At 67.5% G+C, this 55,566-nt stretch carries 53 protein-coding genes, 1 pseudogene and 1 riboswitch (1 of these 55 cut by a window edge); of the genes and pseudogenes, 22 read left to right on the top strand and 32 right to left on the bottom strand.

Features of this window, described 5'->3' with window-relative positions; genetic code table 11:
* The 5 genes from MLE27_RS02285 to MLE27_RS02270 all read right to left on the bottom strand — a co-directional run.
* Positions 1–978: the 5' end (the start) of a diguanylate cyclase domain-containing protein gene (locus tag MLE27_RS02285; protein ID WP_243310262.1), read on the bottom strand. Its footprint begins 1,509 nt before the window's first position; 978 of the gene's 2,487 nt are visible here — the first part of the coding sequence; the start codon lies at positions 976–978; its stop codon lies off the left edge, out of view.
* Between the two features lie 8 nt (positions 979–986).
* Complete coding sequence (locus MLE27_RS02280; RefSeq protein ID WP_243310261.1) at positions 987–1,955, bottom strand: polyprenyl synthetase family protein; 969 nt, start codon at positions 1,953–1,955, stop codon at positions 987–989.
* A gap of 31 nt (positions 1,956–1,986) precedes the next feature.
* Complete coding sequence (gene mqnB, locus MLE27_RS02275; RefSeq protein ID WP_243310260.1) at positions 1,987–2,751, bottom strand: futalosine hydrolase; 765 nt, start codon at positions 2,749–2,751, stop codon at positions 1,987–1,989.
* Between the two features lies 1 nt (position 2,752).
* A complete protein-coding gene (locus MLE27_RS17890) occupies positions 2,753–2,875 on the bottom strand; it encodes a hypothetical protein (protein ID WP_279355634.1) in 123 nt (40 codons plus the stop codon).
* 100 nt (positions 2,876–2,975) lie between these two features.
* Positions 2,976–4,289, bottom strand: coding sequence for a nucleotide sugar dehydrogenase (locus tag MLE27_RS02270; RefSeq protein ID WP_243310259.1), 1,314 nt, complete (start codon positions 4,287–4,289; stop codon positions 2,976–2,978).
* Positions 4,290–4,391: 102 nt separating this feature from the next.
* Here MLE27_RS02270 and MLE27_RS02265 point away from each other — a divergent pair, with 102 nt between their 5' ends.
* Positions 4,392–4,589 carry a DUF2065 domain-containing protein gene (locus tag MLE27_RS02265; RefSeq protein WP_243310258.1) on the top strand — a complete coding sequence of 66 codons (198 nt, stop codon included), beginning with the start codon at positions 4,392–4,394 and terminating at the stop codon, positions 4,587–4,589.
* Between the two features lie 16 nt (positions 4,590–4,605).
* Here MLE27_RS02265 and MLE27_RS02260 read toward each other — a convergent pair whose 3' ends face one another.
* The 4 genes from MLE27_RS02260 to MLE27_RS02245 all read right to left on the bottom strand — a co-directional run bounded on the left by MLE27_RS02260 (position 4,606) and on the right by MLE27_RS02245 (position 7,907).
* On the bottom strand, positions 4,606–5,316 hold the full coding sequence (locus tag MLE27_RS02260; protein ID WP_243310257.1) for a ubiquinone/menaquinone biosynthesis methyltransferase: 711 nt from the start codon (positions 5,314–5,316) through the stop codon (positions 4,606–4,608).
* A gap of 1 nt (position 5,317) precedes the next feature.
* Positions 5,318–5,497, bottom strand: a complete 180-nt coding sequence (locus tag MLE27_RS02255) for a hypothetical protein (RefSeq protein ID WP_243310256.1) — start codon at positions 5,495–5,497, stop codon at positions 5,318–5,320.
* Between the two features lie 464 nt (positions 5,498–5,961).
* Positions 5,962–6,513, bottom strand: coding sequence for an acetate uptake transporter (locus tag MLE27_RS02250; RefSeq protein ID WP_243310255.1), 552 nt, complete (start codon positions 6,511–6,513; stop codon positions 5,962–5,964).
* A 275-nt stretch (positions 6,514–6,788) separates the two neighbouring features.
* Entirely contained in the window at positions 6,789–7,907 is a 1,119-nt protein-coding gene (locus MLE27_RS02245; RefSeq protein WP_243310254.1) for a DUF362 domain-containing protein, read from the bottom strand.
* Positions 7,908–8,065: 158 nt separating this feature from the next.
* On the opposite strand from MLE27_RS02245, the gene MLE27_RS02240 reads away from it, so the two are divergent.
* Complete coding sequence (locus tag MLE27_RS02240; RefSeq protein ID WP_243310253.1) at positions 8,066–10,609, top strand: ABC transporter permease; 2,544 nt, start codon at positions 8,066–8,068, stop codon at positions 10,607–10,609.
* A 204-nt stretch (positions 10,610–10,813) separates the two neighbouring features.
* Here MLE27_RS02240 and MLE27_RS02235 read toward each other — a convergent pair whose 3' ends face one another.
* Entirely contained in the window at positions 10,814–11,338 is a 525-nt protein-coding gene (locus MLE27_RS02235) for a hypothetical protein (RefSeq protein ID WP_243310252.1), read from the bottom strand.
* 10 nt (positions 11,339–11,348) lie between these two features.
* Positions 11,349–11,969, bottom strand: a complete 621-nt coding sequence (locus MLE27_RS02230) for a recombination-associated protein RdgC (protein ID WP_243310251.1) — start codon at positions 11,967–11,969, stop codon at positions 11,349–11,351.
* Between the two features lie 162 nt (positions 11,970–12,131).
* On the opposite strand from MLE27_RS02230, the gene MLE27_RS02225 reads away from it, so the two are divergent.
* Complete coding sequence (locus MLE27_RS02225) at positions 12,132–12,335, top strand: hypothetical protein (protein ID WP_243310250.1); 204 nt, start codon at positions 12,132–12,134, stop codon at positions 12,333–12,335.
* 322 nt (positions 12,336–12,657) lie between these two features.
* Positions 12,658–13,995, top strand: coding sequence for an ATP-dependent 6-phosphofructokinase (locus MLE27_RS02220; protein WP_243310249.1), 1,338 nt, complete (start codon positions 12,658–12,660; stop codon positions 13,993–13,995).
* A 185-nt stretch (positions 13,996–14,180) separates the two neighbouring features.
* Here MLE27_RS02220 and MLE27_RS02215 read toward each other — a convergent pair whose 3' ends face one another.
* Complete coding sequence (locus MLE27_RS02215) at positions 14,181–15,083, bottom strand: hypothetical protein (protein ID WP_243310248.1); 903 nt, start codon at positions 15,081–15,083, stop codon at positions 14,181–14,183.
* A 105-nt stretch (positions 15,084–15,188) separates the two neighbouring features.
* On the opposite strand from MLE27_RS02215, the gene MLE27_RS02210 reads away from it, so the two are divergent.
* Positions 15,189–16,994: an aldehyde ferredoxin oxidoreductase family protein gene (locus MLE27_RS02210; RefSeq protein ID WP_243310247.1), complete on the top strand. Its 1,806-nt coding sequence runs from the start codon at positions 15,189–15,191 to the stop codon at positions 16,992–16,994.
* Positions 16,987–18,171, top strand: coding sequence for a class II aldolase/adducin family protein (locus MLE27_RS02205; RefSeq protein ID WP_243310246.1), 1,185 nt, complete (start codon positions 16,987–16,989; stop codon positions 18,169–18,171). Before MLE27_RS02210 ends, MLE27_RS02205 begins: the two co-directional genes overlap by 8 nt.
* Positions 18,172–18,329: 158 nt before the next feature.
* Here the strand turns inward: MLE27_RS02205 and MLE27_RS02200 are convergent, their stop codons facing one another.
* Positions 18,330–19,121, bottom strand: a complete 792-nt coding sequence (locus tag MLE27_RS02200) for an RNA methyltransferase (RefSeq protein ID WP_243310245.1) — start codon at positions 19,119–19,121, stop codon at positions 18,330–18,332.
* Between the two features lie 97 nt (positions 19,122–19,218).
* On the opposite strand from MLE27_RS02200, the gene aroL reads away from it, so the two are divergent.
* Both aroL and MLE27_RS02190 read left to right on the top strand, forming a co-directional pair.
* Positions 19,219–19,749, top strand: coding sequence for a shikimate kinase AroL (aroL, locus tag MLE27_RS02195; protein WP_243310244.1), 531 nt, complete (start codon positions 19,219–19,221; stop codon positions 19,747–19,749).
* 174 nt (positions 19,750–19,923) lie between these two features.
* Entirely contained in the window at positions 19,924–21,105 is a 1,182-nt protein-coding gene (locus MLE27_RS02190) for a response regulator (protein WP_243310243.1), read from the top strand.
* A gap of 232 nt (positions 21,106–21,337) precedes the next feature.
* Here MLE27_RS02190 and MLE27_RS02185 read toward each other — a convergent pair whose 3' ends face one another.
* Positions 21,338–22,588, bottom strand: coding sequence for an MFS transporter (locus MLE27_RS02185; RefSeq protein WP_243310242.1), 1,251 nt, complete (start codon positions 22,586–22,588; stop codon positions 21,338–21,340).
* A 135-nt stretch (positions 22,589–22,723) separates the two neighbouring features.
* Positions 22,724–22,825: riboswitch (TPP riboswitch) on the top strand.
* Between the two features lie 55 nt (positions 22,826–22,880).
* On the opposite strand from MLE27_RS02185, the gene thiM reads away from it, so the two are divergent.
* A complete protein-coding gene (thiM, locus tag MLE27_RS02180; RefSeq protein WP_243310241.1) occupies positions 22,881–23,651 on the top strand; it encodes a hydroxyethylthiazole kinase in 771 nt (256 codons plus the stop codon).
* Here thiM and MLE27_RS02175 read toward each other — a convergent pair.
* Both MLE27_RS02175 and MLE27_RS02170 read right to left on the bottom strand, forming a co-directional pair.
* On the bottom strand, positions 23,648–24,931 hold the full coding sequence (locus tag MLE27_RS02175; RefSeq protein WP_243310240.1) for an efflux RND transporter periplasmic adaptor subunit: 1,284 nt from the start codon (positions 24,929–24,931) through the stop codon (positions 23,648–23,650). The two genes, thiM and MLE27_RS02175, sit on opposite strands and share 4 nt — an antisense overlap.
* 2 nt (positions 24,932–24,933) lie before the next feature.
* Positions 24,934–26,301 (bottom strand): phosphomannomutase/phosphoglucomutase, encoded by a 1,368-nt coding sequence (locus MLE27_RS02170; RefSeq protein ID WP_243310239.1) that lies wholly within the window; start codon positions 26,299–26,301, stop codon positions 24,934–24,936.
* Positions 26,302–26,337: 36 nt separating this feature from the next.
* Here MLE27_RS02170 and hflK point away from each other — a divergent pair, with 36 nt between their 5' ends.
* From hflK to MLE27_RS02130, 8 genes and pseudogenes are all read left to right on the top strand, one after another.
* On the top strand, positions 26,338–27,408 hold the full coding sequence (gene hflK, locus MLE27_RS02165) for an FtsH protease activity modulator HflK (protein WP_243310238.1): 1,071 nt from the start codon (positions 26,338–26,340) through the stop codon (positions 27,406–27,408).
* Between the two features lie 2 nt (positions 27,409–27,410).
* On the top strand, positions 27,411–28,256 hold the full coding sequence (hflC, locus tag MLE27_RS02160) for a protease modulator HflC (protein ID WP_243310237.1): 846 nt from the start codon (positions 27,411–27,413) through the stop codon (positions 28,254–28,256).
* A gap of 172 nt (positions 28,257–28,428) precedes the next feature.
* Complete coding sequence (locus MLE27_RS02155) at positions 28,429–28,785, top strand: hypothetical protein (RefSeq protein ID WP_243310236.1); 357 nt, start codon at positions 28,429–28,431, stop codon at positions 28,783–28,785.
* Positions 28,786–28,919: 134 nt separating this feature from the next.
* Positions 28,920–30,008 (top strand): protein translocase subunit SecF, encoded by a 1,089-nt coding sequence (gene secF / locus MLE27_RS02150; protein ID WP_243310235.1) that lies wholly within the window; start codon positions 28,920–28,922, stop codon positions 30,006–30,008.
* 35 nt (positions 30,009–30,043) lie between these two features.
* Positions 30,044–30,799, top strand: a pseudogene (tatC, locus tag MLE27_RS02145) (twin-arginine translocase subunit TatC); the annotation flags it as partial.
* A 412-nt stretch (positions 30,800–31,211) separates the two neighbouring features.
* Positions 31,212–31,886, top strand: a complete 675-nt coding sequence (locus MLE27_RS02140; RefSeq protein WP_243310233.1) for an ABC transporter ATP-binding protein — start codon at positions 31,212–31,214, stop codon at positions 31,884–31,886.
* Positions 31,843–33,129, top strand: a complete 1,287-nt coding sequence (locus tag MLE27_RS02135) for an ABC transporter permease (RefSeq protein ID WP_243310232.1) — start codon at positions 31,843–31,845, stop codon at positions 33,127–33,129. The genes MLE27_RS02140 and MLE27_RS02135 overlap by 44 nt, the downstream gene beginning before the upstream one ends.
* A gap of 430 nt (positions 33,130–33,559) precedes the next feature.
* Complete coding sequence (locus MLE27_RS02130) at positions 33,560–34,207, top strand: hypothetical protein (RefSeq protein ID WP_243310231.1); 648 nt, start codon at positions 33,560–33,562, stop codon at positions 34,205–34,207.
* 30 nt (positions 34,208–34,237) lie between these two features.
* Here MLE27_RS02130 and MLE27_RS02125 read toward each other — a convergent pair whose 3' ends face one another.
* On the bottom strand, positions 34,238–35,077 hold the full coding sequence (locus MLE27_RS02125) for a TatD family hydrolase (RefSeq protein ID WP_243310230.1): 840 nt from the start codon (positions 35,075–35,077) through the stop codon (positions 34,238–34,240).
* A gap of 80 nt (positions 35,078–35,157) precedes the next feature.
* Here MLE27_RS02125 and MLE27_RS02120 point away from each other — a divergent pair, with 80 nt between their 5' ends.
* Genes MLE27_RS02120 through MLE27_RS02110 form a run of 3 tightly spaced genes read left to right on the top strand, consistent with a single transcriptional unit; the run spans position 35,158 to position 39,000 of the window.
* On the top strand, positions 35,158–36,630 hold the full coding sequence (locus MLE27_RS02120; protein ID WP_243310229.1) for a mechanosensitive ion channel family protein: 1,473 nt from the start codon (positions 35,158–35,160) through the stop codon (positions 36,628–36,630).
* 50 nt (positions 36,631–36,680) lie between these two features.
* Complete coding sequence (gene murJ, locus MLE27_RS02115) at positions 36,681–38,222, top strand: murein biosynthesis integral membrane protein MurJ (RefSeq protein ID WP_243310228.1); 1,542 nt, start codon at positions 36,681–36,683, stop codon at positions 38,220–38,222.
* A 1-nt stretch (position 38,223) separates the two neighbouring features.
* Positions 38,224–39,000, top strand: coding sequence for a tRNA1(Val) (adenine(37)-N6)-methyltransferase (locus MLE27_RS02110; protein WP_243310227.1), 777 nt, complete (start codon positions 38,224–38,226; stop codon positions 38,998–39,000).
* A 330-nt stretch (positions 39,001–39,330) separates the two neighbouring features.
* On the opposite strand, the gene MLE27_RS02105 is transcribed toward MLE27_RS02110, so the two are convergent.
* From MLE27_RS02105 to MLE27_RS02095, 3 genes are all read right to left on the bottom strand, one after another.
* Complete coding sequence (locus tag MLE27_RS02105; RefSeq protein ID WP_243310226.1) at positions 39,331–39,753, bottom strand: hypothetical protein; 423 nt, start codon at positions 39,751–39,753, stop codon at positions 39,331–39,333.
* A 110-nt stretch (positions 39,754–39,863) separates the two neighbouring features.
* Positions 39,864–41,090: a DUF1501 domain-containing protein gene (locus MLE27_RS02100; protein WP_243310225.1), complete on the bottom strand. Its 1,227-nt coding sequence runs from the start codon at positions 41,088–41,090 to the stop codon at positions 39,864–39,866.
* Positions 41,091–41,130: 40 nt separating this feature from the next.
* The gene (locus tag MLE27_RS02095; RefSeq protein WP_243310224.1) at positions 41,131–42,660 is read right to left on the bottom strand and encodes a DUF1800 domain-containing protein; all 1,530 of its coding nucleotides are present in this window, start codon (positions 42,658–42,660) and stop codon (positions 41,131–41,133) included.
* Positions 42,661–42,824: 164 nt separating this feature from the next.
* Here MLE27_RS02095 and MLE27_RS02090 point away from each other — a divergent pair, with 164 nt between their 5' ends.
* Positions 42,825–44,051, top strand: a complete 1,227-nt coding sequence (locus MLE27_RS02090) for a BtaA family protein (protein ID WP_243310223.1) — start codon at positions 42,825–42,827, stop codon at positions 44,049–44,051.
* Positions 44,052–44,055: 4 nt separating this feature from the next.
* Entirely contained in the window at positions 44,056–44,691 is a 636-nt protein-coding gene (locus MLE27_RS02085) for a class I SAM-dependent methyltransferase (RefSeq protein WP_243310222.1), read from the top strand.
* A gap of 157 nt (positions 44,692–44,848) precedes the next feature.
* On the opposite strand, the gene MLE27_RS02080 is transcribed toward MLE27_RS02085, so the two are convergent.
* From MLE27_RS02080 to MLE27_RS02025, 12 genes are all read right to left on the bottom strand, one after another.
* Complete coding sequence (locus MLE27_RS02080; RefSeq protein ID WP_243310221.1) at positions 44,849–45,112, bottom strand: DUF4911 domain-containing protein; 264 nt, start codon at positions 45,110–45,112, stop codon at positions 44,849–44,851.
* Positions 45,105–46,205 (bottom strand): M24 family metallopeptidase, encoded by a 1,101-nt coding sequence (locus MLE27_RS02075; RefSeq protein ID WP_279355631.1) that lies wholly within the window; start codon positions 46,203–46,205, stop codon positions 45,105–45,107. Before MLE27_RS02075 ends, MLE27_RS02080 begins: the two co-directional genes overlap by 8 nt.
* Positions 46,206–46,213: 8 nt before the next feature.
* Complete coding sequence (locus tag MLE27_RS02070; RefSeq protein WP_243310220.1) at positions 46,214–47,584, bottom strand: protoporphyrinogen/coproporphyrinogen oxidase; 1,371 nt, start codon at positions 47,582–47,584, stop codon at positions 46,214–46,216.
* Positions 47,585–47,834: 250 nt separating this feature from the next.
* Complete coding sequence (locus MLE27_RS02065) at positions 47,835–48,548, bottom strand: hypothetical protein (protein WP_243310219.1); 714 nt, start codon at positions 48,546–48,548, stop codon at positions 47,835–47,837.
* On the bottom strand, positions 48,548–49,396 hold the full coding sequence (locus tag MLE27_RS02060) for a DMT family transporter (protein WP_243310218.1): 849 nt from the start codon (positions 49,394–49,396) through the stop codon (positions 48,548–48,550). Before MLE27_RS02060 ends, MLE27_RS02065 begins: the two co-directional genes overlap by 1 nt.
* A 47-nt stretch (positions 49,397–49,443) precedes the next feature.
* Positions 49,444–50,058 (bottom strand): M23 family metallopeptidase, encoded by a 615-nt coding sequence (locus MLE27_RS02055; RefSeq protein ID WP_243310217.1) that lies wholly within the window; start codon positions 50,056–50,058, stop codon positions 49,444–49,446.
* 59 nt (positions 50,059–50,117) lie between these two features.
* A complete protein-coding gene (locus MLE27_RS02050; RefSeq protein ID WP_243310216.1) occupies positions 50,118–51,020 on the bottom strand; it encodes a DMT family transporter in 903 nt (300 codons plus the stop codon).
* Positions 51,017–51,847 carry a DMT family transporter gene (locus MLE27_RS02045; RefSeq protein WP_243310215.1) on the bottom strand — a complete coding sequence of 277 codons (831 nt, stop codon included), beginning with the start codon at positions 51,845–51,847 and terminating at the stop codon, positions 51,017–51,019. Before MLE27_RS02045 ends, MLE27_RS02050 begins: the two co-directional genes overlap by 4 nt.
* Positions 51,848–51,854: 7 nt before the next feature.
* Complete coding sequence (locus MLE27_RS02040) at positions 51,855–52,574, bottom strand: ABC transporter ATP-binding protein (protein ID WP_243310214.1); 720 nt, start codon at positions 52,572–52,574, stop codon at positions 51,855–51,857.
* Positions 52,571–53,779 (bottom strand): ABC transporter permease subunit, encoded by a 1,209-nt coding sequence (locus tag MLE27_RS02035; RefSeq protein WP_243310213.1) that lies wholly within the window; start codon positions 53,777–53,779, stop codon positions 52,571–52,573. The genes MLE27_RS02040 and MLE27_RS02035 overlap by 4 nt, the downstream gene beginning before the upstream one ends.
* Positions 53,763–54,674: a branched-chain amino acid ABC transporter permease gene (locus MLE27_RS02030; RefSeq protein WP_243310212.1), complete on the bottom strand. Its 912-nt coding sequence runs from the start codon at positions 54,672–54,674 to the stop codon at positions 53,763–53,765. Before MLE27_RS02030 ends, MLE27_RS02035 begins: the two co-directional genes overlap by 17 nt.
* A 158-nt stretch (positions 54,675–54,832) precedes the next feature.
* Positions 54,833–55,180 (bottom strand): DMT family protein, encoded by a 348-nt coding sequence (locus tag MLE27_RS02025; protein ID WP_243310211.1) that lies wholly within the window; start codon positions 55,178–55,180, stop codon positions 54,833–54,835.
* Between the last annotated feature and the right edge of the window lie 386 nt (positions 55,181–55,566).

Raw genomic sequence — 55,566 nt, 5'->3', positions numbered from 1 at the left:
CCTGCCGATGATCCGGGCGGCGTCCAGCTTGCCGCCGGCGGCCGTGGCGATCTCGGAGGCAAGGAAGTGGAACTCCTGCATCTGGCGGATGCCGTGCTGGTAATAGCGCTCGTCAGGGGGGGACTCGTCGATGCCCAGGGTGGAGAGCACGGTCTGGAAACGCTGGATGCAGCGGGAGTGGACCTCGTCCAGTTCCTCCTGGCTGAGGCCCAGGCGGCGCAGCAGGAAGCTCCTGAAATGCACCACCTCCGCCGGGGGGTGGTGCGCGCCGATCTCAAGCTCCGCCCAGCGGGTGGCCAGGATGACGCACTGCGTGGGGGCGGAGTGGGCGTCGATGCCTTCCAGGTCGTGATGGTGCATGATGCACTTCGGGTCCTGAAGGGGGATGTTCCATTCCCGCAGCAGCATGGTGGTGAGCTGGCAGTGGTCGGCAACCCAGCGTTCGCGCTCGTCCTCCAGTTGGCCCTGGGCGAGGGAGGTCAGGGGCGGGCCGCCTTCCGGCCGGGCGAAATTCTCCGGCTCGTGGCAGGCCATGAGCAGCAGGGAGATGTCCTTGAGCAGGGCCGAGAGGTAGACCTGGTCCGCGGTTTCGGGGCAGAGGCGCTCCGCCAGGAGCTCCGCCGCGATGGCCGCCCAGATGATGATGCGCCAGTTGGCGTAGAAATCGATGCCGCGCTCCGTCAGGGCCACGCTCAGATGCTTCTGGTAGGTGACGGAGAGGGCGATCTTGAGGATCTCGCGCGTGCCCAGGATGGTGGCCGCGCGCTGCAGGTCGGTCACTTTCTGGGCGGAGCCGTAGTAGGGGGAGTTGGCCAGGGTGAGCACCGTGGCCGTTAGCACCGGGTCCAGGGCCATGATCCTGGCCAGGACGTCGAAATCCGGGGTCGGCTTCACCGCCTCTTCCAATAGCTGCAGCATCACCGGGGGGAAGGTGAGCCGCATGCATTCCCGAAGAGTGGCGATGGTGCTGCTGGTCATGGGCGGCCTTACTTGTCGCGCTTGGCCATGCCCTCCAAGGCGGCATACAGCAGCGAGGTTTCCGGAGTGGTGGGGAAGGCCGCCAGGCAACGCCCGGCGTCCTGTATGTAAGAGGCGGCCATGTCGCGGGTGCGTTCCACAAAGCCTCCGGCGTTGATCGCTACGAGGGTGGATTCCAGCTCACTCTCCTGCAATGTGTTCTCTTTGAAAGCTTTTGTAAAGCGCTCGCGCCCGGCGTCGTCGAGGGACTCCAGGTAGAAGATCAGCGGCAGGGTCAGCTTGCCTTCGCGGATGTCCGCGCCCTTGGGCTTGCCGGAGACCTCCTTGGGGGAGGAGTAGTCCAGCGCGTCGTCCACCAACTGGAATGCGATGCCGATGTTCATGCCGAAATCCGCCGCCGCCTTGACCAGCTCTGGCGAAGCCCCGGCCAGCAGCGCCCCGGCCTCGCAGGCGGACTGGATCAGGCAGGCGGTCTTGCCGGTGATGATGTCCAGGTAGCCCTGCATGTCCATGGTAACGTCGCGCACGCGGGCGATCTCCTGCACTTCGCCGCTGGCGGTGTTCAGGATGGCCTGCGACAGGCAGACCATGAGCGGCGGGACGTTGTAGGAGGCGATCATGACGTTGGCCAGGGCCAGCAACGCGTCGCCCGCCAGGATGGACTGCCCCACCCCGAAGAGAGTGTGCGCGGCGGGCCTGCCCCGGCGCAGCTCCGAGCCGTCGAGCACGTCGTCGTGCAGCAGCGTGGCGGAGTGCAGCACCTCCAGCGAGCAGGCCAGGGGGTAGGGGTCGCCCCCGGAGTAGCCCAGGGCGCGGGCGCACAGCAGCGTGAGCACGGGGCGCAGGCGCTTGCCTCCGGCCTGGAGCACGTGCTCGGCCATGGGCTTGACGTAAGGATTGAGCGTGGCCACGTGGTCGTGCAGGCACGTTTCGATCTTAGGAAGCTCCCCGGCCAGGTATGAGGCGAATGTGTTCATTGCAATCTTGTGTTGGCGGGCATGACCCGGTTTACCCGACGCCCGGGACGGGCATGAGCCCGGCCAGCACGTCTCCCAGCCCGGCGAGGGCCTGGGCGAGCTTCCATTGCTTGTGGTCGCGTTCTCCGACAGGGTTGGAGATTGTCCGAACTTCCAAAAAAGGCAAGCCCCGCGCCCGGCAGGCCAGGGCGAGTGCGAACCCCTCCATGCTCTCGGTGAGCGCCCCGTGCCTGGCGGCCAGGGCCGCGGCGCGCTCCGCCGAGCCCGTTACCGCCGCCGAGGTCAGCGCCGGGGCGCGCAACCAGCCTTGCGGCAGGGCGAGTCCCAGAGCCTTGGCGGCTTCGTCCGGGTGCAGGCGTATCCTGTCGAAAATTTTCTCGCCCCCGCCTTCCCACTGCGGAAAGAGGAAGCCCGAGGCGTCGGCAAGCCCGTCCGGCCCGGCCACGCCGAAATCGGCGCAGACCTCCTCGCTGGCGGCCACCGGGGCCAGCAGGGGGGCCTTGGCCGTGTCGAAGCTGCCAGCCACGCCCAGGTTGAGCATCCCCGCCACCTCGAAGCGCTCCAGGGCGGCGGCGGCCTCCAGGGCGGCGGCCAGCGGGCCTACGCCCGTGACCAGCAGCAATACGTCCCGCCCGGCGATCCTGGCCCGGGCCGCGCCCCTCGCGGGTATCCGTCCGGCATACTCCGGCCCGGCATACTCCGGCCCGGCATTCTCCGGCCCGGCCAACTCCGGAGCGACCTTGGCCAGTGCGTGGCGCAGTTCGCCCGGGGTGGCCGCCGCCAGGGCCAGCGTCATTTCAGCGCTTCCTGACCACGGCCACGCACAAGCCCTCCTCGGCGTCCCGCACGGACTCCACGTCCGCCTTGCGGTGAGCCGCCACCAGGTCGAGCTTGCGGCGCTGTTCCGGGCGGATCTCCACCTCGATCGCGCAACCGCTGGGCAGTGACTTCAGAAGCGAACTCGCTTCCAGGAAGCCGCGTCAGCAGTCCTGTGCGCAATTCAGGCAGGGCATCGGCATGTTAGAGCCTCCAGTAGGAAAGGCCGGCGGCCGTGTAGCGGGCCTTGTCCAGTGCGCCACGGATGTCCATCACCAGCCCGGTGGACGGGTTGGCGAAGCGGGGCAGAACGTTCTCCGGAGTCAGCCCGGCGTACTGCCTGTGCCCCACGGCCACGATCAGGGCCTCCAGGCCCGTGAGCGCCTCCAGGGGGGAGAGCTCCAGCCCGTATTCCTCGCGGGCCTCCTCGGGGGCGGCCATGGGGTCGTGCACGAGCACCTCGACGCCGTACTCGCGCAGCTCGCTTATGACGTCCACCACCTTGGTGTTGCGCAGATCGGGCACGTTCTCCTTGAAGGTCAGGCCCAGGATGCCCACCTTGGCGCCGCTGACCGGGCGCTTGGCCGCGATTAGGCGTTTGATGCAGCACTCGGCCACATGCTTGCCCATGGAGTCGTTGATGCGCCTGCCCGCCTGGATCACCTGCGGGTGCAGGCCCAGGCCCTCGGCCAGGAAGGTGAGGTAGTAGGGGTCCACGCCGATGCAGTGGCCGCCCACCAGGCCGGGCCTGAAGCCCAGGAAGTTCCATTTGGAGCCCGCGGCCTCCAGCACCTCGATGGTGTCGATGTCCAGCTTGCCGCAGATCAGCGCCAGCTCGTTCATCAGGGCGATGTTCAGGTCGCGCTGGGTGTTCTCGATGACCTTGGCGGCCTCGGCCACCTTGATGGAGCTGGCCCGGTGCACCCCGGCCGTGACCACCGCGCCGTACACGGCGCAGAGCAGGTCCGTGGTGGGGGCGTCCTGCCCGGCGACCACCTTCACGATGGTCTCCAGGGTGTGCACCTTGTCGCCGGGGTTGATGCGCTCCGGCGAGTAGCCCACGAAGAAGTCCTTGCCGCAGGTCAGGCCCGAGCGCTCCGAGAGGATGGGCACGCAGACCTCCTCCGTGAGGCCGGGGTACACCGTGGACTCGTAGACCACCACGCTGCCGGGGGAGAGGTTCTCGCCCACCGTGGTGGAGGCGGAGCGGATGGGGCGCAGGTCCGGGCTGCGGTGCGAGTCGATGGGCGTGGGCACGGCCACGATGATGAGCTTGCAGTCGCGCAGGCGGGCGGGGTCGCAGGTGTACTCCACGTTGGCGGCGGCCAGCCTGGCGGCGTCCACCTCGCCGGTGTCGTCGCGGCCCTGGTTCAGTTGCTCTATGCGGCGGGGGGAGATGTCGAAACCCACCACCTTGAAGGAACCGGAGAGCGCCACGGCCAGCGGCAGGCCCACGTAACCGAGGCCCACCACCGCTACTGTCGCGCTGCCGGATGTAAGTTCGTCGTAAGTGACCACATGTTTCTCCAAAATGAAATCGGGCGAAGGGTCCTTACCGGAGTTTGCCCCGGCCAGCAAGCGCACTGGACAGGACCTCCCCGCTGGGGCTAGGTGCTGCCCATGAACATCGACTGGAAAATCGTTGTCATGGGCCTTGGCATTGCGCTCGTGCTCGAGGGCCTGCCTTATTTCCTGCTCGCGGACAAGATGCCGGAGGTCTTGCGCGCGCTGGCCTCCTCCAAAACCAGGACCCTGCGGATCATGGGGCTGTGCGCCATGATCGCCGGGGTGACGCTGGTCTGGCTGATGAAGCGCTGACCCCCGCTATTGCCCCTCAACCCTGCTTGACGCCCACGTGGATGACCACGATGCCGAAAGCCAGGCGCTCCCAATTGACCGAAGCGAAGCCCGAGGCGCGCATCTCCTGAGCCAGGGAGGGCGCGTCCGGGAATTCGCGGATGGTGTCGGCCAGATACTGATACGCCCCGTCATCCTTCGAAAAAACTTTCCCCAGAAGCGGCAGGAGCCGGTTCAGGTACAGGTTGTACACCCCGCCCAGGATGCGCTGCTTGCCGGAGCCGAACTCCAGGATGCACAGCCTGCCGCCGGGCCTGAGCACCCGCAGCAGTTCCGCGTAGGCCTCGGAGCGGGGCCGGATGTTGCGGATGCCGAAGGCGATGGTGGCGGCCTCGAACGTTTCGTCCGGGAAGGGCAGGGCCCTGCCGTCGGCCTGCACCGGGGCGATGGAGGCCACGCCGCGCCGGGCCAGCTTCTGCGCGCCCTGCGTGAGCATGGGCAGGCAGAAGTCCGCCGCGGCTATGCGCGCGCGGGGGAAGCGCCGGGCGATCTCCAGGGAGACGTCCAGGGTTCCGGCGGCAAGGTCCAGCACGCGGGGGCTGCCCGAGGCGGAAACGCCGATGTGGTCCACCAGCCGCCTGCGCCAGAGGATGTCCAGCCCGAGGCTCAGGAAATGGTTCAGGAAGTCGTACCAGCCGGCGATACGGCCGAACATGGAGGCCACGCTGCGGCCATGATCGGACGCCATGCTAGTCGGTATCCTTGGTTTCGCCCTGGTAGGGGGTGTGCTCGGTGATGGTGCGCAGCACCTCGAGGTAGATGCGCGAGAAGTGCGCCGTGAAGTTGGAAGGGGAGATGCGGCCCGTCTCCACGAACTTCACCACGATCTCCTTGGCGACCTGCAGGGCCTTGTCCTGTATCTTGTCCACGGCGTTCTCCGCAGTCTGGTGGTGAAAAAACCGCCCGGGGGGAAATGGCCTTTGACCACCAAAGGACAAACCGGGCGGAAAAGAGAAATACCTTGAAGCACTCCCCTTTTTTTCAAGGGGCTGACTACCACGCCTGGAGCCGGGAGTCGAGGGGCGCGGCAGCGGGGAATTCCGTCCGCGCCGGAAGGGTATGGCGCGGCGGCAGGGTACGGTATTCGGTGTGGCCCCCCGCGGGTTTTCTCGCTTCCGGTCGCCCCTCCCGCGCGCGGCGCGGCCTGATATATTTGAAGAATATCAGGACGCGCCGCGCGCGGGAGGGCGACCCGAAGCTGGGCTGCATCGCATCGGGCCCTAGCCGGGGCGCTGCAAAGGGCCCTGCGGGGAGCGCAAAACGAGCCGAGGCCGCCAGCGCCGGGGATCCGGGCGGGCGGCCTCGCAGTGAAAAGGTCGAAATCCGGCCGGGGCTAGAAGGGGAGCACCTTGCGCCCGCAGGCCTCCTCCAGCACCTCGGCCACGCCCAGGTAGAAGGCGGAAGCGCCGCAGACGATGCCTTCCCAGCCCGCGATGGTGCCGATGAGCGCCGAGCCGGTCCAGTCCCTGATGGCCAGCAGGAAGAACAGCACGGTGAGCGAGCCGAAGATGAACTTGAGCACCGGGCCTTTCTTCAGCGTGCCGATCCACATGAAGAAGGTGAACAGGCCCCACACGAACAGGTACCAGCCCATGAAGGCGTGCTCGGTGGCGCCGGTCAGGCCCATCTTGGGGGCCACGATGAGGAACACCAGGGTCAGCCAGAACATGCCGTAGCTGGTGAACGCGGTGTAAGCGAAGGTGTTGCCCTTCTTGTATTCGAGCACCCCGGCGATGACCTGGGCGATGCCGCCGTAGAAGATGCCCATGCCCAGGATCATGGCGCTGATGGGGAAGAACCCGGCGTTGTGGATGTTGAGCAGGATGGTGGTCATCCCGAAGCCGAGAAGGCCTACGGGAGCGGGATTGGCTGTGGTCTGGCTCATGGCCGAAAATCTCCTATTCCGGTCTGTTTTATGGTTGCAGGCCAGACCCCGCGGAGCGGGCAGCGGCCGAAGCCGGGCGCCGCGCGGCGAGGGCCGCCTGGTATAAGGCCGCCCCGTGGCGAGAGCTTTCGGGGAGGCCGGGTGGGGCCGAAACGCGTGGTGTGGAAGCGCTTCCGTCAGGATGGCCCGGAAGCGTCCGGGGTGCCCCGGGTCGGGCGGCCCGCATGCGTCTGCGCGCGGGCCGCTGAAGGCCGGAACGGGGCAGGGCGGGTACTCTAGATCTCCTTGAGCACGTAATTCTGCGTGCCCAGGCCGATTTCCTCGGCGTAGGAGAGCTGGAGGTCCCCCTGGGTGTGCTTCCACGTGCCCAGGAACTTGTGTCCGCCGGGGGCGAAGTTGGTTCCCAACTGGGAGCCGTGGAGGCCGTGCTGGCGATTGACCAGATCAAGGCAGGCTTTGTCAATGGCCACGGGGTCCCAGGAGGCCAGGATGCCGATATCCGGCACGATGGGCGCGTCCGACCAGGAGGCGCAGTCGCAGTCCGGGGTGATGTTCACCAGGAAGTTGAAATAGGCGGTCTTGCCCGGGCGGCTCTTCACGGCCCCGAGGGCGTACTCCACCATCTTCTCGGTGAAGGGGCCGAGCTCCGTGGCCCAGTCCATGCTGATGGCCTTGGTGCGGCACACGGTCATGCATTCGCCGCAGCCCACGCACATGGATTTGTCGATGGAGGCCTTCTGCACCGCGAACTTCACCGCGTTCTCCGGGCAGACTTTCAGGCATTCGGCGCAGCCCACGCACTTGCCCGCGTTGACCTGGAAGCGCGGCGAATGCTGCTCGCGCTTGCCCGCCGGGGGCGAGCAGCCCATGGCCAGGTTCTTGATGGCCCCGCCGAAACCGGCCATCTCGTGCCCCTTGAAGTGGGACACGGCGACGAGGGAGTCGGCGTCCAGAATGCCGGAGGCGATCTTGACCTTCTTGAAGTGCTTGAGGCCCACCTCCACCTCGCGCCAGTCGTTGCCGCGCAGGCCGTCGGCGATGAGCACCGGGGCTCCGGCGGTCTCGTAGTTGAAGCCGTGCATCACGGTGGTGCGCAGGTGGTCCACGGCGTTCTGGCGGGAGCCGGAGTAGAGCGTGGCCGTGTCCGTCAGGAACGGGTTGGCCCCGTGCTTGCGCAGGCGGTCCACCACGGCGCGCACCAGCACGGGGCTGATGAAGGTGTCGTTGCCCAGCTCGCCGAAGTGGACCTTCACGGCGGTCAGCGCGCCGTCCTCGGCCAGGGATTTGAACCCGGCCTTGTCGAAGAGCTTGGCGATGCGGGAGAGCTTGTTGTCCTTGGGGCCTCGGGCGCGCAGGCCCGCGAAGTAGACGGTGCTTTGCTTGGGAGTATTCATTGGGGCTGACCTCGGATAGGGAGTCGGATTGAGGCCCGATTGTGGCCCCGGGCGGGGCGCAGGTCAAGCGCGCGGGGGAAAAATCCCGCTCTGGAAAAGCGGGCGGAAGTGGTTCATAGCGGAGTGCGACGCCCGCGCCTGCGGACGTGGAGGACACGATGGATTTCGGGATGTGTGTGCGCCTCTCCCGCCGGGAGATGCGCGGCGGCATGAAGGGCGTCTGGACGTTTCTGGGCTGCCTGGCCCTGGGCGTGGCGGCCATCGCGGCCGTGGGTTCGCTTGCGTCCGCCTTCCGCAGCGCCGTGGAGGGCCAGGCCGCGCTCATCACGGGCGGCGACGTGGCCGTGAGCCAGAGCCATACCCCCCTGGCCCCGCGGGAGCTGGCCGTGCTCAAAGGTCTGGGGCGCGTCTCCGAGGTCATGGAGATGCGGGCCATGGCCGCCAGGCTCGACGGAGAGCCCAGGCGCACCCTGGCCTCGCTCAAAGCCGTGGACGACGCCTACCCCCTGCGCGGCGAGGTGCTGCTCTCCACGGGCGAGCCCCTGGGCGCGGCGCTTGCGCTGCGGGACGGGCTGTACGGCGTCGTGGTCCACCCCGACCTGCTGGCCCGCCTGGGCCTGAAGGTGGGTGACACGATGGGCATCGGGGACGCCGACTTCCAGGTGCGGGCCACACTCGTCCAGGAGCCGGACCGGGCCTTCAGGCTGCTGGCCTTCGGGCCGCGCGCCGTGATCTCCGCCAAGGCCATGGAGGCCACGGGGTTGCTGCTGCCCGGCAGCCTGGTGCGCTACGAGTACCGCCTGCTGCTGCCGCAAAGTCAGGATGCGGCCCAGGGCCCGGACGCCGCGGCCGCGCGCCTCAAGGCCGAACTCAAGGACCCCGGTGTGCGCATCCGCACCGCCAGCGAGGTCTCGCCCACGGTGGGCGACGGCTTCCGCAGGCTGGCCGGGCTCATGTCCCTGGTGGGGCTCTCCGCGCTGCTGCTGGGCGGGCTGGGCGTCTACGAGGCCGTGGCGGGCTATCTGGACTCCAAGACCGCGACCATCGCCACCTTCAAGGCCATCGGGGCCTCCGGGCGCACAGTGTTCTGGATCTTCTTCCCGCAGATCATGCTCCTGGCTTGCGCGGGCATTCTGGCGGGCGTTGCCATGGGCGCGCTGGCCGGGCTGGTGGCCGGGCCGCTGCTGGCCGACGTGCTGCCCGTGGCGCCGGTGTCGGGCCTGTACCCCAAGGCCCTGGGCCTGGCCGTGCTCTTCGGGCTGCTCACGGCCGTGGCTTGCAGCGTGCCGCCGCTTTCCTCCCGCACGCGGGTGGGGGCCATGAGCTTGTTCCGGGGCTATGCCGATCCACATCGCCCTCGCCCAGGACGCGCCGCATTGGCCGTCTCCGCCGCGTGCGGGCTGGCCCTGGCCCTGCTGGTGCTGGCAACATCGCCCAACCGGCTTCTGGGCTGGGGCTTCCTGGGTTCGGTGGCGGCCTGCGCCGTGGCCTTCCGGCTGCTGGCCTGGCTGATGTCTCTGGCCGCCCGGGCCGTGCCGCTGCCCGCCGACCCGCGCGCCGCCCTGGCCATCAGGGGGTTCTCCCGCCCGGGCAACCCCAGCGGGGCCGTGGTGGCCTGCCTTGGGCTCGGGCTCACGGTGCTGGCGGCGGTGAGCCTCTCCGACGCCAACTTCCAGCACGCCATGCGCGCCGAGCTGCCGGAGCAGGCCCCGTCGTTCTTCTTTCTGGACGTGCAGCCCTACCAGATAGACGAGTTCACATCCCTGGTCTCCTCAGTGCCGGGCGTGGAGCGCGTTGAGACGGCCCCCTCGCTGCGCGGGCGCATCGTGAGCGTCAAGGGCGTTCCCGTGGAGCAACTGGACGTGCCCGAGAACGTGGCCTGGGCCGTGCGCGGGGACCGCAGCCTGACCTGGGCCAGGGAGATGCCCCACGGCGCGAAGCTGGAGGCCGGGAAGTGGTGGCCCAAGGACTATTCCGGCCCGCCGCTGGTCTCCATGGACGCCGAGGTGGCCCAGGGCCTGGGGCTCAAGGTGGGGGACAGGCTCACCGTGTCGGTCTACGGGCGCGAGATCGAGCTGACCGTCTCCAGCCTGCGCCGCATCCGCTGGCTCTCCCTGGCGCTTAACCACGTGTTCGTGCTCTCGCCCGGCGTCATCGAGGATCAGCCCATGACCTATCTGGCCACGGCCTACGTCTCGCCCTCGGCCCAGGACGCCGCCGAGGAGGTCTACCGCAAGGTGGGGGCGCGCTTCGGCAACGTGAGCGTGCAGCGCGTGGACGAGGCCCTGGCGGATGTGGGCAACCTGGCCGAGCAGATCGCCGTGGCCGTGCGGGCCAGCGCGGTGGTCACGCTGCTGGCGGGGCTCCTGGTGCTGGCGCAGAGCCTGCGGGCCTCCATGGGGCGCAGGGTCTACGAGGCGGTGATCTACAAGGTCTGCGGGGCCACACGGGCGGACATCATGGCCGTGATGCTGGGCGAGTACGGGCTGGCCGGGCTGGCCGCCGGGCTGGCCGCGCTGATCCTGGGGGCCGGGCTTTCATGGTTCTTCGTCACGCAGACCATGCAGACCACTTGGGGATTTTTCGCCGCGCCCGTGGCCCTGACCCTGGGGCTGGGCATCGCGCTGACCCTGGGCATGGCCATGCGGGGGCTGTGGCGGATGCTCTCCAGCAAGGCCTGGCCGCATTTGCGCAACGAGTAGTGGAAAGGACGCAGGGAGGCTCCGCCTCCCCGCACCCCACCGGCAGGGGCATGATGCCCCTGCACCCCGCAACCGGCCTTGGGGCGCGTTCCTCCCTGCTGTCCTGCGAAACTTCTTCTGATTCGGCCAGCGCCGTCTAATGAGCGCGCCAACGAACAGACCCCGCTGAAGCGGGGTCTGTTCGTTGGCGATGGCAAGGTCAGTCTACTGTTCAGCCAGCCACTCCCGGAAGGTGCGCAGCTCGTCGTTCCAGCCCGTGGAGAGCCGAATCTCCAGGAACTGGCGGTAGAGGTCGTCCACGAACTCCAGGCACTGCTCCAGCAGCATCATTTTTTCCAGGAAGGGGGCGTCGGGGTCGTCGCCTTCCTCCAGGCGGGTTTCGATCTTGGGGGTCTTGAGCCCGGAGAGCGAGAAGTCGTCCGAACCCAGCAGCACGGTCCAGGTGGCCCCGTCGCGCTCCAGGCGCAGCAGGGCCTTGTCCACCAGCTTGCCGTTGCGCAGGCCCAGCTTGGCCTCGGTGAACTCGGCGTGCGGGCCGGTGACCACGGCCTTCTCCACGTTCTCGCCGGAGCCGCCGCGCACGGAGAGGCGCTGCTCCAGGTAGACGTTGAACTCGCGCCCGTCGGAGGAGCGGAAGAGCCAGCCGTTCTTCTCGGAGCGGAACCACAGCCAGGTCAAAAAGTCCTGCCCGAGCACGCCGTCCTGTATGGCGGCCTTGATGAGATCCATGGGGGTCCTCCTAGGGGGCCGCGAAGGGGCTGGGTTCGAGGTCGTCGAGCAGGGCGTGGCGGGACTGGTCCGCCAGGCGCCGGGCCAGGAAGTAGGGGGTCAGCGGCTCCAGGCTGAGGCCGAAGCTGACCATGAAGTGGTCCTCGAAGAGGGCGCGCACCTTGGAGTTGGTGGTGGCCAGCAGCACCGTGTTGGAGCGCAGGTTCCAGACCGCGTCGAACACCGCCGGGATGGGCAGGAAGCGGGCGCGCAGCTTGAGCATGACCTGGTCCTTGATTTCGGACTTGCGGTCCTTGGTGATGAAGGACTTGCCCGTCTCCTTCATGGCTTCCTTCTCGGCCTTGATCGCCAGCATGAAATGCTTCTTGAACACGGCGGGAGGCACCCTGCGGGTATCGAGCCGCAGGGAGAAGGCCATGTAGTGCGCCTTCTCGGGCGGGGCGGCGTGCCAGAAGTTGTCCAGCCAGTCCTCCAGGCAGACCCAGCCGAAGCTGCGCTCGTCGGCGGTGTTGTCGATGTCGCGGAAGCTGTATTTCGCCAGGCGCTCGGGAATTTCCGAGGCGATCTGGCCCGTCATGTCCCCGACCACGGCGTAGCGGGTGAAGCTGCCGCTTGCAGCGAGAATGCCCACGGGAACCTCCAGTGCGGATGTGTGTGCGTCCCGGCTGGCGGCTGCCGCCGGGTCGGCCCCAGAGCACCTACCCTCTTTTTCGGCGGCGCGCCACTGCCGGGTTGCCCGGCGGCGTGGATGGCCCGCTTTATGCTTACCATACCTCAAACGGAGGATATGAACATGTCACTATGGAAGGTCTCCACAGGCAACGGCAGGATCAGTTTCGGGTCCAAGTCGCGGGCGCTCGGCGGCTCCAGGGGCTGCAACGAACCCTTCAAGGGCTCCTTCTGGTGCCCGGGGCGCGGCTGGTTCGCCAAGGAGCCTTGCCCCTTCGTGAGCAAGGCGGAATGCGACAACTACAAACGCATGTGCGGCGCGATCTGATGGCTGGACAGACTGGCCAGGAAGCGTCCGAGGCGATGTGCACCGCGTCCGTGCTCCGTGGAAATGCCCGGCTGGCAAATCAGCCGGACATCCCCACGGGGTGCGGGCGCGGCTCTTTTTGTTCTTTTTCAAAATGGTCGAGCAGCTTGAGTAGCGAATGTGATACTTACAAATTTGTATCACCTTGTGTCGATGTTACAAAAATGCAGGCCCGATGCCGGGAGAACCGGCTGACGGCGGCGGGAGGCGCGCAAGCGCCTTTGAATTTCAGCGTCGATGGTCTATGCACTGGGGCGAGCCAACCGCAATCCACGGAGGAGCCATGCCCCGCGCCAAGCACAAGACCCTCGACACCGGCATCAAGACCCTCGGCCCGGCGGCCATCCCCTCTCCGCTGACCTATTGCCGTTTCGTGCCCGACGACATCAAGGTGCCGCTGCGCGTCTCCCCGGAGGACCTGGACGACCCCTCCCAGAACGCCGACGTGCTCTTCGAGCCCGCGGGGCCTCGCGCCAACATCTTTTTCGATTCCTCCAAGGTCAAGGCCGCCATCGTGACCTGCGGCGGGCTCTGCCCGGGCATCAACGACGTCATCCGCTCCATCGTCATGGAGGCCCACCACAACTACAACCTGGCCGCCACCCTGGGCATCCGCTACGGGCTGCAGGGCTTCATACCCAAATATGGTCACGAGATAGTGGAGCTGACCCCGGCCAACGTCTCCAACATCCACGAGTTCGGCGGCACCATGCTCGGCTCCTCGCGTGGGCCTCAGCCGCCGGAGGAGATCGTGGACGCCCTGGAGCGCTCCAACATCGGGGTGCTCTTCGTCATCGGCGGCGACGGCACGCTCAAGGCTGCGCGCGCCATCCATGAGGAGGTTGTGCGGCGCGGGGCAAGAATCGCCGTGATCGGCGTGCCCAAGACCATCGACAACGACATCAGCCTCGTCACCCAGTCCTTCGGGTTCGACACCGCCGTGGAGAAGGCCACCGAGGCCATCCGCTGCGCCCACACCGAGGCCCTGGGCGTGCTCGGCGGCGTGGGGCTGGTGAAGCTCATGGGGCGCGAGTCCGGCTTCATCGCGGCCCAGGCCACCCTGGCCCTCAAGGAGGTCAACTTCGTGCTCGTGCCCGAGGACCCCTTCCAGCTCCGGGGCGAGCACGGCCTGCTGCCCGCGCTGGAGAAGCGCCTCAAGGCCCGCAAGCACGCCGTGATCGTGGTGGCCGAGGGCGCGGGTCAGCACCTGCTGGAGCAGTCCGGCAGGACGGACGCCTCGGGCAACCCGGTGCTGGGCGACATCGCCACGCTGCTCTCCGGCGAGATCACGGATTACATGAAGGAGCGCGGCCAGCCCATGACGCTCAAGTACATCGACCCCAGCTACATCATCCGTTCCGTGCCGGCCAACGCCAACGACCGCGTCTATTGCGGCTTCCTGGGCCAGTTCGCGGTGCACGCGGCCATGGCGGGCAAGACGGGCATGGTGGTCAGCAAGGTCTACGGCCGCTACGTGCACCTGCCCCTGGAGCTTGTGACCAGGAAACGCAAGAAGCTGGACCTGGCTTCGGACTACTGGCGCGCCGTGCTGGAATCCACGGGCCAGTACGCCATCTCCCCCATGTGCAAGGACGGCGTGGGGCCTGCCTGCCTGGTGTAGGGGGAAAGGGGCGGGGTGCCTCGACCGGCTGCGAATCCCGCGTTTTGGCGGGGATTGTTCATGCTGGCGATCTGGCGTGGCCCGTGCGTTCAGACTGCCGGACCCACCACGGAAATCAAAGAATAAGCCCGGCTCCGGCGGTTCGACCGCCGGAGCCGGGCTTTGTCATCTGATGGGCGAGCCCGCTAGGCCGAGGCGTTGACGGCCACGCCGCGCTGCAGGTCGCGGGGTGCGTAGCCCGCAAGTTGCTTGGAGCGATGGCCCCTGCGGCGGCGGATGTGGTGATGGTGATGCCCGGCGGCCTGGGTCGCGGTGCTTGTGGTGGAGGCGTCGGCCCCGGAGGTGTCGGCTGCGGCGTCCGTGGCGGTGTCCGTCGAGGAGGCATCCGTGGCTGTGGCGTCAGTTGTCGCCGCGGTGTCGGCGGCGGCTTCCGTGGTGGTTCCGGCCTCCGCGTCGTCGGCGGTCCCGGCCGCTTCGGCCTCCTCTCCGGGTTCGGGGAGCAGGTCGGTCAGGGAGGTGTCGCCGGCGTTGGCGGCCAGGGCATCCTGCAACTCGGCCGTGGCCTTGGCCGTGGCCTGGCCCAGGGCGGCCTGCGCGCCGCTTACGGTCTTGACGCCGAACTCCTCGTTCTGGCCGTTCTGGAAATAGTCGTTGATGGTCTTGTTCAGCTCGCCGTTGAAGAAGGCGATGGCCTTGTCTCCGGCCTTGGTGCCGAAGGTGCGGTCGATGAACTCCAGGCCGTCCACCAGGCCTTCGCCCAGGCTCTCCTCGGTGACGTTCTGCCCGCCGGTCTTGGCGACCACCAGGCCCATGACCACGCGCGCGGCGTTGTCGCCGAAGTGATCCTGCACGTAGTTCACGGCGTGCTCCAGGGCCCGCTCCAGCTTGCCCTGGGGCTGGCTGTTGGAGGCCTGGGAGCCGCTGGCCGCGTTCTCGGCCGAGGCGGGCGTCTTGGCGGCGTCGGCAGGCGTGGAGTGCCCGGCGATAACGCTGGCGAAGGCGTCCACGGCCTCCTTGGAGAGGGGCTGGACGAACTGCGCGAAGGGGCCAGACTTGCCGAATATGGTGCTGGTGCCTGATATGTTCATGGCGGTGTCCTCACTGCCGTCATCGGCCGTAACCCGGATAACTTTAGGGGGCCGACGAACTTGGGGGTTGCCCGCAGGCCCCGGGCGCGGGTAGGTATCGCGGCCATGAACGGATGGACCGGAAAAATCCTGCGCGTGGACCTCACGCGCGGCACCACCAGCGTGGAGACCCCCGGCCCGGAGCTGCTGCGCCAGTGGATCGGCGGCAGGGGCCTGGCCGGGCACTACCTCGACCCGTTTATCCACCTGCCCTGGGACCACCCGGACATGCCCCTGTGCCTCTTCGCCGGGCCGCTCACCGGCACTGTGGCCCCTTCGGCCGGGCGGGCCTGCCTGGCGTCGCGCTCGCCCCTGACCGGCGGCTTCTTCGACGCGCAGGCGGGCGGACGCCTGGGTGCGCAGCTCAAGAAGGCCGGATTCGACGGCGTGGTGCTCACAGGCAGGGCGGACAAGCCCGTGGGGCTCAAGATCGTGGACGGCGGTTGCGCCCTTGAGGACGCTTCAGGTCTTACAGGACTGAACCGCTCCCGGCTGCTTACGGCCCTGCGCTGGGACGGCGCGGTTGCCGCCACAGGTCCTGCGGCCGAGCATGGGGCGCGCATGGCCTCGGTCTGGGTGGACGGCCGCCACGGCTTCCAGCGAGGTGGGCTGGGGCTCGGCTGGGCAGCAAAGAATCTCAAGTATGTCGCCGTGAAGGGCACGGGCAGGGTGGCGGTGGCCGACCCGGCCGGGCTCAAGGCCGCGCGCGAAGACATCCTGCGCCTGACCGCCGCCTCGCCCTATCTCTCGGGCGGGCACGGCCTCTCCCGCTTCGGCTCCTGCGCCTTGTACGACCTGATGGACGCCCGCTCCATGATGCCAACGCGCAACTTCCGGGCCTCGCGCTTCGCCCCCGCCCCCCAGTGCAACGCGGTGCAACTGGCGCGGCGCTTCGAGAGCGCCCCCCACGGCTGCCGGGGCTGCCACATCCGCTGCGGCAGGGTGGCCGCCGATGGCCGCACCCTGCCGGACCTGGACGCGCTCTCGCACTTCACGGCACTTCTGGACGTGGCGGATCTCGATTTCGCGGTCCAGGCCAACGCCCTGTGCCTGGAGCTGGGGCTGGACCCGGTGTCCACCGCCTCCACCCTGGCCTGCGAGGCCGAACTGAACGGCGCAGGGCCCGATCCCGCCCGTTTCTTGGCCGCCATCGGCGATCTGGGAAGCGGCGGACGGCCGGACCTGGCCCAGGGCGCGGCCGCCCTGGCGAGTTCGCTGGGCCATCCAGAATCGGCCATGACCGTGAAAGGGCTGGAGCTGCCCGCGCAGGACCCGCGCGGCGCGTACGGCCTGGCCCTGGCCAGCGCCGTGTCTCCGCGCGGCGGCTGCCACCTGGGGGCGCTGCCCATGAGCCACGAGGTGCTGCGCAAGCCCGTGGCCACGGACCGCTTCAGCTTCCTGGGCAAGGCCCGGATCATAGCCCTGGCCGAGAACGCCGGGGCCGTGGGCGACAGCCTGGTGATCTGCCGCAACCTTTTCTACGCCGCCTCGCTGGAGGAATACGGCCACGCCTTCGAGGCCGTCACCGGCCTGGGCGGCGCGGCGGAGCTGTTCGCCCGCGCGGGCGAGCGCATCCGCTACCGGGAGTGCCTGATGAACGCCCGCCTGGGCTTCAACGCGACGGACGACGACCTGCCGGAGCGGCTCTTCGTCGCGCCCGGGGCCGTGGGTACCGAACCGGGGGTGCGGCCCATCCCGCGCGAAGCCTTCCTGGAGGCCCGGGGGCGCTACTACGCGGTGCGCGGCCTGGACGCACAGGGGCTGCCCACGCTTGAGAAGGCCCGCGAGCTTGATCTGCTGGAGAGCTACCGCCGCTTCAAGCCGGAAGGCCCAGCCGGGGTCGCGGAAGGAGGGGAGGGCGGCCATGCTTGAGGAACTGGAGATCTACGCCCGCAAACTGGCCGCCGCCGGGCTCTGCGAGCCGGGCGCGCCCGTGCTTGGCTTTCTGGACGACAGGCTGGCCTTCAACCGCGAGACACCGGAGAACGCCGTGCTGGCCGGGGTGTTCGGGCGCATGGGCATCAACTCGCTGCTCTGGCTGCCGCTTGGCGAGCCCTACGCCACCATCGTGGACTTCCTGGCCGGGCGCAGCGGCGGGGCCATCCTGCCGCGCGACTGCGAGACGCGCACCTTCCTGCACGACCTGCCGGTGGTGGATTCCTTCGACGCGGCGACCCTGGCCGAGGCCCTGTCCCGGCGCAAAAGCGTGATCGTGCGGGGCAGGGGCGTGCTGGCCCACGGCGCGGTGAGCCCGGAACAGGCCTTCGTCAGCGCCAGTTCAGTGTGCTTCGCCTGCTTCGTGAAGTTCTTTTCCGACTATCTGGCCCTCAAGCGCGAGGGCCGCTCCGACCCGGCTTACGAGGCGGCCTTCCACACGGCCAAGAGCCTCCTGGCTCCGCCGCGCACCGTGGCCCCGGAGTTGGCCGAAGGCCCCTTCGAGACCAGGGAGCAGGCCCTGGCGGCCATGGACGCCGCGGGCAAGGCCACCGTGGGCCTGGGGCTGGTGGATTCCTTCTTCGGCAACATCTCCTGCAATCTGGACGGGGTGCTGCTCATCAGCCAGACCGGCTCCTCCCTGGACGAGCTGCCCGACTGCGTTGACCCCTGCCCCCTGGACGGCTCCTCCTGCGCGGGGCTCACGGCCTCCAGCGAGCTGACCGCGCACCAGGCCATCGTTGCCCTCACCGGTGCCGGGGTCATCCTGCACGGGCATCCGCGCTTCGCGGTGATCCTCTCCATGGATTGCGATGCGGCGGGCTGCCCTGATTCCGCGCGCTGCCATGTGGACTGCTCGCGCCCGCGCTTCCTGGGGGAGCGGGGCATCCTGGCGGAGATTCCCGTGGTGCCGGGCGAGGTGGGCACGGGGCCGCGCGGGCTGGTGAACACGCTGCCCCCGGCCATGCTCGGCAGGCGCGGGGCGGTGGTGCTGGGGCACGGGCTGTTCGCCACCGGGCGCACCGGCTTCCGGGAGGCCTTCGACACCCTGCTCACGGTGGAGAACGCCTGCCGCGAGGAGTATTTCCGGCGCGTGGAGAGCTTCGGCGGCTAGTAGCCAGTTGAAAAATCCTCGCTGGCTGCGTTGCTGCAAAAAAGTCAAACCCTCACGTATGGCCAATACGCTTCGGCCTTGACTTTTTTCCGCGCCTTGCCAGCGAGTTTTTTGAACAGGCTACAAGAATCGACTTTTCACCGGCTAGCTGTGCTGGGTCAGCTCTTGGGCTCCCGCTTGGCCCCCACGGCCCACTTCACCTGGCGGCACAGGCCCATGAGCATGTTGAACTCCGCGCGCTTGAGGCGGATGCGCTCCACGAAGGCCCGCACGGGCAGCATCCAGTAGTCCGGGTTGTCGTCCTTGATGAAGTCGATGGCGGTGAGGGCCTCGCGCAGGTTGGCGAACAGGGCCTCGCGTTCCTTGTGGGTGGCCGCGCGGGACTGCTGCGCCGGGGCGGGCTCCCCGGGCTCCCCGGACTCCGTGACGCTCTGGAGTGCTTCGGCCGGCACTGCGCGGGCCGTGGCCGCCTTCATGAACTCGTACAGGATGATGAGCACGGCCTGGGAGAGGTTCAGCGAGGAGGCCTCCTCCGAGGTGGGGATGCATACGAGCCTGTCGCAGACCTTGGTTTCGTCGTTGGTCAGGCCCTTGTCCTCCGGCCCGAAGAGGATGGCCACGCCGGAACCGGCGCGCACGGCCTCCATGCCCCGCGCGGCGGCTGTCTCCGGGGTGAGCAGGCCCTTGCGCCAGCCCCCGGTGCGGGCCGTGGTGCCGTAGACGGCCTGGAAGGGGGCCAGCGCCTGGGCCAGGTCGTCCACCACGGTCATGGTGTCGAGGATCTCCTGCCCCTTCTGGGTGGCCAGGGCGCGTGCGCGGCCTTCGTCCCACTCCTGCGGGCTGACCACGATCAGCCTCGAGCAGCCCATGTTGGCCATGGCCCGGGCCGTTGAGCCGATGTTGGCGGAAAATTTCGGTCTGAAAAGCACGACAGCCAGGTTGCTCAGCATGTTCGCCTCCGTGGCGGGGCCTGTAGCCCCGGACGGCTTGGCTTGCAAGACTGGCAATGATAACCGGGCGGCTTCCAAGGCAACAAAGGGAGGAAACATGGCCGTATCACCCGACAAGAACATCTACCTGGTGGGCCCGCGCGCCTGCGGCAAGACCACCGTGGGCCGCAGGCTGGCCCAGGCCCTCTCCCGCCCGTTCATGGACCTGGACGAGGAGTTCACCCAGACCACCGGCCGCACCATCGCGGACGTGGTGGAGACCGAAGGCTGGGATTCCTTCCGCGAGTTGGAGACCGCCGTTCTGGCCGCCGTGGCCGAGACCCCGGGCAACGTGGTTGCCACGGGCGGCGGCGCGGTGCTCAAGGCCCGCAATCGCGAACTGCTGGGCCAGGGCGTCACCGTTTACCTCCAGGCCGATCCGGAGAAGGTGGTGGCCAGGCTCATGGAGGAGCTGCTGCCCGAGCAGCGCCCCGCGCTCACCAACCTCTCGCTCGAGGACGAGGTCCGCAGGACCGTTCAGGAGCGCGAGCCCTACTACCTGGCCTGCGCCCACCTGGTGGCCCCGGACAGGCCTCTGGAAGAGCTGGTGGAGCGCCTGACCCAGGAACTGGAGAACTGGGCCGAATAGTCCGCAGTTTTCACAACAAGCCACCAAAAAGCCCCTAAAGCAAATCCCGTTCGTTCCGATACTCCTCGCAAGGGAGAGGAGATTGCGGTGCGGCTGTACCTGCCAAAGCAGGAGGCCGCGCCGCAATCCGCAGGACGATTGCGTCCCGCGCATCCAGACGAAGCGAGGTTTGCCATGTACGCTCACAGGACTTCCGACTCCCAGCCCCTGCTGCACTCCGCATTGGTCGTCACCGCCAGCGAAGGCCACGCCAGGGTCGACCGCTTGAGCCTCAAGAACGCCCGCATCCCCTTCTCGCGCGCCGTGCCCGGCGCCAGGTCCGCCCTGGAGCATCTGCGCAAGCACGGGGCCGACGTGATCTTCATAGACGACGTGCTTTGCGACGGCACCGGGTGGAACTTCATGCGCACCCTCAAGGCCGACCCGCGCTTCTCCTCCATACCCGTGGTCATGATCGGCCGCTCCGTGAGCCGCGAGCGCGTGCTGGAGGCCATCGGCCTGGGCTGTGTGGGCTACATGCTGCGCCCCTACACCCTGGACACCTTCTTCAAGCACCTGGGTCTGGCCCGCAAGGTCGGCGCGTGCCTGCGCTCCGAGCTTGGCAATGTGGCCGCATGTTCCGCGCTGATCGAGGAAGGCCAGGCCGAGGAGGCCGTGGAGGTTCTGGAGAAGGCCCTGGAGGCCCCGGACGAAGCCCGCCACCACTACGAGCGCGGCCTGCATCTCCTGGAGCGCGAGGAGTACAGCCAGGCCGTGGCGGCCTTCACCACGGCGGCGCGCCTCTCCGAGCTGATGTACGAGGCGCACCTGGGCCTGGCCCGCTGCTGGCAGGCCCTGGGCGACGAGGTGCGCTACCGCAAGGCCATGACCCGCGCGGCGGACATCTGCGCCCGCACCAAGCGCTTCGAGCACTACAAGAAGGAATTCGTGAGCATCCTGCAGAACGACCGCAGCGGCTTCAACCCGTTCCTGAGCCTGGGCATGCGCCTGGCCCGCGAGATGGACTGGGACGGAGCGGTCATGGCCCTGAGCAACGCCCTTCGCCTGGACCCTGACAGCGCCAAGGCGCACCTGGAGCTGGCCAAGGCCTACCATTTCAAGCGCGAACCCGCCCTGGCGGCCAAGGCCGTGACCCAGGCCCTGCGCCTGGACGCCCACGAGGAGGAAGCGCAGGACCTCTACCAGCGCTGGACCGGAAAGGCCTGGGGCGAGCGCGAGGTGGTCCGCGTCCTGGAGGACAAGCCCTCCGGCCCCATCATCCCCGACGCCATCCCCACCATGCTCAACGCCGTGCTCTACGTGGCCGGGGTGGTCACCGAAGGGCTGCACAAGATGCGCCGCAACTACGCCGCCTAGCAGCCTGCTGAAAAATTCCCGCTGGCTGCGTTGCCACGAAAAAGCCAAACCCTAGCGTATGAAAAATACGCGTCGGGCTTGGCTTTTTCGTGCGCCTTGCCAGCAGGCTTTTTGAGCAGGCTGCAAGAGTCGGCTTCTGTGCCGGGTTGCTGACAACCCTGAAGTCGCTTGCGGACTCTAAGGAGGGCCGGCGGAGGGGGAACCTTCCGCCGGTTTCTATTTGGGGAGGAGGCTAGGCTTTGGCGGCGGCTCCGTCCGGGTCGATGCGGCGGGTGACGATGATGAAGCTCACGGCCGCACCGGCCAGGATGACGGCGGCGTTCACCAGGGGGAAGTGTCCGTAGCCCAGCAGGTGCACGGCCTCGCTGCCGATCATGGGGCCGAGGAAGCTGCCCGTCTGCAGGGACATGGTCATCAGGTTGGAATTCACGGCCCGGTAGCGCTCGTCCGAGATGGTGAACATCAGCCCGTAGAGCGCGGGCGAGCTCAGGCCCATGCCCACGCCCAGCAGCAGGGCCGAGGCGCAGACCATGCCGAGCCCCTGCGCCCAGGTGAGCATCACGAACCCGGCGGCGGTGAGCGCGAAGCTCAGCCGGACCAGGCGCAGCTTGCGCACCCTGTCGAAGAGCCTGTTGGCCATCAGGCGCAGCACGATCATGCAGATCGTCTGCATGGTGAAGAAGAACCCCACCCCTTGGAACCCCTTGGATTCGAAGAAGCCCTTGGCCATGAAGAACATGGACGAGAACCCGATGATGTAGAGCGCGTTGATGCACAGCAGCAGGGCGATGCGCGGCCGCGCGGCGTTGGCGTACATGTCGCGCAGGCTCACGGTGGGCTCCGGGCGGGTGTCGGCCTTCTGCCGCCTGCCCACCACGAAGACCACGGCCATGGCGGGCACCAGGCACAGCGACATGATCGTGTAGCCGGTGGCCAGCGAGCCCAGGCGCGGGCCAAGGGCGTCGAAGACGCTGGGCACGATGGAGTAGGGCAGCAGGATGGCCACCGAGTAGAGCCCGAAGGCCTGCCCGCTGCGCTCCGCGGGAATCAGGGAGACCAGCAGGGTCATGGAGGCGGCCATTATCAGATAGATGCCCAGGCCGTTGGCCAGGCGCAGCCCCAGGATGCCGCCGGGGCTTTGCAGAAACAGGTAGCCCGAGCCGCAGGCCATGAGCGTGAGCGCCCCGGCGATGGCGCAGACGGCGGCCCGCCGCCTGGTCATGAAGGGGCTCAAGAGCAGGTAGCACACGATGGTGGCCAGCGAGGAGCTGCCGATCAGGAAGCCGCGCCAGCCCTCGGGGATGCCGATGTTGGTGAGGTGGACGTAGAGGCTGTAATAGACCGTGATGTTGCAGTAGGCCAGGAAGATGAGCACGCACAGCCCGATGAAGCCGAAGCTGAAGAGGGTCGCGGGGGGTCTGTCCTGGGCCTGGCCCTGAAGCTGGTCCTGGCCGGGGGCGTCTGGGGTGTTGGAAGAATTCATTGTCCGGTCCGGTAGGTGCGGTGATTGCGGGCCGCTACGCCCTGAGGCGGTGCAAGTCAACACGCAGCGGGGCGAAGGATTGCCGCCGCTCCCCATCCGGGCGCTTGCATTGATGCGGGTGCGGGGCTAGCCTGCATGGGCCGATTGGGGTGTTCCGGCCCGAGCGCCGGAACTGAGATCATACCCATTGAACCTGACGCAGTTCGGACTGCCGGAGGGAATCGGACCCGCAGGGCGGGCAAAGGCCCGGCGCACCCCCCGACCCACCCGGCGCTCCGCCAAGGAGCCCGCCATGTTAGATCGCCCCGCACTCCGCGCGGACATCGCCGCCATTCGTCAGCGCGCCCCGCTGGTGCTTTCCGTCACCAACAACGTGGTCACCAACGTCACGGCCAACGCCCTGCTGGCCCTTGGTGCCTCCCCGGCCATGAGCCACGCCGCGCCGGACGCGGCCGAGCTGGCCGGGTTCGCCTCCGCCGTGGTGCTGAACATGGGCACGCCCGCGCCCGCCTACGTGGAGAGCATGCTGGCGGCGGGCAAGGCCGCCAACGCCGCCGGGGTGCCCGTGGCCTTCGACCCGGTGGCCTGCGGGGCCACGAGCTTCAGGCGCGAGCTGGCCGCGAAGCTGCTGGGGGAAGTGAAGATGGCTGCCATTCGAGGCAACGCCTCGGAGATTCTCTTTCTGGCAGGGATCGAGGCCGCGTCCAAGGGCGTGGACAGCGTCCATGAGAGCGTCCAGGCCGTGGAGGCCGCGCAGACGGTGGCCCGCAGGCACGGCTGCGCCGTATGCGTGAGCGGGGCCGTGGACGTGGTGGCGGACGGGAAGCGCGTGCACCTGCTGGAAGGCGGACACCCCATGATGACCCTGGTCACGGGCATGGGCTGCACCGCCACGGCGCTGGTGGGGGCGTTCCTGGCCGTGAACGCCGACGCCTTCACGGCCACGCTGCACGCCATGGCCGTGATGGGGGAATGCGGGGCCAAGGCCGCCGCCGAGGCCAAGGGGCCTGGGTCGCTGCAGGTGGGGTTTCTGGATGGGTTGTACGGTCTCGAAAGGAGCTAGCGCCTCATGGGCGGCGGCCCTGACTGCTGCTGCCCTCCGCTCGGGGCGGGCGCGCTCTTCTTGCCGGAGCCCGGCAGCACGATCTGCGTGGCCACCAGTTGCCCGGCCGCAAGGCCGGAGACCACTTCCGTCTCGTTGAGCCCGGCCAGGCCCAGTTCGGGGTAGACCTTCTCCGCCTTGCCGTCCTCGACCAGGAAAACCGTCTGCTTGTTGTCCACCCATTTGAGCGCCGAGTTGGGTATCACCAGCACGCCGCTCTTCTTCTGCACCACGATCTGGCACTGGGTGGTCATCTCCGGGCGCAGGCGCGTGGCGTTGTCCGCGCTTACACGTACAAGCGCCTGATAGTAGACGATGTTGTCGCGTATCTCCGGCTGGGGGTAGATGGTGTCCACTGAGCCGGTGAACGTGGTGTCGGGGTAGGCGTCCACGCGGAACTCCACGGGCATGTCCGGCTTCACCTGGCCCACGTCGGTCTCGTCCACGTAGATCCACATCTCCAGGCGTGTGGGGTCCAGCACGGTGATGAGGTTGGCCACCTGCAGGCCCGCCACCACGGTCTCGCCCTGCTGGGTGCTGACCTGGCTGACCACGCCGTCGATGGGCGAGACGATTTGGGTGTAGCTGATGCGCGTGACGATGGTCTGCAGCCCGGCCTCGGCCTCCTCCACGCTCTTGTCGGCCTTGACCTTCTCCTTGGCGAACTCGGTCTTGTTCAGGTCCAGCGTGGCCTTGCGGGCGCGCACCGTGTTGGCGGTGACCAGTTCCTCGCGCACGGCCGCCTCCTGGGTGTCGCGCGCCACGAGGTTCTGGCGCAGGAGCTGGGTCTGGCGGGCGGAGTTGGCCTTGGCGTAGTCCCACTGGGCCTCGGCCAGCTTGAGCTGGGCGTCGGCCTCGGCGATGCGCCGGGGGTACACGTCATCCACGCGCAGCTTCTCGGCCCGGGCGCGCTCCAGCTTGGCCAGGGCTTCCTCGCGCTGGGCCTGGAGCTCGCGGTCGTCGATGACGGCGATGGTCTGACCGGCCTTCACCGCGTCGCCCACGCGCACGTGCATCTCCTTGATGGTGCCGGTGGCGCGCGCGCCGATGCGCACGATGGCACCGACCTGGGCCTTCACGATGCCCGTGGCCTGGAGCACCTTGCGCACGTCGCCCTGGCGCACCTCGGCCGTGGCCAGCACCTTGGCCTCGCGGTCCTGCATGCCGGGCCGCCAGACCGCCAGGGCCACGGCGGCCAGCAGCGCCGCCAGGGCCAGCCATTTCCAATACCTGCGCAGCACGGTCAGCTCATTTCCTTGATCCAGCCCGCCAGGGGCCCCTCGATGAGCGCCCTGATCTCGGTCAGTCGCTCAGGGCTCTCGGCCTCGAAGCGCAGCACCAGCACGGGCTGGGTGTTGGATGCCCGGATCAGGCCCCATCCGTCGGGGAAGACCACGCGCGCGCCGTCCACGTCGATGATGTCGTAGCGGGCGCGGAAATGCTCCTGCGCGCGGCGCACCACGTCGAACTTGATGGCGTCGGGGCAGTCGAAGCGGATCTCGGGGGTGTTGTAGGTCTTGGGCCAGTCGGCCAGCAGGGTGCCCGCAGTGGCCTCGGGGTGGCGGTCCAGCACCTCGAGGAAGCGCATGGCCGCGTAGGTGGCGTCGTCGAAGCCGTAGTAGCGGTCCGCGAAGAACATGTGCCCGCTCATCTCGCCCGCCAGCTTGGCCCCGGTGGCCTGCATGCGCGCCTTGATGAGCGAGTGGCCCGTGGCCCCCATGACCGGGTCGCCGCCGTGGGCCGCGATGTCCTTGTAGGTCAGGTGCGAGCACTTGACCTCGCCGATTATGGTGGCGCCGGGGAAGTCCTTGAGGGTCTCGCGGGCGTAGATGGCCAGCAGCTGGTCCCCGAAGAGCAGGCGGCCCGCCTCGTCCACAACGCCCAGCCGGTCGCCGTCGCCGTCCAGCCCGATGCCGCAGGCCGCGCCCTCGGCCGGCACGCGGGCGATGAGGTCGGTCATGTACTTCTCCACCACGGGGTCGGGGTGGTGGTTGGGGAAGTTGCCGTCGGGCTCGCAGTAGAGCTCCACCACCTCCGCGCCGATGCCGCGCAGCACGGCGGCCGTGGCCGGTCCGCCCGCGCCGTTGCCGCCGTCCAGCACCACCTTGATGGGGCGCGAGAGCGTGACCTGGCTGGTGAGCTCCTCGATGTAGGCGGGCAGAACGTCGTGGGTGGAGATGAGCCCCGTTCCCGTGGGGAAGTCGCCCCCGGCCATGAGGGAGTAGAGTGCCTGGATCTCGTCGCCGTAGATGGTGGATGGCCCGGCGATGACCTTGAAGCCGTTGAACTCCGGCGGGTTGTGGCTGGCCGTGACCATCACACCCGCATTGACGCCCAGGTGCTTGGCCGCGAAATAGCACACCGGCGTGGAGACCATGCCCACCAGGATCACGTCCACTCCGGTGGAGGCCAGGCCCTGTGCCAGGCGCTGCTGATATCCGGGCGAACTCAGGCGGGCGTCGTGGCCCACCACGGCGCGCCGGTAGCCGTTTTTGAGGAAGTACGCGCCGCAGGCGCGGCCAAAAACCTCCACCCAATCGGGGTCAAAGTCCTTGTCGACGATTCCCCGTATGTCGTATGCTCTGAATATGTCTGGAACGATGGGCTTCATGTCTGGTTCCGGCCTGCACCTTCAGGGAGTTTTCAGATGAACTGGGATTGGGAAAAACTTCAGGACAAACGGCAACGCCAGTTCGGCTCGGGGCCTGATTTCAAGGGTTTGGGCGACGAGTTCAAGCGTCTGGGCGATTTCAACTTCAACGTCCCAGGCGGGCCCAAGGTGATCTTCATCATTCTGGCCCTGCTGTGGCTTGCCTCGGGCATCTACATCGTGGAGCCCGGCGAAGTGGGCGTTGTGAAGCGTTTCGGCGCCTACGACCGCACCACCGGTCCGGGGCCTCACTACCACATCCCCTTCCCGGTGGAAAGCGTGCTGACGCCTAAGGTGGCGGAAGTCCAGAAGGTGGAGGTGGGCTATGCCACCACGGGCATGAAGCAGGAGGGCGGCTTCCAGTACCGCTCCGTGCCCGAGGAAGCCCTCATGCTCACCGGCGACGACAACATCGTGGACGTGCAGTTCATCGTCCAGTTCCAGATCGGCGACCCGGTGGAGTGGCTCTTCCGCATCCAGCGGCCCGTGCCCACGGTGAAGGCCGCGGCCGAGGCCGCCATGCGCGAGGTCATCGGCAACAAGACCATCGACTCCGTGCTCACCACCGGCAAGCTGGAGATACAGAACACCACCAAGGAGCTGCTGCAGTCCATCCTGGACCGCTACAACTCCGGCGTGACCATCGTGGCCGTGCAGCTCCAGGACGTGCACGCCCCCAAGGACGTGATGGAGGCCTTCAAGGACGTGGCCAGCGCCATGGAGGACAAGGACCGTTACATCAACGAGGCCGAGTCCTACGCCAACGACATCCTGCCCAAGGCGCGCGGCCAGGCCGCGGCCCTGCTCAACGACGCCCAGGGCTACCGAGAGTCCGTGGTGCGCAAGGCCCAGGGCGAGGCGTCCCGCTTCCTGGCCATGCTCGCCGAGTACAACAAAGCCAAGGACATCACGCACGATCGCCTCTTCATCGAGGCCATGGAGGAGATCTTCTCCAATCCGGAGCTTGAAAAGGTCATCATCAGCGATGATGCGCTCAAACAGGTCGTTCCGTATCTCCCGCTGGACCGTCAGGGCCGCGTCAAGTCCGGCGACAAGGGAGGGAAGTAGCCATGAGGCGCACAGCAATCATCGCCATCGCCGTGTTCGTTTCGGTCATCCTGGGCATGCAATGCGTGTTCACCGTGGACGAGACCCAGCAGGCCATCGTGCTCCAGCTGGGCAAGCCCGTCTCCGGCTCCCTGGGGCCGGGCCTGCACTTCAAGCTGCCCTTCATCCAGAACGTGGTGCTCATCGATTCCCGCGTCATCAGCTACGAGGCCAACCCCGCCGAGGTGCTCACCAAGGAGAAGAAGACCCTCGTGGTGGACAACTACGCCAAGTGGCGCATCGTGGACCCGCTGCAGTTCTACCAGACCCTGCGCACGGTGGAGCGGGCCAAGTCCCGCCTGGACGACCTGATCTACGCCGAAGTCCGCGTGGCCATCGGCAGCTACACCATGAAGGAGGTTGTCTCCTCCCGCAGGGCCGAAATCATGGCGGTGGTCACCAGCAACGTCAACGACACGGTCAAACCCTACGGCCTGCAGATCATGGACGTGCGCGTCAAACGCACGGACCTGCCGCCCCAGAACGAGAAGGCCATCTTCGGGCGCATGCGCTCCGAGCGCGAGCGCCAAGCCAAGCTCTACCGCTCCGAAGGCCTGGAGGAGTCCGCCAAGATCAAATCCGCCGCAGACAAGGAGCGCACCATCCTGCTGGCGGACGCCAACAAGGCCTCCGAGACCCTGCGCGGCCAGGGCGACGCCGACGCCACGCGCGTCTACAGCGAGGCCCTTGGGCAGTCCCCCGAGTTCTACGGGTTCATGCGCAGTCTGGAGGCCTACCGAAAGTCGCTGCAGAGCAACAGCCGGGTGGTGCTCACGCCCGGATCGGGATTCCTCAAGTATCTCAAATAGACAAGTCGGGGGCTGCGAAGCCCCCGCTTTTTTTCATGAAAACGTAACCCGGGCGGGGCATGTCGTTCTTGCCTTCGCTGCTGGCCGGGTGTATCCGATCCATGTCCTTCCGCATTGGGCCGTCCGCCGGATTCCGGCGAGGCCGGCCGGGACCCACAAGGAGTGCCTCCGGGTGTTCAATCTTCGTCTCATCCTGCTGCTTGGGCTGTTTCTGGCTTTGCTCGTCAAGGGCGGCCAGCTTTGTTCGGCCGAAGGGGTCCAGGCCATGACACGGCTTGTGGACCTGAACCGGGTGGAGCCCGTGGAGCCGTTGCCCCTGAGCAGCCCCGAGGACGACTTCAAGGGCATCAGCCCCAGGCCGGACCTCATCAACGACCGGGCCGCCCCCTCAAAGAAGGTGGTGAAGAGCCTGCAGGGGCTGAACAACCGCAAGCAGGCCCAGGCCAAGACGGCCTCCAAGGATTCCGGCAAGGATCAGACCCGCGACTCCGGCAAGGATCAGGGCAAAAAAGCCCAGAAAAAGGGCTGAGGCGCCCCGCCCTCGCCGCTTTCCCCCTCCTCACGGCTGCGCCCGCTCCCGGGCCACTTGACATTGCCCCAGAAAAGACCGATTTCATTCTGCTTACGCCACTTCCGGCGCCATTTCCGCTTTGGGGGATCCTCATGGGACTTGAGCTGATCAAGCCGAACATCAATTTCAATTTTCTCGGTTACCGCCGCTACGCCTACGTTATTTCCCTGCTGCTGGTGCTTGCGGGCGTCGTTTCGCTCGTGGCCAGGGGCGGGCCGAAGTACGGCGTCGACTTCGCGGGCGGCATGACCGTGCAGCTCAAGTTCGCCAAGGCCGTCACCGCCGCCGACATCCAGAAGCCTCTGGACGCCGCCGGACTGCCCCACCTGACCGTGCAGCGCCTCGGCCAGGAGAAGGACAACTCCTTCCTCATCAGCGCCGCGGAGAAGGGCGAACCCCTCGAGGAAGTGCGCTCCAAGGTGGACAAGGCCCTCAAGGCCGAGCTGGGCGACGGCGCCTTCGAGGTGCAGCGCGTGGAGGTCGTCGGCCCCAAGGTCGGCGAGGATCTGCGCGCCGGCGCGCTCAACGCCATCTTCTACGCGGTGGTCATCATCGCGGTGTACATCTCCGGCCGGTTCGAGCAGCGCTGGATGGCCGCCGGGCTCATGGGCGCCGGCCTGACTTCGGCCATGTGGGCCCTGCGCCATTTCGGCCTCTCCACCGGCTACCTCATCATCGCGGCCATCCTCGTGACCCTGGTGCTGTGCTGGGCGCTCAAGCTCAAGTACGCCCTGGGCGCCCTGGTGGCGGACGTGCACGACGTGTTCATCACCATCGGCATCTTCTCCATCCTGGGCATCGAGTTCGACCTGACCATCGTGGCGGCCCTGCTGACCATCCTGGGCTACTCCCTCAACGACACCATCATCGTCTACGACCGCATCCGCGAGCGCCTGGGCCAGGCCAAGGGCGAGCCGTTCGAGAAGGTCATCAACGACGCCGTGAACCAGACCCTCTCGCGCACCATGCTCACCTCGCTGATCACGCTCTTCACCGTGACCGCGCTGTACATGTTCGGCGGCTCCGTGCTCAAGGACTTCGCCCTGGCCATGATCATCGGCATCGTCACCGGCACCTACTCCTCGGTGTTCGTCGCCTCGCCCATCCTGGTGGACCTGGGCTCCGGCCTGGACACCTTCCAGCAGGACGAGCAGGGCGCGGCTGAAGGCGGCAAGGCGTGAGCTCGATCCCCGAGGCGAACGGTCCGGGCCATGAAATGAGCCTGCTGGACCACCTGGAGGAGCTGCGCACCCGGCTCATCAGGATCATATTCGCGGCGGTCATCGGCTTCGCCGCGTGCTTCGCCTTTGCCGAACGCATTCTCGAGGTGCTGCTGCATCCGCTCAAGTCGGTGCTGCCCCCCAAGAGCGAGCTCATCACCACCAGCCTCACCGAGGGTTTCTTCATCTCCATGAAGGCATCCTTCGTGGCGGGCCTGTTCCTCGTCAGCCCCTACATCTTCTACCAGATCTGGAGCTTCATCGCCCCCGGCCTCTACGAGGAGGAGCGCAAGCTGGCCATCCCCGTGGCCTTCTTCACCGCGCTGTGCTTCGTATCCGGGGCCTGCTTCGGCTACTTCATCGTCTTCCCGTTCGGGTTCCAGTTCCTGGCGCAGTACGCCTCGGAAGTGGTCACCCTGATGCCCAGGCTCTCCGAGTACTATTCCTTCAGCCTGGGGTTGCTGCTGGCATTCGGCATCATCTTCGAGATGCCGGTGTTCATCTTCTTCCTGGCGCGCTTCGGCGTGGTGGACCACAAGTGGTTGCGCGCCAAGCGCCGCTGGGCCATCGTCGTTTTCTTCGTGGTGGCCGCGGTGCTGACCCCCACCCCGGACGTGGTGAACCAGATCCTCATGGCCGCGCCCATGGTCATCCTTTACGAGGTGGGCATCTGGGTGGCCTACTTCTTCGGCAAGCGCCCAACGCCCCCGGCAGAGGAGCAGCCCGAGGAACAACCCGCCGTGGAGCAGGGCGCCGAGGTGCCCGCCGTGGAGGCCGCGCCCGAACAGGCGCCGGAGGCCGCGCCGGAAATCGCCCCCGCGCCTGAATCTCCCGACGCGGCGGCCGCCGAAGCCGACGCAGTCCGCGAGGTGGCCCAGGCCGACCTTGAGGCCCACACCGCCGCCGAGCTCGCCCACGGCGAGGCTACCCCTGCAGCTGCCCCAGAAGCTGCTCCGGAGGCTGTCGCAGAGGCCGCCTCTGAGTCGTCCGCCACCGCCCCCCCGGTGCAGGGCGAGCCAGCCGCCCCGAAGCCCGACGAGCCAGCCGCCGGCCCGGACGGCAAACCCAAGAAATAACCGCACGCGCCGGGGGCCTTCCCCCGGCGCGAACTCTTTGGGGCCACGGGGCTCGACCTCGCCGCCGCCATCTGGCACTATCCCCGCCATGCCAAGCGACCCGCTCATCCGTCTGGAGCACGTGGACAAGACGTACCGCATCGCGGAGACGCCCACCGCCGTGCTGCGCGACGTCTCACTCGAGATCGGGGCGGGCGAGTTCGTGGCGCTGCAAGGCCCGTCCGGCTCCGGCAAGTCAACGCTTTTGCACATCATCGGGCTGCTGGACAGGCCCACGGCCGGGCGCTACCTCCTGCGCGGGCGCGACGTCTCGGGCCTCTCAGACGACGAGCTCTCCGGGCTGCGCAACCAATCCATCGGCTTCGTGTTCCAGAGCTTCTACCTGATCCCCTACGCCACGGCGCTGGACAACGTGCTGCTGCCCGGGCTCTACAGCCCGGCCCCGCAGCACCAGCTGCGCCAGCGCGCCGAGCACCTGCTGGCCCAGGTGGGCCTGGCGGACAGGATGCGCCACAAGCCCTCACAGCTTTCGGGCGGCCAGCAGCAGCGCGTGGCCCTGGCCCGGGCCATGCTCAACGACCCGGACCTGATCCTGGCCGACGAGCCCACTGGCCAGCTCGACTCCAAAACCTCCGCCGAGATCATGAGCCTCTTCGCCGAGGTGAACGCCAACGGCAAGACCATCATCGTGGTCACCCACGACGAGGAGACAGCCAGCCATGCCAAGCGCCGCGTCCTGGTTCAGGACGGCACCATCGCCTGAGGCCCTGCGCCTGGGCAGAAGCGTCCTGCGCGCGCAGGGCGCGGCCTGGGGGGCGCTCTTGGCCTACAAGCTGCGCTCGGCCTTCGTGGTTCTGGCCGTGGCCTTGGGCATCGCCGCGCTGACCATCATCATCGCGGCCGTGGACGGCGCTCGCCGCAAGGCCCTGGAGATCGTGGAGTGGTTCGGCCCGGACGCGGTGCTGATCTTCGGCGGCAACATCGAGAACCGCGCCGTTGGCCAACGCACCCTGACCCTCACCTGGGACGACGCCCGGGCCATTGAGCGCTCCCTCCCCGGGGCCTACCTGGTCACTCCCATGCGCGCCAAGCAGGCCGTCACCCTGCGCTACGAGAACCGCAACATGGTCACCCCGCTCATCGTGGGCACCACGGCGGATTACGCCCAGGCCTGGAACTGGCCTTTGGTGGAGGGGCGCGACATCACCGAGGAGGACGTGCTCCGCTCGGCCAAGGTATGCCTCATCGGCGACGCGCCCGCGCGGGAACTCTTCGGGGACGAGTCGCCCATCGGCAAGGTCATCCTCGCTGGGGACCTGCCCGTGCAGGTGGTGGGCAGGCTGGCCTATCGGGGCTTCACCCCGGGCGGCGGGGGCGTCTCCGTGGATGACAGGCTCATCATGCCCCTCACCACGCTCACTCAGCGTTTCAACCTGGAACGCAAGTATTTTCGGGGGCTTCGCGTCAAGTTCCTGGAGCCAGAGCTGATGGAGGACCATCTGGCCAGCCTCAAATCCTTGCTGCGACACCTGCACAAGCTGGGCGACGACATGCCGGACGACTTCTCGGTGATCTCCGCCAGCGAGGTGCTCAAGTTCCTGACCATGATAACCGGAGGGATCATGGTCTTCCTGGGCATCACGGCGGGTGCGGCCATGATCGTGGGCGGTTTCGTGCTGGCCAACCTGCTGTTCCTCTCCGTGAGCGAGCGGCAGGAGGAGATTGGGCTGCGCAAGGCCATGGGGGCCACCTCGCTGGACATAACCCTGCAGTTTCTGTCCGAGGCGGTCTGGCTGACGCTGATAGGGGCCGTGGCGGGCATGGCCCTGGGCATCGGCATGGGGCAGCTGCTGGCCAAGCTGGGGCTCCTGGAGATCAGGCTGTCGATGAAGCTGTTCCTGCTGGCCATGGCCTCGGCCATGGCCATCGCCCTGGTCTTCGGGCTGAAACCGGCCCGGAGCGCCGCCGCCATGGACCCCATCGAGGCCCTGCGCGGAGGGAAGTGAGGGGATGAATGGGGGAGGGGCCTCCGGCGGGCAAAGGGAATTCTGGCCACTGCTATTTTGATTTCATCAATGGTAATATTCGCCTTGTCCCTAGCTGTAAGTCTTTAAGTAGGCCAGCACTGCCAGTCCAAATCGTCACATATCGCTGCTCCATTAGTGTTGTCACTACTTCAAGCTGCGCGATCGTTCTTGCTTTCCAACTGTGTACCGCAGTGTGCTCTCAGTGGGTCATTTTCAATGCTGTCAGTATTTAATTGCACTGCTACATATCAGATCACTTGATTTGTTTCAATTTTAGTTGTCTAATATTGGTTTATGACTATAAAAATAAAAACTCGTGTCGCGCGCACTGGTGTGGATCTGTGCACGATATCGCCGCATTCGTTCTTGGGGGCAATTATTGTTCGAATTGTAATCAGGAAGGGAAAGTATGGGAGAGGCAAAAAAAAGAGGTTCACGGGAGCAGCGAATTGCCAAGGCCATTGCCAGAAAATGTGTATGTCAAAATAAACAGTCACCAAGCGGGGTTAAGAAAATGGGATCTCAAGAAGAATACGAACGTATATCTAGAATTTTGCTTGAAGGATTGACGACACCAGGCGAAATTAATGAGCAAGTTGTTCAGTTTGCAAGGCAACTCAGCAACAAATCTCCGTTGTTCTTGGATTGCCACCCGGAGCTATGGAGTAGGCAGAGCTGTTGTGACATGAACGTCGAAAAATATATAGAGAAACATGGAGGCAGTTTGGTGTGTGGCTATCGTATTTGGTATAATGGTCCATATTACATTGAAGGCGAGCGACATGCTGTATGGACAGATGGCAAGGAATATAGGGATGTGTCGTTTTCAGATGACGGTGAGGGGACAATACTGTTTGTCCCAGATGATCTTGGGTTTGAAGATGTGCCTGGCAAGGTTCGCCATACTTTCAATGCCGAGTATGAGTGGGTCGTGGATCTCTTTAACAAATTTGATCTAAAAATACGGCGAATGTCTAGTCAGGAAGCCTGGGATAAGATGCTGACCTACGAACGCTGGCTAGCCGGAGAAAGAATGCCGAATATGTGGGTAGAATAATTTGCATGGAGTGATGAATTCTAAAAGGAGTCATTCCCCTGCTTGCGGCAATCCGTAGAACCTGCGGGCGTTGTCCCCTGTGGCGCGCCAGACCTGTTCCGTGTCCAGCCCCTTGATCCGCGCCACTTCCTGTGCCGTGAACACGGTGTAGGCCGGTTCGTTGGGGCGGCCCCGGTAGGGCTCGGGCGTAAGGAACGGCGCGTCGGACTCCAGCACCATGCGCGAGAGATCGATCCCGGCCACGGCCCTGCGCAGCTCCTCGTTCCTGGAGTACGTCACCGGCCCTGGGATGGAGATGGTGTAGCCGCGCCGTAAGAGCTCGGCGGCCAGTTCCGGCCCGGCCCCGAAGCAATGCCAGAGCACACGCTCGCCCTCCATGCCGGAGTCGTCCAGCACGGCCAGGGTGTCCTCGGCGGCGTCGCGGCTGTGGATGGCCACGGGCACGCCGATCTCCCGCGCCAGGGCAAGCTGCTCGCGGAAAAGGCGCTTCTGCAATTCGGGCGGGGTGTCCTTCCAGTAGTAATCCAGTCCGATCTCGCCCAGGGCCTTGAGGTTGGGGTCGGCCGCGAAGAGGGCGGCCATGTCCGACACGCGGGCCACGTCGGATTCGGCTGCGTCGTTGGGGTGCACGCCCAGCAGGAAGAAGATTTCGGGGTGGTCGCGCATCAGCGGGGCGTTGGCGGCGTAGGCCTCCACGCCCAGGAACACGTTCCCGATCAGGTCGACGCCGGCCTTGCGGGCGCGGGCGAGCACAAGGGGCAGCTCCTGCGGGTCGAGGCGCTTGTAGTCCAGGTGGGCGTGGGTCTCCACGCCGACGCACGGCAGGCCCAGGGATTCGGGCAGGGGGCGGTTGGCTTTGCTTTTTGACACCAGGGGGCGGTAACGCAGCGGCGGACGGCGGGCAAGAAAAAATCATTGCCTTGCTGCAACAGCCGGATAGAGTGCGCGCCATGGAATATCCGCTGATGCAGGCCATGGACGCCATCTCGCACGCCTCCTACACCGTGCTGGCGGCCATCGCCGCGCTCGCCGCCCTCTCCGTGGCCATGCACCTGCTGCAACTGCGCTACAGCGACAAGGGCGCCGCCGGGGCGCTGGCCTTCGGCAAGTGGCTGGCGGCCCTGGGCGCGCTGCGCCTGCTGGAATCCCGCGTGTTCATGGGCCTGTTCCAGGCCCCGGCCTACGCCCTGTACGTGCTGCTGGCCTGGCTGGCCTTCCGGGCCTTCCTGCACGACGTGTACGGGGGCATGTACATGGCCCGCATCAAGGGCCGCCCGGCCAACAAGATACTGCTTTCCCTGATTTCCTTCATGGGCATGCTGGCCCTGGCGGGGCTCGGGCTGCACGGCATCCTCGGCGTGGACGTGGGCTCGCTGATGACCTCTTCGGCCATCCTCACCGCCGTTGTCGGCCTCTCCATGCAGGACACCATCGGCAGCCTGTTCTCGGGCCTGCTCATCCAGACCGAGAAGCCCTTCCAGGTGGGCGACTGGATCAAGGTGGGCGACCAGGAGGGCCAGGTGGCGGAAATCACCTGGCGCTACACCAAGCTGGTCACCTTCACGCAGAACCAGGTGCTCATCCCCAACAACGCCATCGCCAAGGAGCGGCTGCAGAACATCTCCCAGCCGATTCCGCAGGTGAGCGTGGTGGTCAACCTGCCCGCGCCGCTGCACGCGCCGCCGGTGAAGGTCATGAGCGCCCTGGAGGACGTGCTGCGCCGCTCCCGCCTGGTGGCCCCGCTGCCCGCCCCCCGCGTGCGCCTGATCGAGATAGGGCAGGACCACATGCTCTTCCGGGCCACCTTTTACGCCACCGGCTTCGAGGACACCGTGGCCGCCCGCAGCGAAGTGCTGGCCGGGACCTGGTACGAGTTCCGCAAGCTGGGCATCGAGTTCCCGGCCCCCCGGCGCGTGATGCTCAAGGAGCAGGAACGGCCCTGCCCCCATCCCCCGGCGGACGTGGTGAAGCTCCTTGGCGGGTCCGGGCTCTTCGCGGGGATGCACAACCGGGAGCTCGAACTGCTGGCGGAGTTCGCGGGCATGCGCGCCTATCTGCCCGGGTCCTCCATCGTGACCAGGGGCCAGAGCGGCACGACCATGTTCATCATCGCGGACGGGGGCGTATCCGTGCGGGTGGGCGAGAAGGAGCTGGCCACGCTGGGCCCCGGCGACATGTTCGGCGAGATGGCCTTGCTCACCGGGGAGCCCAGGAGCGCCGACGTGGTGGCCACGCAGAACACCACCTGTCTCGAGATCGACCGCGAGGCCTTCCGCACGGTGCTCGAACACAACCAGTCCCTCATGGACAACATCACCCGCATCTTCAAGGCGCGCGAGCAGGCCAACCGGAAGGACCTGGGGAGCCGGGAGGAGGCCGCGGAAGAGGGCCTGTTCGAGCGTTTCAGAAAGATTTTCTGGTGATCCCCGGAGCGTAGACGCCTCCGCGCGATTGGCCTAAGGTGCGGCCCGCCATGTCGGAACACGTCAAACAGATTGCGCGCGACGCGGGCATCGTCGGGGGAGCCACGCTGCTCTCCCGGGTGCTGGGCTTCTTCCGCGACGTCATCGTGGCCTATGTCCTCGGGGCCGGTCCGGCCGCCGACGCCTTCTACGTGGCCTACCGGCTGCCCAACACCCTGCGCAGGCTCTTCGCCGAGGGCTCCATGACCATGGCCTTCGTGCCTGTGTTCTCCCGGCTGCGCGGTGAGGAGGGCGACGAGGCCGCCTTCACCATGACGCGCTCGGCCCTGGTCTGGCTGCTCATGATCCTTGGCGTGGTCTCGGTGCTGGCCATTGTCTTCGCCCGGCCGCTGACCATGCTCATCGCCCCGGGGTTCGCGAACAACCCGGACCAGATGGAGATGACCGTCCACCTGGTGCGCATCGTCTTCCCCTACATCATCCAGATTTCCGTGGTGGCCCTGTGCATGGGCGCGCTCAACTCCATGGGCCATTTTCTCACCCCGGCCCTGGCCACCAGCGAACTCAACACCTTCATCATCGCGGGCGCGGGCGTGGCCTGGCTCTTCGGGCTGGACGTGCCCACGGCCCTGGCCTGGTCCGTGATCCTGGGCGGCTTCGGCCAGATATACCTGCAGGTGCCGACGCTTCGGCGCTTCGGGTTCCGCTGGTTCGGGCCGTGGTCCCTGAAGGACGCGGGCGTGGTGCGCATGGGCAGGCTGATGCTGCCCACGGTGTTCGGCGCGGCCATCTACCAGCTCAACATCGTGGTGGGCACGCTGCTGGCCTCGTTTCTGGCGGCGGGCTCCATCTCGGCGCTCTATTACGCCGACAGGCTGGTGCAGTTCCCCCTGGGCGTGTTCGGGGTTGCCGTGGGCACCGTCGCGCTTCCGAGCCTCTCCCGCCTGGCGGCGACGCGGGAGGACGGCGAGTTCACCCGCACCCTCAACGCCTCCCTGCGCCTGACGCTCTTCATCTGCCTGCCCGCCACGGCCGGGCTCATGGCCCTGGCCGTGCCCCTGGTGGACGTGCTCTTCGGGCGCGGCGCCTTCACGCCCGAGGCCGCGCAGGCCACCTCCCAGGCCCTGGTGGCCTACTGCGTGGGCCTGCCAGCCTTCGCCTGCGTGCGGCCCCTGGTCTCGGCCTTCTACGCCCTTCACGACACCAGGACCCCGGTTCGCGCCGGGGTCATCAGCGTGGCGGCGAACATCGGCCTGGCCGCGGCCTTGATGTTCCCCATGGCCCACACCGGGCTGGCGCTGGCCACGTCGCTCTCCTCCTGGCTCAACGTCTGGCTGCTCTGGCGCGCCCTGCGCACCCACCTGGGGGATTGGGCCCGGATGGGGCGCGGCGTGGCCCTGAGCGCCGCCTTGAGCCTGCTCATCGGCCTGGGGGCCTGGCTCACGCCCGTGGGCAAGTACGCCGCCCTGGCCATGATAGCCTTCTGGGCAGTGGCCTACCTGCTGCTGGCCTCCCTGTTGCGCGTGGAGGAGGCGAAGCTGCTCACCGGCTTCGTGTGGCGCAGGATCGCCCGGAGGAAGAAGGCGGCCTAGCATGGGCGCGGACGCCGCCAGCAAGGCCCGCGAGGCCTTCCCCAACGGGCTGCGCCAGCCCAAGGGGGGCTACCGCTTCTCCCTTGATCCGCTGCTGCTGGCAGCCTTCGTCAAGCCCAAGCGCAACGTGGCCTCCGCCGACCTGGGCTCCGGCTGCGGCGTGGCCTCCTTCGCGGCCTTGATGATCCATCCCGCGCTTCGCTCCTGCCTGGGGTTGGACATCGACCCGGCCATGACCGCATCCGCCCTCGACAACGCCCGCCTGCTGGGCCTGGAGGACCGCTTCGAGGCCCGGACCATGGACGTCCGCGCCGCACGCGACGGCCTGACCCCGGAGAGCAGGGGGCTCGTGCTGGCCAACCCTCCGTACCGCACCCTCGGCACCGGCCTGCCCTGCCGGGAGGCCGCGCGCACCCTGGCGCGCTTCGAGGCCCGGGGCGGCCTGGAGGACTTCCTCGCGGCAGCCTTCTGGATCTTGTCCAACAGGGGGGCGCTCGGGATCATATTCCCGGCCGCCCGGCTGGGGGAGCTGCTGAGCGCCTGCACCGGCGCGCGCCTGGCGCCCAAGCGGCTGCGCATGGTCCACTCCCGGCTGGACGAGCCAGCGCGCCTGATCCTGCTGGAGGCGGTGAAGAACGGCGGCAGCGAGACCGTGGTGGAGCCTCCCCTGGAACTTTACTCCGGGCGCGGGGAGGAGACCACGCTGAGCGCCCAGGCCCTGGAATTCTGCCCGTTCCTGGCTGCCAACGCCAAGGCGCGATCCTGTTCCATTTCCTGATTCTGCCAGACAACGTGAATGGGTGAAGGGGGCGGATGCCGGGGCGAAGGCATATGTATGCCCACGCTGAGCGCACAGGCCCTTGAATTCTGCCCCTTCCTGGCGGCCAACGCCAAGGCGCGGTCCTGTTCTATTTCCTGATTCAGCCGGTTGATGTGATTTGGCGGGGATCGGATGCCGGCGCGTAGGCATATTCATGCCCGCTGCCCGCACCCGCTTTTCGCACGCCGCGGTCTGTGGCCGCGAAGCCGCCGCACGCCCGCGAGGGACCCGCCTGTCAAGGCGTCCCTCGCGGAGCATGTGCGTCGTGCGAGGCGTTTGGGACGACCTCTAGTCCTGCGGCAGGCCCATCACCTGCGCCTTGAACCCGGGGGCCTTGGCGATCAGGTCCAGGATGAGCAAGGCGGCGTACATGTTCTTCCTGTTTCCGGCGTCCACAGCCTGGAGGATGTAGTTGCGCATCTGCGCCACGGCCTCCGTCAATTCGGCGTGGTCCCCGGGGCTGGACATGGCGGCCGCGTCCAGCAGGTTGAGGATGAGATAGGTCCAGACGTCGTCGTAATACAGGTAATAGTTGAGAACCTCGCGGATTTTCAGAACTCCGAACACCACGTTTTCCAGTTTGCTGTAGTCCTTGGACCATACCTGGCTGTCGTTGATGTAGGGTTCGCCGCCAGGCCCGTCGTACTTCGGCTGTTGGGCCGCGCCCGACCTGCCCCGCGCGAACTCGCGCAGGGAAAGAACTTTGGCCATGTGCAACTCCTTGGGCTTGAGGACATCCATGTCAAGCCGCGCCGCTTGGCGCGCTCGCTTCCCAAGGAAACTGGTCGGCAGTTTATTGGTAATCTTTAGGGGGGCGGTGCTTATCCCCGGCGGAAGAGGGGCTGCACGGAGCCGTCGGGCGTGTAGCCGGGCAAAACCTGGGCCACGGCCTCCAGGCCCAGGCCGAAATGGGCGGTGACCACCCCGGCCAGCACTTCGCGGTAGTCCACGGTGACGGCCAGGTCCAGCCCGTCGGAGAGCTTTTCCGGCGCGAGCCCGGGCCACGCGCCGTGCAGCGCGCCGCCCGCCGTGGGGCCGCCCAGCGACATCAGCACCGTGCCGTGGCCGTTGTCCGTGCCGCCGTACTCGTTCTCGCGCAGGCTCCTTCCGAATTCGCTCATCACCAGCACCATCGTGTCCTTGAGGTCGGGCCCCAGGGCCTTGGCCAGCGCGGCCACGCCCTTGCCGATGGAGGCCAGGGCGTCCGCCAGCTTCCCTTTGGCGGCGCCCTGCTCGAAGTGGGCGTCGATGCCGCCGAAGGCCGCATACACCAGCCGCGTGGCTGGGTTCTGCCCCAGGTAGGAGACGATCTTGCCCGCCATGTCCGGCAGGGCGTGGACCGAGGGCGCGCCGGAGGCGGCCGCGGTCATCTCGCGGTCCATCTCCGTGAAGCGGTTTTTGAGCACGATCTGAGCCTGGCGGTAGTTGCGGCCCCATGGCTCGGGGGCCTTGCCGTAGATGGCGTCGAAGGAGGTGAAGACCTCCGGGCGTTCGATGCGCCACAGCGACGGCGGGAAGCCGGTGGGCTTGATCTGCTGGAATCCCGGCCTGCCCTGGCTGATGATGGGCGGCGAGGGGGAGAGGGTGAGCCCCTTTGCGGCAGGCCCCAGCAGGGGCAGCAGCCGTGCGAAGAAGCCGTCGCGCACGTGCTGCTCGCGCGGGTTGCCGCTCTCCATGGCCTTCTGGGCCTCTGGGTGGCTGCGCAGCGGGGTGGGCAGGCCGCAGGCCGGCACGAAGGCCAGCAGGCCCGCCTTCCAGGGCTCCAGCAGGGGCTCCAGCGCCGGGTGCAGCCCGAAGCCTGTTGCCAGGGGCAGCGCGCCGCCCTCCTGCCCCACGGGCGGCAGGGCGATGCCGGGGCGGGCGCGGCAGTAGATGGGGTCGTCCTGCGGGGGCAGGGCGGAGAGGCCGTCCAACCCGCCGCGTAGGAAAATGACGATCAGCCGCTTGGATTCGCCGCCCTGGGCCAAAGCGCTGGAACCCAGCCCCAGGGGCAGCAGCGAGGTCAGTGCGGCCGTAGCGCCCGCGGCGAGGAACTGCCTGCGTTTCATGATCCCGCTCTCCGGGAGTTGGCGGCGTTCACGGTGTCCATCAGTATTGCTGCCCCTCCGGGCTGCCGAGAAGCACGGCGGCCTTGAGTTGCGCCGGGGCCGCGTCCAGGGCCTGGCGCGTCACGGGCGTCAAATTGAGTCCCATGGTCTTGAGCAGGGCTTCGGCGTCCAGCGGCGCGGGCGGCCCGCACGGGCCGGTCACCCAGCAGGAGAGCGCCCCCTTGCCCGCCATGGCCGCCAGGTCCAGCCGGTTCACCAGCGATTCGGCGGAGAGCCAGCCGTCGCGCACGTCCTTGAAGCCCGAGGTGCCGGGCGCGTCGTAGAGGGGCATGCCCAGCCATTCCAGGATTTCCTCCAGGGAGCGCACCTCGCCCACGCCCCTGTCCGAGGCGCGCACGATGGAGGCCACGTAGCGCAGCGGGTTCTTGAACTTGGTCCCGGCGTATTTCGCGCCCAAAAACTCCTGGCTGGTGAGCAGGGCGCGCGTCACCTGGCGCAGGTCGCCCTTGGTGTCGAGGTAGGTCTTGGTCAGGGATTCCACCAACGGCTTGGGCGGGTCGTCCGCCACGAAGAAGCGCGCCAGCTTGGTGCAGACGTTCTTGGCCGTCTGCGGGTGCAGGGCCAGCATGTGCAGGGCTTCCACGCCTTCCGCCATGCCCGCGCCCTTGATGGTCGCGCCCAGGAAGGTTTTGTCGCGGTTGTCGTGGCGCTTCTCGTCGAAGAGGAAGCCGTTCTTGTCGCTCTGGCCGCGCGGCGCGCCGATGCTCCATCCGGCCAGGATCATCGCCAGGGAGGTCACGTCCTGGGGTTTGAGCACGGCGTCCGGGCCGAAGGTGTGCGCGGCCAGGAGCTCCCGGGCGTGCAACTCCGTAAGCGGGCGCTGCTGGCCCTTGCCGGTGGCGCTCTCGGGGGAGGAGCTCTGCCAGTTCTCCAGGTAGATGAGCATGGCCGGGTGGCGGGTGACGGCCTGAAGCATGTCCTCGAACTTGCCCAGCACGAAGGGGCGGATGGCCTCGCGCTCGTAGCTGCCCACCCAGAGGTGGGCCAGGCCCTTGGCCGCCGGGACGTTGAAGTGGTTGTACCAGAAGTCGCAGAGCAGCTCCTCGAGCTGCCTGGGTGAGAGGATGGCCCGCCAGAGCTTGGCCTCGGCGGCCTCGCGCGCGATGATCGCGGCCTTGGCCCGGGCGGAGTTGATCTCGTCGATGGTGGGGTGCGGGCGCGGGCCGCCAGGCGCTTTGGGGCCATACGTGCGGAAGAGCTGCACCGTATCCATGGAGGCGGTCTTGAGGGCGGCCAGCCTGTCCTTGAGGGCCTGGGGTTCCGGCAGGGACTGGGGATCGAGCTGGCTGTCGATGTAGGCCTGGAGGCCCATGGACTTCACGCGCTCGATCTCGCCCGGGAAGGGGCCGTAGCTCAGGCGGTTCACCACATGGGCCGTGACGTCTTGCGGCTGCTGGGGCTGCTCCTTGCTTGTCTCCTTCCCGGGGGCCTGGGCCAGGCACGGGGATGCGAACCCCGCCAGGAGTATGGCCGCCAGGCACAGCGCGGCGGATGTCAGATTCAGGAACATGTGCGGGTTGTTACCCCGGTGGGGGGTAAAATTCAATCGCTTCGGGCCTGCCCCGCCGGTAAGCCGCGCGCCGCAACGATTGCCGCTCCAATTGCCGCACCGGCGTCACGCATCCGTAACCCCTCGGGCCTAGAAGAGGAAAAATCGCAACCCCGAGGGTTCACATGTCGCAATCCTGTACCGGCCTGCTCAAGGCCGCGGTCAGCCATAGCCCTGCCTTCTCCCGCCAGGGCGTGCTGGAGCGCCTGTTCGTCTCCTGGTTCTCCGGCTTCGTCTACAACCAGATATGGGAGGACCCTCGGGTGGACCTCAAGGCCCTGGAGCTCGAAACCGGCGACCACGTTGTCACCATCGCCTCCGGCGGCTGCAACATCTGCCACTACCTGCTGGGGGGCGCGGGCGCCGTCACCGCGGTGGACCTCAACAGCAACCACGTGCACCTGAGCCGCCTCAAGCTGGAGGCCGCGCGCCGCCTGCCCACGCACGAGGCCTTCTTCCGCTTCTTCGGCCGCGCCGACGACAAGGCCAACGTCTGGGCCTTCTCGCGCCACATCGAGCCCCATCTGCCCCGCGACACCGCCGCCTACTGGCTGGGCGCGCGCTCCTTCCTGGGCGCGCCGCGCATCGAGATGTTCGCGGAGAACATCTACGAGCACGCTCGCATGGGCCGGTTCCTGCGCCTGATGCGCACCCTCTGCCGCGTCTCCGGGCGCGACCCGCAGCGCATCCTCAAGGCCCGCTCCATGGACGACCAGCGCGAGGCCTTCAAGAAGGAGCTGGAGCCTCTGTTCACCGGCCCCCTGGCCAGGCTGTTCTCCGGCTTCGCCCCGGTGCTCTACAGCCTGGGCGTGCCGCCGCAGCAGTACAAGGCCATGGAGCGCGAGTGCCCCGGCGGCATGTTGGAGGCCTACCGCGAACGGGTGGAGAAGCTGGCCTGCGGCTTCCCGCTGGCGGACAACCCTTTCGCCTGGCAGGCCTTCGGCCGCCGCTACGACAAGATCGACAGCCCCGCGCTGCCCGCCTACCTGCGCTCGGAGAACTTCCAGGCCCTCAAGGAGGCCGCGCCCGCGGCCAAGGTGCTGAACGCCTCCCTGATCGATTGGCTGGAGCGCCAGCCCGCCCGCAGCCTGGACCGCTACGTGCTCCTGGACTCGCAGGACTGGATGACCCCGGAGTTGCTCGGCCGCCTCTGGGCCGAGATCGCCCGCACCTCCCGGTCCGGGGCGCGCGTCATCTTCCGCACCGCCGGGGAGAGCTCCCCCCTGGAGCGGCAGCTGCCGCCCGCGCTCCTGGAGCGCTTCCACTACGACGAAGCCCTCAGCCGCGAGCTGACTCCCCAGGACCGCTCCTGCCTGTACGGGGGGTTCCACCTCTACCGTTTCGCGGGGTGAAGCCATGGACCACGCCCTGAAGATGGACCGCATCTACGCGGTGCAACGCCACTTCTACGACGTCACCCGCCGCTTCTACCTGCTGGGGCGCGACCGTCTGCTGGAGGGGCTGCCCGCGCCCAAGAACGGGCGCGTGCTGGAGGTGGGCTGCGGCACCGGGCGCAACCTTGAGCGTCTGCGCCGCCTGCGCCCGGACCTGCGGCTGTGCGGGCTGGATATATCCCGCAAGATGCTGGAGACGGCGGGCAGGAAGCTCGAAGGCAGCGGCGTGGCGTTGACCTGCTGCCCGGCGGAGCGCCTCGGATGCGCCGTCGTCGGCACGGACGAGCCCTTCGACGCGGTGTTCTTCTCCTATTCCTTGTCCATGATTCCGGCCTGGGGACCCGCCCTGGAGGCGGCCTGGGCCTTGCTGCGGCCCGGCGGCACGCTGGCCGTGGTGGATTTCTGGGGGGAGGGCGGCCTGCCAGGCTGGCTGCACTGGGCGCACTCGCGCTGGCTGGACCTGTTCGGGGTGAGCTTTAGGCCCGAGTTGCTTGGGTATCTGCGCAACATGGAGCGCGCCGGGCGCGCCAACCTGAGCATGGAATCGGTGCGCGGGGGGTACGCCTACCTGGCCTGGGTGCGCAAGATCACTGATTAGGGGTGGTTGAGCCGGAGGAGAAAGGGCCTCCGGCGGGCAAAGAGGGCTCCGCCCTCTCTGCACTCTCCCGCCAAAGGAATTTCGTTCCTTTGGAATCCCCTATTGCTTCGCGTCGTTGCAGGCTGCCTTGGCTCATGCCCGGCAGCCTTTTCGTTATTCAGATGGCGATGCGCTGAAGCGGAATGAGTTCCGCCGCCTGTTCAAGAAAGGCGGCCATCTCCCGTTCGCAGTCGGGCGAATAGATCACCTTGGCGATGCCCGCGTGGCGGTCCAGGGTGGTGGCCAGGCCCAGGTGGCTCTGGGCCTCCAGCAGGAAGCGCAGCATCCCCAGGTTCTTCGGCTCCAGCTTGAGGTAGAGGCGCGCAGATCTTCGTGGGGCGATGTAGGGCTGACGCCGCTTGCGCGGGCGCGGCTCAGGCACCGTCCGCCCCCAGGATGCGGCAGCCGTCCTCGGTGACAACTACTGTATGCTCCCAGCGGATGCCGCCCCACTCGGGGTAGTACAGGCCGGGCTCCACGGTGATGACCATGCCCGGCTCCAGCACGCCTTCGGCCAGCGGGGAGACGCTGGGGGCCTCGTGGGTCTCCAGGCCGATGCCGTGGCCCAGGGCGTGGGTGAAGGCGCTTTCCACGCCGTGGCGCTGGAAGCTGGCGTAGGCCGCGCGGTAGGCGTCGGCGATGGGCAGGCCGGGGCGGATGATTTCCATGGCCTTGGCCTGGGCCTCCTGGGTGCGCTCCAGGGCGCGCAGGAAGTGCTTCGGCGGGTTGGAGCCCACCCAGAAGGTGCGGGTCTGGTCGGAGCAGTAGCCGTCCAGGCGGCCGCCCATGTCCACCAGCACCATGCACTCCTCGGTGATGAGGGTCCGGCCCGGCTCGGCGTGGGGCAGGGCGGCGTTGGAGTCCACGGCCACGATGGGCGCGAAGGAGAGCTCGCTGGCCCCGAAATCGCGGAAAAGCTGCTCCAGCCGCCAGGCGGCCTCGCCTTCGCTGCGCCCGGGCCGAAGCACCTCGGGCGCGGCCAGCATCACGCGCTCGTTGAGCGCGGTGGAGCGGTCCAGCGCCTCGATTTCTGCGGGCTCCTTGACGCGGCGCAGCCCCTCCACCAGCCCGTCGCAGGGGGCGAGGGCCAGGTTCTCGCGCAGCCGGGTGTGGAAATCCACGCTCATGGCCTTGGTCTCGAAGCCGATGGGGCCGTTGTGCGCGCCCTTGAGGAACTCGGCAATGCGGGTGTGGCGCTGCCCGGTGTAGATGAAGATGTCCTCCTCGGCCCAGAGGCGCCGCGCGGCGTCGTAGAACCGGGGGTCGGTGAGCAGCTTGTCGCGCCCGTCGGCCAGGATGAGAAGCATCCCGGAGGATTCGTTGCACTGCGAGTCGTGCAGTTCGAACCCGCTCAGGTAGAAGCGGTTGGCCGCGTGGGAGACAAGCAGTGCGCTCTGGCCCGCGTCGCGCATGCGGGCGCGCAGGGCTTCGCGGCGATTGGCGTACACATCGGGTGAGAACAAAGCGTCGGACAAGGGTAACCTCAGAGGGTATAGGTGCTTTCCGGTTTGGCTGTGACCATGCGTTCGGCCCACTCGACGCCCTGCATCACGGAATGGTCCATGTTGCTCACCTCGTACTTCCAGCCACCGAAGCGGCCGCGCCCGTAGATGGAGCGCTCCTCCAGCCAGGGCTGGATCAGGCCCAGGGCCTTGTCCCGGCCCAGGGTGGGGATGGGGTATGAGTAGTCGAGGCGCATCTCCCAGGTGGAGACCACGGCGTCGCGCTCGGCGGGCGACATGAGGGAGACGTTTACAAGACCGTCCACCACGCTGTCCAGGTGATCCGTGGGTTCGGGCTTGTGCTCCGAGAAGCTGACCTCGGTCATGTAGGCGCGCTTGCGCACGGTCATGCCGTCGGGGTCGGGGGTGTTGTTGGGCGAATAGTGGTGGAAGTTTGTGACGCGGTAGAAGGGGTTGTCCGACTCGGGGAAATACATCCAGCAGCGCGAGTCCGTCTTGGGGCCGTCCACGCCCACGCCGCCGATCCAGCCGCCGCTGTGGGCCAGCTGCCCGGCGGCCTCGCGTACCATGTCCGGCGCGTCGCTCAGCTTCTCGCGCACCAGCAGGTCCAGCGGGCCGGTGAAGAGCAGGTTCTTGTACCCGAAGCGCTCGCCCGTGTCGCAGAGCACTTCCTTGGCGGCGTGGTCGATGCTGACGACGCGGCGGTTGTAGCGGATGTGCTCGTCCAGCTTGGCGGCCACGTGCCGGTAGATGGCCCCGGTGCCGCCGTGCAGGGGGAACTTGAACAGGTGGTTGGGGCCCCAGGACACGTCGTCGAGCTTCAGGAGCACGTTCTTGAGGACGCGCTCCAAGTCGACCACGCTCACGCGCTCTCCGATCCACTTGTAGCTCATGAGCTCGGGCGGGGTGGCCCAGACCTTGAAATTGTAGGGCATCATGAACAGCCGGGCGATGCCCGCGCCGAAGATGTGCTCGATCCACTGCATGAAGTCCGCCGGGGTCTCGCCGGGGGCGCAGAAGGGCCGCGCGCCGGGCATCAGCCCGCGCACGCACTCCCACACCAGCTCCGGGGGCAGGTAGCGGATGTTGTTCTGGAAGGGGTAGGGCACCCAGGTCTTGGCGATGCGCACCCAGGCTTCGCGCTGGTGCTCCAGGTACTTGCCCTCCAGGGCCTCGTCGAGCATGCGGTCGAAATAGTCGTAGTGGGAGAAGACGACGTGCCCGCCCACGTCCCAGGTGAAGCCCTGGCCGTCCGTGAAGCTGGCCGACAGGCCGCCCGGATAGGGGGTTGCTTCCAGCACGGCGAAGTCGTCCGCGCCCAGCTCCTTGAGGCGGCGGGCCGCGCCGAGGCCGGTGGGGCCTGCTCCGACGATGAGGTAGGTGAAGGTCACGCGATGATCCTCCCGGTTGCTTGCTTATACTGTGCCCGCTCGTGCATGCATGATCCGGGCCATAACCCGGCTGCGGCGGGCGGGGAGGCGGCGGCGCTCATCTACCCGTTGAAAACGTCGATTCTCGCAGCCTGTTCAAAAAGCCCGTTGGCAAGGCGCATGAAAAAGTCAAGGCCGACGAGTAGTTGGCATGCGCAAGGGTTTGACTTTTTCGATGCAACGCAGCCAGCGGGAATTTTTCAACAGGCTGTCAGGATTTGATGTATCCGGCGGCGGCCAGCAGCGGACCGGTGACGCCGGTGAGCTCCTTGCGGCGCGTCTTGTGGAAGCGGGGCACGTCGGCCAGGGGCACGATGGAGAGCTGGTCGTGCTCGGTGCGCTCCAGCCCGGCGTAGGCGGCGAGCACGTCGCCGGGGTCCAGGTCCAGCTCGGCGGAGACTCCGAGCTCCCAGATGTTGGTGGCGGTGTCCTCCACCAGGGCGAAGGCCTTGAGCGCGCCCAGGGGGGCGCTGAGGCCGAGTTCCTCAGTGAGCTCCCGGGCGAACTGCCCCCGCCAGGAGAGCGAGCCGTCCGGCTCCCGGCTAGCGTCGGAGAGCGTGCCCGAGGGGGCCAGCTCCCACAGGCCGCCCTCCAGGGAGAGCCCGGCCCGGCGCTTGCCGAACACCAGGTGCCCGCGCACGTTCACCAGGCCGCTCACGGCCAGCGAGCGCACCCGGAGCGCCTCGAACAGGGAAGGCTCGGCCAGTTGGGCCACGTACCACTTGTACTGGGCCATGAAGCCCAGGGCGCGCGCGCCGTCGAATGCCGCAAGGCTGAACAGGCTTCCGTTGAAAAGCCCGGGGGTGCGGGCCTGTGTTTCGGCCCAGAGCGCCTCCACGCGCTCAAGTACGGACGCGGAGGGAGCGGGCGTTTCGCTGGCGTCCAGCAGGACAAGGCCGTCAGGAACGGGATGGGTGGCGTACATCAGCGTTTCCCCGCGATGATTGTGAGGAGCACCGCGCCCAGGATCAATGCGGAGCCAACGTAGCCCAGGGCGCAGAAGCGTTCGTCGAAGAGGATGAAGGCCAGCACGGCGGCCACGACCGGCTCCAGGGAGGCCACCACGGCGGCGCGGCTGGCTTCGATGCGGCGCAGGCCCGCGTAATAGAGCGAGTAGGCCCCGTAGGTGCTGCACACGGCCAGCACGGCGCAGGAGATCCAGGCCGTGGCCGGGCGCGGGCCGAAGTCGATGAACGGGACCATGCAGGCGGCCCCTGTGGGCAGCGCGTAGAGGAAGATGGTGGGCGTGGAATAGCGCGTCAGGAACGCCTTGCCGAAGATGTAGTACAGCGCGTAGGTCAGCCCCGCCGTGAGGCCCAGGACGATGGCCGCCACGTTCACCGAGGACCCCAGCCCGTCGCCCAGGCTGACCCCGGCCACGCCCAGCACCGTGGCCGCCACGGCGATGGCCTTGATGCGGGTCATGGGCTCCTTGAGGATGCGCCAGGCCAGCAGGGCCACCCAGGCGGGCGCGGTGTAGAGCAGCACCGAGGCCAGGGCCGCGCCGCCTTCGCGCACGGCCAGCACGTAGCTCACGAACAACCCGGCGATGCAGACCACGCCGAAGCCCAGAATCCAGGGCACGTCGCGCGGCTCCACCTTCACGCGGCCCGTTGCCGCCGCCTGGCCCGCGTAGAGCACCCAGGCCAGCATGGCGCGCCAGAAAGCCACTTCCAGAGGGGCCATTCCGGCCTGGAAGGCGAACTTGGAGAGCGGGCCGATGAGCCCCCACATCAGGGCGGCCGCGGCAACCAGGGCGTAACCTGCGAACATGGTGGGCAAAATGACTATACGCTTCGCCCGGGGATGGAAAGCGGAAATCAGAAGCTGCGACGCAGCAGCACACCCGCCGAAGGCGAGGAGCTGTCGTGATCCGTGCGGCCCGGCTGGTTCTTCCCGCCGGGCAGGTTGACCACGCCGCGTATCTCGGTCTTGTCGTCCTGGCGGATCACGGCGGAGACGCCGGGGGCGCTGCGGTCGTAGGTTTTGGGCTCTTTTTGGACGTCCGACTTGGGCGTGACGGCGTCCACGGCCGGGCGGAACTCGGGGGCCACGGTCACGCCGCGCCTGGCGGGCTTGCCGGAGGCGGCGGGCTTCGGAGGCTCCACCTTCGAGTACCCCTGGCCCCCTTGCGCCTCGGGTTCCGTGAGGGACTTGAGGTTCTCGCCGGGGACGGTGATGTCCGGCCTGGGCAGGGTCGGGGCAGCCGGCACCTGGATGACCTGGCCGGGCTTGAGCCTGGCCCCGGCGGCCAGTTTGTTGGCCTGCGCCAGATCCTTGACGGAGATGCTGTTGGCGGCCGCCACCGAAGCGAGGGTGTCGCCCTTGCGGACCTTGTACGGCGCGGCCTGGGCGGCGCCCAGCAGGACGCAGAGGGCCAGCAGGCAGCCCGGAACTGTCAGCAGCCGGGAAACAAGGCGGGTCGGTCTGGTCATGGGCTCACCTCGCAACGTCATTGGTGCAAGGTAAACACATGGGCGGGGTTTGGGAAGCCCTACGATGAAACGCGCCCGGGGAGCGGGGCGGGCTTGCGGTTGGTCAGGGCCACGCCGCCAAGCACCAGCGCGCCGCCCATGATGAGGGTGGCGTCCACGGGTTCGCCCAGCATCCAGGCCCCCATGGCCGCCGCGGAGACAGGCACGAAGTTGATGAACACCGCCGCGCGGGAGGCCCCTATGCGCTGGATGCCCTCGTAGAACCAGACGAAGCCCAGGCCCGTGCCCAGCACGCCCAGGTAGACCACTGCGATCCACCCCTTGAGGCTCAGCCCAGCGGCCTGGGCGGCCAGGTTCTCGTTCAGGGCGGGCGGCAGGAGCATGCACATGCCGGCCAGGCAGGAGAGGGTCACGGCGGCAAGGGGCGTGAGCCTGCCCATCACCTGCTTGCCCAGCAGCGAATAGGCCACCCAGCAGAACAGCGCCCCGGCGATGGAGAGCTCGCCCAGGCCCATGCCGCCGGTGAAGAGCCCCAGCGGGTTTCCGTGTCCGATCACCAGCGCGGCCCCGGTCAGGCAGGTGAGGATGCCCAGGGCCTTGGCCCAGCCCATGGGCTCCTTGAACAAAAGCCAGGAAAACAGCGCGATGAACACCGGGTTCCCGGCCACGATGATGGCCGCGCGCCCGGCGGGCACGCTCTTGAGGCCCCAGAGGAAGAAGGCATTGTAGCCGAACACGCCCGTGGCCCCCAGGCCCAGCACAAGCAGGGCCAGGCCGGGCGTGACCTTCGGCAGGCGGCCCTCCCTCAGCAGGAAGAAGGCCAGCAGGAACACGTTGGCGGAGACGAAGCGCAGGAACGAGGCCGAGAAGGGGGCGATCTCCGGCCCGAGCACGCGCCCGGCGATGAAGGTGCCGCCCCAGATCACGGCCGTGACGAACAGCTTGAGGGTGGTCAGGCTCACTTGCCCCTCGCCGCGAGAACGCCCTGAACGGCCGCCGCGCCCAGCACGATCAGGCCGCCGATGGCCGCGTGCAGGCTGGGGCGTTCCCCGATGAACAGGAACACCCACACCGGGTTCAAAATGGGCTCGATAACCGGGATGAGCATGGCTTCCAGGGCGCGCACGTGCTGCACGGCCCGGGTGTAGATGTAGTAGGCCAGGCCGGTCTGGAACACCCCCAGGATCATGAGCGCCCCCACTCCCTTCATGTCCGGGGGAGAGCCCTGGAAATAGAAGGGCAGGCAGACCAGGGCCAGCAGGGCGTTGCCCAGCAGCACGGCCTCGGTCTGGCCGCCGCGCCCGCCCAGGCGTCGCAGGCACAGGGGGATTCCGGCGAAGGCGAGGCTGGAGCCCAGGGCCAGCAGGATGCCCAGCTTGCCGTCGGGGGAGACGTCGTCCCAGAAGAACAAGGCCATGCCCGCCATGGCCACGGCGAGCGCGGCCCAGTCGCGCGGCTTGGTGGGCTCGCCCAGGAACTTGGGGGCCAGGATGGCCACGTGCAGGGGCGCGAGGTATTGCAGCACCACGGCGTTGGCGGCAGTGGTCAGGCGCGTGGCCGTGACGAAGAGCAGCATGCAGGCGGCGGTGCTCACGGCCGCGCCGAGAAGCGGCCAGCTGAAGCTGACGCGGGGCCTGCCCAGCAGCACGAACAGGGTGGCGGCGGCGATGGCGGAGCGGGCCCCGGCGATGGCCAGGGGGTTCCACTCCACGGATTTGATGAACACGCCGCCAACGGACCACAGGCAGGCCGTGAGGGCCAGCGCGAGCATCGCGCGGGAGCGGGTCACGGTGGGGCTACTCGCCCAGGTAGGCCCGGCGGATGTCGGGATTTTGCAGCAGGTTCTCGGCGGTGTCGGTCATGGAGATGCGGCCCGTCTCCATGACGTAGCCCCGGTGCGCCAGGCCCAAGGCCAGATTCGCGTTCTGCTCCACGAGGAGCACGGTCATGTCGCTCTCCTCGTTGATGCGGCGGATGATGGCGAAGATGTGCTCCACGATGAGCGGGGCCAGACCCAGGGAGGGCTCGTCCAGCAGCAGGAGCTTGGGCCTGCCCATGAGCGCGCGCCCGATGGCCAGCATCTGCTGCTCCCCGCCGGAGAGGGTGCCGCCCTTCTGGTCGCGGCGCTCGCGCAGACGCGGGAACAGCTCGAAAACGTGCTCCATGTCGTGGCGCACGGCGTCGCCGTCCTTGCGGAAGTAGGCACCCATGTCCAGGTTTTCGGCCACGGTGAGCCGGGGGAAGATGCGCCTGCCTTCGGGCACCTGGCACAGGCCCATGGCGGGCAGCTTCTCGGCCGCCACGGAGGCGGTGTCCGCGCCTTCGTAGAGCACCTGGCCGGACATGGGCCGCAGGATGGAGCTGATGGCCATGAGCGTGGTGGACTTGCCCGCGCCGTTGGCGCCGATGATTGTCACGATCTCGCCGCGTTCCACGGTGAGGCTCACCTCGCGGATGGCCGGGGCGCTGCCCCAGCCCGCGCTCAGGTTGCGCAGCTCCAGGATGGGGGCGCTCACGAGTGCGCCTCCTCGGAGCGGCGCCCCACGCGCTTGGCCGGGATGAGCCCGGCGGGGCGGAAGAGCATCATCAGGGCCATGGCCGCACCGAAAACCAGCATGCGGTAGTTCTCGAAATCACGGAAAACCTCGGGCAGGGCGATGAGCGCCAGGGCGCCCAGAACGATGCCGGGCACGCTGCCCATGCCGCCCAGCACCACCATGGCCAGCACCATGGCCGACTCGATGAAGGTGAACGAGCCGGGCGAGACGAAGCGCATCTTGGCGGAGAAGAAGGCCCCGGCCAGCCCGCCGAACACCGCGCCCAGCGAGTATGCCAGAAGCTTCAGCGCGAAGGTGTTCACGCCCATGATGGCGGCGGCGGTCTCGTCCTCGCGGATGGCCTCCCAGGCGCGGCCGATGCGCGAATCCGCCAGCCTGCGCACGGAGACAACGGTGAACAGCGCGATGGCCAGCACCAGGAAATACTGGGCCTCCGGGCTCTTGAGTAGCACGCGGACGAACTCCCAGCCGTTCTCGGGATCGGGCAGGTACACGGCGGCGGGCTTGATGCCCAGCAGCCCGTTGGGGCCGCCGGTGAGCTGCATCCAGTTGTTCAGGATGATGCGCAGGATCTCGCCGAAGCCCAGGGTCACGATGGCCAGATAGTCGCCGCGCATGCGCAGCGTGGGGTAGCCGATGACCACCCCGGCGGCTGCGGCCATCACGGCGCACAGGGGCAGGGCCAGCCAGAAGGAGAGCTGGTAGTGGATGGAGAGCAGGGCGTAGGTGTAGGCTCCCACGCCGTAGAAGGCGATGTAGCCCAGGTCCAGCAGGCCGGCCAGGCCCACCACGATGTTCAGGCCAAGGCCCAGCGTGACGTAGACCAGCACGTTGATGGCCACGTCCTGCCCGTAGCGCGAGGACACGAAGGGGAAGGCCAGCAGCGCCGCCAGCAGCAGGCCGCGCCAGAGCCAGGGGGGCATTCCGCAGCAGCGGTTGGCCAAGGCGGTGAACGGCTTGAAACCGGCCGCGTCCAGCTTTTGGCGCAGCTTCCACAGGCCCAGCCCCGCGAGCACGGCGGCCATGGCGAAACCCACGATGGAGATGGCCTTGCCGAACTCGAAGCCCTGGGGCGTGATGCCCGTCATGGGCCAGACCACGGCGAAGAGCCACACGGCCCCCACCACGATCTTCGTGAGCATGGCCTTAGACGCGGGTGTCATTGATGTTCTCGCCCAGAAGGCCGGTCGGCATGAAATAGAGCACGGCGATGAGGATGATGAACGCGAAAACGTCCTTGTATTCGCCGGAAATGTAGGCCGCGGAGAAGATCTCCGTCATGCCGATGATGAGCCCGCCCAGCATGGCCCCGGTGATGGAGCCGATGCCGCCCAGCACCGCCGCCGCGAAGGCCTTGATGCCCGGGACGAAGCCCATGTCGTAGCGCACGGAGCCGTAATAGAGCCCCACCAGTATGCCCGAGGCGGCGGCCAGGGCCGCGCCGATGGCGAAGGTGAGCGAGATGATCCTGTCGGAACTGACGCCCACCAGGGTGGCCATGACCCTGTCCTGGGCGGTGGCGCGCATGGCCTTGCCCAGGCGCGACTTGTAGACCAGCCGGTTGAGCCCCACCAGCAGCAGCCCCGTGATGCCCAGGGCGATGATCTGCAGGTAGGTGATGTTGAAGCCGCCCATCTGCACCGCGCCCTTGGCGAACACGCCGGGGTAGGTCTTGTCGTAGACGCCCTGGGTGAGCATCAGCCCGTTCTGCAGGAAGATGGACATGCCCAGGGCCGAGAGCAGCACCGAGAGCTTGGAGGCCTTGCGCAGCGGCTTGTAGGCGATCTTCTCCACGCCCATGGCCAGGATGGCGCAGTAGGCCATGGCCAGCACGAAAGCGATGGTCAGGCAGATCCAGGGGTGGGTCTGCATGTAGCCCTGGGAGTTCATCCAGGCCAGAAGGATGACGCCCATGTAGCCGCCCGCCGCGAAGAACTCGCCGTGGGCGAAGTTGATGAGCTGGATGATGCCGTAGACCATGGTGTAGCCCAGGGCGATGAGGGCGTAGAAGCCACCCAGGGTCAGGGCGTTGATGAGCTGCTGGAGAAAAAAGTCCATGGTCTGCCGGGTTTGCCTTTGCTGCTGTCGTATGGGTAAATCGGCCCCGCCGTGGCGGCGGGTATCGTCGAGGCCCGTTGTTTGAGCAGACGAAACCCGCTTTCGTCAAGGCCCGGGGCGGTTTTCCGCCTTTTTTTTTGAAAACTCGACCGGCAAAGTCAGGATCGGAAGATGAAGTACACCGCGCCCAGCAGGCACAGCCCGGCCCAGAGGTGGTCCAGCTTGAGGGGCTGGTTCATGTACCAGATGGAAAACGGCGCGAACACCGAGAGCGTGATGACCTCCTGCATGATCTTGAGCTGCGGCAGGCTGAGTTGGCTGAAGCCGATGCGGTTGGCGGGCACCTGCAGCAGGTACTCGAAAAGCGCGATGCCCCATGAGAACAGCGCCGCGATCCACCAGGGGCGGGAGTGCAGGTTCTTGAGGTGCGCGTACCAGGCGAAGGTCATGAACACGTTGGAAGCCACGAGCATGCCGACGGTGAGGAAGAAGGTGCGGGTGAACATAGGCTTGTGATGCTTTGTGTTTTGGGGGTCTGATTTCAGGGACGCAGGCTGCATAGTCCCGCCCGAGGCGCAAAGCAAGCACGTTGGGCGAGAGGTGGATGCCGCCTTGGAATGCCTTTCCCCGTGCCCGCATCCAAGGTGGTCTGCGCCGGGTCCAGCCTGGGCCTCGCCAGCGCCGGGATGGTTGATGTTCTTCAAATACAGCGGCCTTCCCGGCGCTGACGAGGCCCAGGCTGGGGCCGATAGAACGAAGAGTGGTTGTATATTCGCCCCGGTCAGACGCGGTGAGCTGCATCGGCTCCTGTCGTGGCCTCCGCAGGGCCGCACTGGCCGATGTTCTTCAAAAACACCGGGCCGGGGGGCCCCGCGGAGGCCAAGAACGGAGC

This window comes from Fundidesulfovibrio agrisoli (genome assembly GCF_022808715.1).
In the GTDB taxonomy this organism is placed as follows: Bacteria; Desulfobacterota; Desulfovibrionia; order Desulfovibrionales; family Desulfovibrionaceae; genus Fundidesulfovibrio; species Fundidesulfovibrio agrisoli.
The sequence above is the reverse complement of the archived record's forward strand: the minus strand, read 5'-3'. Positions and strand labels throughout refer to the sequence as shown.

Excerpts from the sequence above, each read along its gene's own strand:
- MLE27_RS02280 (WP_243310261.1), bottom strand. The coding sequence starts at position 1,955 with ATGAACACATTCGCCTCATACCTGGCCGGGGAGCTTCCTAAGATCGAA.
- mqnB (WP_243310260.1), bottom strand. The coding sequence starts at position 2,751 with ATGACGCTGGCCCTGGCGGCGGCCACCCCGGGCGAACTGCGCCACGCA.
- MLE27_RS02265 (WP_243310258.1), top strand. The coding sequence starts at position 4,392 with ATGAACATCGACTGGAAAATCGTTGTCATGGGCCTTGGCATTGCGCTC.
- MLE27_RS02260 (WP_243310257.1), bottom strand. The coding sequence starts at position 5,316 with ATGGCGTCCGATCATGGCCGCAGCGTGGCCTCCATGTTCGGCCGTATC.
- MLE27_RS02250 (WP_243310255.1), bottom strand. The coding sequence starts at position 6,513 with ATGAGCCAGACCACAGCCAATCCCGCTCCCGTAGGCCTTCTCGGCTTC.
- MLE27_RS02245 (WP_243310254.1), bottom strand. The coding sequence starts at position 7,907 with ATGAATACTCCCAAGCAAAGCACCGTCTACTTCGCGGGCCTGCGCGCC.
- MLE27_RS02240 (WP_243310253.1), top strand. The coding sequence starts at position 8,066 with ATGGATTTCGGGATGTGTGTGCGCCTCTCCCGCCGGGAGATGCGCGGC.
- MLE27_RS02235 (WP_243310252.1), bottom strand. The coding sequence starts at position 11,338 with ATGGATCTCATCAAGGCCGCCATACAGGACGGCGTGCTCGGGCAGGAC.
- MLE27_RS02225 (WP_243310250.1), top strand. The coding sequence starts at position 12,132 with ATGTCACTATGGAAGGTCTCCACAGGCAACGGCAGGATCAGTTTCGGG.
- MLE27_RS02220 (WP_243310249.1), top strand. The coding sequence starts at position 12,658 with ATGCCCCGCGCCAAGCACAAGACCCTCGACACCGGCATCAAGACCCTC.
- MLE27_RS02215 (WP_243310248.1), bottom strand. The coding sequence starts at position 15,083 with ATGAACATATCAGGCACCAGCACCATATTCGGCAAGTCTGGCCCCTTC.
- MLE27_RS02210 (WP_243310247.1), top strand. The coding sequence starts at position 15,189 with ATGAACGGATGGACCGGAAAAATCCTGCGCGTGGACCTCACGCGCGGC.
- MLE27_RS02205 (WP_243310246.1), top strand. The coding sequence starts at position 16,987 with ATGCTTGAGGAACTGGAGATCTACGCCCGCAAACTGGCCGCCGCCGGG.
- MLE27_RS02200 (WP_243310245.1), bottom strand. The coding sequence starts at position 19,121 with ATGCTGAGCAACCTGGCTGTCGTGCTTTTCAGACCGAAATTTTCCGCC.
- aroL (WP_243310244.1), top strand. The coding sequence starts at position 19,219 with ATGGCCGTATCACCCGACAAGAACATCTACCTGGTGGGCCCGCGCGCC.
- MLE27_RS02190 (WP_243310243.1), top strand. The coding sequence starts at position 19,924 with ATGTACGCTCACAGGACTTCCGACTCCCAGCCCCTGCTGCACTCCGCA.
- MLE27_RS02185 (WP_243310242.1), bottom strand. The coding sequence starts at position 22,588 with ATGAATTCTTCCAACACCCCAGACGCCCCCGGCCAGGACCAGCTTCAG.
- thiM (WP_243310241.1), top strand. The coding sequence starts at position 22,881 with ATGTTAGATCGCCCCGCACTCCGCGCGGACATCGCCGCCATTCGTCAG.
- MLE27_RS02170 (WP_243310239.1), bottom strand. The coding sequence starts at position 26,301 with ATGAAGCCCATCGTTCCAGACATATTCAGAGCATACGACATACGGGGA.
- hflK (WP_243310238.1), top strand. The coding sequence starts at position 26,338 with ATGAACTGGGATTGGGAAAAACTTCAGGACAAACGGCAACGCCAGTTC.
- hflC (WP_243310237.1), top strand. The coding sequence starts at position 27,411 with ATGAGGCGCACAGCAATCATCGCCATCGCCGTGTTCGTTTCGGTCATC.
- secF (WP_243310235.1), top strand. The coding sequence starts at position 28,920 with ATGGGACTTGAGCTGATCAAGCCGAACATCAATTTCAATTTTCTCGGT.
- MLE27_RS02140 (WP_243310233.1), top strand. The coding sequence starts at position 31,212 with ATGCCAAGCGACCCGCTCATCCGTCTGGAGCACGTGGACAAGACGTAC.
- MLE27_RS02135 (WP_243310232.1), top strand. The coding sequence starts at position 31,843 with ATGCCAAGCGCCGCGTCCTGGTTCAGGACGGCACCATCGCCTGAGGCC.
- MLE27_RS02130 (WP_243310231.1), top strand. The coding sequence starts at position 33,560 with ATGGGAGAGGCAAAAAAAAGAGGTTCACGGGAGCAGCGAATTGCCAAG.
- MLE27_RS02120 (WP_243310229.1), top strand. The coding sequence starts at position 35,158 with ATGGAATATCCGCTGATGCAGGCCATGGACGCCATCTCGCACGCCTCC.
- murJ (WP_243310228.1), top strand. The coding sequence starts at position 36,681 with ATGTCGGAACACGTCAAACAGATTGCGCGCGACGCGGGCATCGTCGGG.
- MLE27_RS02110 (WP_243310227.1), top strand. The coding sequence starts at position 38,224 with ATGGGCGCGGACGCCGCCAGCAAGGCCCGCGAGGCCTTCCCCAACGGG.
- MLE27_RS02105 (WP_243310226.1), bottom strand. The coding sequence starts at position 39,753 with ATGGCCAAAGTTCTTTCCCTGCGCGAGTTCGCGCGGGGCAGGTCGGGC.
- MLE27_RS02100 (WP_243310225.1), bottom strand. The coding sequence starts at position 41,090 with ATGAAACGCAGGCAGTTCCTCGCCGCGGGCGCTACGGCCGCACTGACC.
- MLE27_RS02095 (WP_243310224.1), bottom strand. The coding sequence starts at position 42,660 with ATGTTCCTGAATCTGACATCCGCCGCGCTGTGCCTGGCGGCCATACTC.
- MLE27_RS02090 (WP_243310223.1), top strand. The coding sequence starts at position 42,825 with ATGTCGCAATCCTGTACCGGCCTGCTCAAGGCCGCGGTCAGCCATAGC.
- MLE27_RS02085 (WP_243310222.1), top strand. The coding sequence starts at position 44,056 with ATGGACCACGCCCTGAAGATGGACCGCATCTACGCGGTGCAACGCCAC.
- MLE27_RS02065 (WP_243310219.1), bottom strand. The coding sequence starts at position 48,548 with ATGTACGCCACCCATCCCGTTCCTGACGGCCTTGTCCTGCTGGACGCC.
- MLE27_RS02060 (WP_243310218.1), bottom strand. The coding sequence starts at position 49,396 with ATGTTCGCAGGTTACGCCCTGGTTGCCGCGGCCGCCCTGATGTGGGGG.
- MLE27_RS02055 (WP_243310217.1), bottom strand. The coding sequence starts at position 50,058 with ATGACCAGACCGACCCGCCTTGTTTCCCGGCTGCTGACAGTTCCGGGC.
- MLE27_RS02035 (WP_243310213.1), bottom strand. The coding sequence starts at position 53,779 with ATGACACCCGCGTCTAAGGCCATGCTCACGAAGATCGTGGTGGGGGCC.
- MLE27_RS02030 (WP_243310212.1), bottom strand. The coding sequence starts at position 54,674 with ATGGACTTTTTTCTCCAGCAGCTCATCAACGCCCTGACCCTGGGTGGC.
- MLE27_RS02025 (WP_243310211.1), bottom strand. The coding sequence starts at position 55,180 with ATGTTCACCCGCACCTTCTTCCTCACCGTCGGCATGCTCGTGGCTTCC.